Annotated in this window: 50 protein-coding genes (1 of these 50 running past the window's edge); 24 read left to right on the forward strand and 26 right to left on the reverse strand. The window is 59.1% G+C overall.

What is annotated here, in order from left to right; genetic code table 11:
• The first annotated feature begins 7 nt into the window (after positions 1-7).
• Positions 8-1,183 (forward strand): DUF4317 domain-containing protein, encoded by a 1,176-nt coding sequence (locus E0E41_RS05645; protein WP_130869107.1) that lies wholly within the window; start codon positions 8-10, stop codon positions 1,181-1,183.
• 114 nt (positions 1,184-1,297) lie between these two features.
• Here the strand turns inward: E0E41_RS05645 and E0E41_RS05650 are convergent, their stop codons facing one another.
• From E0E41_RS05650 to larE, 10 genes are all read right to left on the reverse strand, one after another.
• Positions 1,298-1,978, reverse strand: a complete 681-nt coding sequence (locus E0E41_RS05650) for a YczE/YyaS/YitT family protein (protein ID WP_207303197.1) — start codon at positions 1,976-1,978, stop codon at positions 1,298-1,300.
• Positions 1,975-2,409: a MarR family winged helix-turn-helix transcriptional regulator gene (locus E0E41_RS05655; RefSeq protein WP_130869108.1), complete on the reverse strand. Its 435-nt coding sequence runs from the start codon at positions 2,407-2,409 to the stop codon at positions 1,975-1,977. The genes E0E41_RS05650 and E0E41_RS05655 overlap by 4 nt, the downstream gene beginning before the upstream one ends.
• Before the next feature lie 84 nt (positions 2,410-2,493).
• A complete protein-coding gene (locus E0E41_RS05660; RefSeq protein ID WP_130869109.1) occupies positions 2,494-3,090 on the reverse strand; it encodes an ABC transporter ATP-binding protein in 597 nt (198 codons plus the stop codon).
• Positions 3,087-4,019, reverse strand: coding sequence for an ABC transporter ATP-binding protein (locus tag E0E41_RS05665; RefSeq protein ID WP_130869110.1), 933 nt, complete (start codon positions 4,017-4,019; stop codon positions 3,087-3,089). Before E0E41_RS05665 ends, E0E41_RS05660 begins: the two co-directional genes overlap by 4 nt.
• 11 nt (positions 4,020-4,030) lie before the next feature.
• The gene (locus tag E0E41_RS05670; protein WP_130869111.1) at positions 4,031-4,855 is read right to left on the reverse strand and encodes an ABC transporter permease; all 825 of its coding nucleotides are present in this window, start codon (positions 4,853-4,855) and stop codon (positions 4,031-4,033) included.
• Entirely contained in the window at positions 4,852-5,802 is a 951-nt protein-coding gene (locus E0E41_RS05675) for an ABC transporter permease (protein ID WP_130870779.1), read from the reverse strand. The genes E0E41_RS05670 and E0E41_RS05675 overlap by 4 nt, the downstream gene beginning before the upstream one ends.
• 66 nt (positions 5,803-5,868) lie before the next feature.
• A complete protein-coding gene (locus E0E41_RS05680) occupies positions 5,869-7,443 on the reverse strand; it encodes an ABC transporter substrate-binding protein (protein WP_130869112.1) in 1,575 nt (524 codons plus the stop codon).
• A gap of 16 nt (positions 7,444-7,459) precedes the next feature.
• Positions 7,460-8,818: a nickel pincer cofactor biosynthesis protein LarC gene (gene larC, locus E0E41_RS05685; protein WP_130869113.1), complete on the reverse strand. Its 1,359-nt coding sequence runs from the start codon at positions 8,816-8,818 to the stop codon at positions 7,460-7,462.
• On the reverse strand, positions 8,815-9,573 hold the full coding sequence (larB, locus tag E0E41_RS05690) for a nickel pincer cofactor biosynthesis protein LarB (protein WP_130869114.1): 759 nt from the start codon (positions 9,571-9,573) through the stop codon (positions 8,815-8,817). The genes larC and larB overlap by 4 nt, the downstream gene beginning before the upstream one ends.
• Positions 9,574-9,577: 4 nt before the next feature.
• Positions 9,578-10,321, reverse strand: a complete 744-nt coding sequence (gene larE / locus E0E41_RS05695) for an ATP-dependent sacrificial sulfur transferase LarE (RefSeq protein WP_130869115.1) — start codon at positions 10,319-10,321, stop codon at positions 9,578-9,580.
• Positions 10,322-10,611: 290 nt separating this feature from the next.
• Between larE and E0E41_RS05700 the strand changes: the two genes are divergently transcribed.
• The 3 genes from E0E41_RS05700 (at position 10,612) to E0E41_RS05710 (ending at position 14,348) form a co-directional block, all read left to right on the forward strand.
• Positions 10,612-11,256, forward strand: a complete 645-nt coding sequence (locus E0E41_RS05700; RefSeq protein WP_438819464.1) for an HD domain-containing protein — start codon at positions 10,612-10,614, stop codon at positions 11,254-11,256.
• 714 nt (positions 11,257-11,970) lie between these two features.
• On the forward strand, positions 11,971-12,309 hold the full coding sequence (locus E0E41_RS05705) for a histidine triad nucleotide-binding protein (protein ID WP_130869117.1): 339 nt from the start codon (positions 11,971-11,973) through the stop codon (positions 12,307-12,309).
• Complete coding sequence (locus tag E0E41_RS05710) at positions 12,309-14,348, forward strand: hypothetical protein (protein WP_130869118.1); 2,040 nt, start codon at positions 12,309-12,311, stop codon at positions 14,346-14,348. The genes E0E41_RS05705 and E0E41_RS05710 overlap by 1 nt, the downstream gene beginning before the upstream one ends.
• Before the next feature lie 41 nt (positions 14,349-14,389).
• Here the strand turns inward: E0E41_RS05710 and spoVAC are convergent, their stop codons facing one another.
• Positions 14,390-14,830 carry a stage V sporulation protein AC gene (gene spoVAC / locus E0E41_RS05715; RefSeq protein WP_130869119.1) on the reverse strand — a complete coding sequence of 147 codons (441 nt, stop codon included), beginning with the start codon at positions 14,828-14,830 and terminating at the stop codon, positions 14,390-14,392.
• A 204-nt stretch (positions 14,831-15,034) separates the two neighbouring features.
• On the opposite strand from spoVAC, the gene E0E41_RS18865 reads away from it, so the two are divergent.
• Positions 15,035-18,436, forward strand: a complete 3,402-nt coding sequence (locus E0E41_RS18865; RefSeq protein WP_242623706.1) for an S-layer homology domain-containing protein — start codon at positions 15,035-15,037, stop codon at positions 18,434-18,436.
• 152 nt (positions 18,437-18,588) lie between these two features.
• Here E0E41_RS18865 and tnpA read toward each other — a convergent pair whose 3' ends face one another.
• The 5 genes from tnpA to aspS form a co-directional block, all read right to left on the reverse strand.
• Complete coding sequence (gene tnpA, locus E0E41_RS05725) at positions 18,589-19,065, reverse strand: IS200/IS605 family transposase (RefSeq protein ID WP_130869097.1); 477 nt, start codon at positions 19,063-19,065, stop codon at positions 18,589-18,591.
• A gap of 191 nt (positions 19,066-19,256) precedes the next feature.
• A complete protein-coding gene (gene gatB / locus E0E41_RS05730) occupies positions 19,257-20,687 on the reverse strand; it encodes an Asp-tRNA(Asn)/Glu-tRNA(Gln) amidotransferase subunit GatB (protein WP_130869120.1) in 1,431 nt (476 codons plus the stop codon).
• Positions 20,684-22,126 carry an Asp-tRNA(Asn)/Glu-tRNA(Gln) amidotransferase subunit GatA gene (gene gatA / locus E0E41_RS05735; RefSeq protein WP_130869121.1) on the reverse strand — a complete coding sequence of 481 codons (1,443 nt, stop codon included), beginning with the start codon at positions 22,124-22,126 and terminating at the stop codon, positions 20,684-20,686. The genes gatB and gatA overlap by 4 nt, the downstream gene beginning before the upstream one ends.
• A gap of 10 nt (positions 22,127-22,136) precedes the next feature.
• The gene (gene gatC / locus E0E41_RS05740; protein ID WP_130869122.1) at positions 22,137-22,424 is read right to left on the reverse strand and encodes an Asp-tRNA(Asn)/Glu-tRNA(Gln) amidotransferase subunit GatC; all 288 of its coding nucleotides are present in this window, start codon (positions 22,422-22,424) and stop codon (positions 22,137-22,139) included.
• Positions 22,425-22,649: 225 nt separating this feature from the next.
• The gene (aspS, locus tag E0E41_RS05745) at positions 22,650-23,948 is read right to left on the reverse strand and encodes an aspartate--tRNA(Asn) ligase (protein WP_130869123.1); all 1,299 of its coding nucleotides are present in this window, start codon (positions 23,946-23,948) and stop codon (positions 22,650-22,652) included.
• A gap of 414 nt (positions 23,949-24,362) precedes the next feature.
• Between aspS and E0E41_RS05750 the strand changes: the two genes are divergently transcribed.
• Together E0E41_RS05750 and E0E41_RS05755 are read left to right on the forward strand one after the other, a co-directional pair.
• Positions 24,363-24,935 (forward strand): uracil-DNA glycosylase, encoded by a 573-nt coding sequence (locus E0E41_RS05750; protein ID WP_130869124.1) that lies wholly within the window; start codon positions 24,363-24,365, stop codon positions 24,933-24,935.
• Positions 24,936-25,219: 284 nt separating this feature from the next.
• Complete coding sequence (locus tag E0E41_RS05755; RefSeq protein ID WP_130869125.1) at positions 25,220-25,510, forward strand: DUF6809 family protein; 291 nt, start codon at positions 25,220-25,222, stop codon at positions 25,508-25,510.
• Between the two features lie 1,276 nt (positions 25,511-26,786).
• Here E0E41_RS05755 and E0E41_RS05760 read toward each other — a convergent pair.
• Positions 26,787-27,569 (reverse strand): NAD-dependent protein deacetylase, SIR2 family, encoded by a 783-nt coding sequence (locus tag E0E41_RS05760; protein ID WP_130869126.1) that lies wholly within the window; start codon positions 27,567-27,569, stop codon positions 26,787-26,789.
• Between the two features lie 41 nt (positions 27,570-27,610).
• The gene (locus tag E0E41_RS05765) at positions 27,611-28,531 is read right to left on the reverse strand and encodes an NAD-dependent protein deacetylase (RefSeq protein WP_242623707.1); all 921 of its coding nucleotides are present in this window, start codon (positions 28,529-28,531) and stop codon (positions 27,611-27,613) included.
• A gap of 100 nt (positions 28,532-28,631) precedes the next feature.
• Between E0E41_RS05765 and E0E41_RS05770 the strand changes: the two genes are divergently transcribed.
• The 3 genes from E0E41_RS05770 to E0E41_RS05780 are packed head-to-tail and all read left to right on the forward strand — an operon-like array spanning position 28,632 to position 30,607.
• Positions 28,632-29,090 carry an Rrf2 family transcriptional regulator gene (locus tag E0E41_RS05770; protein WP_130869127.1) on the forward strand — a complete coding sequence of 153 codons (459 nt, stop codon included), beginning with the start codon at positions 28,632-28,634 and terminating at the stop codon, positions 29,088-29,090.
• A gap of 4 nt (positions 29,091-29,094) precedes the next feature.
• Complete coding sequence (locus E0E41_RS05775; RefSeq protein ID WP_130869128.1) at positions 29,095-29,970, forward strand: patatin family protein; 876 nt, start codon at positions 29,095-29,097, stop codon at positions 29,968-29,970.
• A gap of 43 nt (positions 29,971-30,013) precedes the next feature.
• Positions 30,014-30,607, forward strand: a complete 594-nt coding sequence (locus tag E0E41_RS05780) for a sugar O-acetyltransferase (RefSeq protein ID WP_130870782.1) — start codon at positions 30,014-30,016, stop codon at positions 30,605-30,607.
• 82 nt (positions 30,608-30,689) lie between these two features.
• Here E0E41_RS05780 and E0E41_RS05785 read toward each other — a convergent pair whose 3' ends face one another.
• On the reverse strand, positions 30,690-31,055 hold the full coding sequence (locus E0E41_RS05785) for a winged helix-turn-helix transcriptional regulator (protein WP_087397611.1): 366 nt from the start codon (positions 31,053-31,055) through the stop codon (positions 30,690-30,692).
• A gap of 148 nt (positions 31,056-31,203) precedes the next feature.
• On the opposite strand from E0E41_RS05785, the gene E0E41_RS05790 reads away from it, so the two are divergent.
• Genes E0E41_RS05790 through E0E41_RS05800 form a run of 3 tightly spaced genes read left to right on the forward strand, consistent with a single transcriptional unit; the run spans position 31,204 to position 33,329 of the window.
• The gene (locus tag E0E41_RS05790; RefSeq protein WP_087397609.1) at positions 31,204-31,707 is read left to right on the forward strand and encodes a flavin reductase family protein; all 504 of its coding nucleotides are present in this window, start codon (positions 31,204-31,206) and stop codon (positions 31,705-31,707) included.
• Between the two features lie 27 nt (positions 31,708-31,734).
• Entirely contained in the window at positions 31,735-32,424 is a 690-nt protein-coding gene (locus E0E41_RS05795; protein ID WP_130869129.1) for a radical SAM mobile pair protein A, read from the forward strand.
• Entirely contained in the window at positions 32,412-33,329 is a 918-nt protein-coding gene (locus E0E41_RS05800) for a radical SAM mobile pair protein B (protein ID WP_087397605.1), read from the forward strand. The genes E0E41_RS05795 and E0E41_RS05800 overlap by 13 nt, the downstream gene beginning before the upstream one ends.
• Positions 33,330-33,463: 134 nt before the next feature.
• On the opposite strand, the gene E0E41_RS05805 is transcribed toward E0E41_RS05800, so the two are convergent.
• Positions 33,464-35,359, reverse strand: a complete 1,896-nt coding sequence (locus E0E41_RS05805; protein WP_130869130.1) for a heavy metal translocating P-type ATPase — start codon at positions 35,357-35,359, stop codon at positions 33,464-33,466.
• A gap of 199 nt (positions 35,360-35,558) precedes the next feature.
• Here E0E41_RS05805 and E0E41_RS05810 point away from each other — a divergent pair, with 199 nt between their 5' ends.
• Positions 35,559-36,122 (forward strand): TetR/AcrR family transcriptional regulator, encoded by a 564-nt coding sequence (locus tag E0E41_RS05810; RefSeq protein ID WP_130869131.1) that lies wholly within the window; start codon positions 35,559-35,561, stop codon positions 36,120-36,122.
• Positions 36,123-36,174: 52 nt separating this feature from the next.
• Here E0E41_RS05810 and E0E41_RS05815 read toward each other — a convergent pair whose 3' ends face one another.
• Complete coding sequence (locus E0E41_RS05815) at positions 36,175-38,175, reverse strand: heavy metal translocating P-type ATPase (RefSeq protein WP_368019878.1); 2,001 nt, start codon at positions 38,173-38,175, stop codon at positions 36,175-36,177.
• 94 nt (positions 38,176-38,269) lie between these two features.
• Entirely contained in the window at positions 38,270-38,488 is a 219-nt protein-coding gene (locus E0E41_RS05820) for a cation transporter (RefSeq protein WP_020989649.1), read from the reverse strand.
• A gap of 161 nt (positions 38,489-38,649) precedes the next feature.
• On the opposite strand from E0E41_RS05820, the gene E0E41_RS05825 reads away from it, so the two are divergent.
• From E0E41_RS05825 to E0E41_RS19235, 4 genes are all read left to right on the forward strand, one after another.
• On the forward strand, positions 38,650-39,015 hold the full coding sequence (locus E0E41_RS05825; RefSeq protein WP_130869132.1) for an ArsR/SmtB family transcription factor: 366 nt from the start codon (positions 38,650-38,652) through the stop codon (positions 39,013-39,015).
• Between the two features lie 13 nt (positions 39,016-39,028).
• Positions 39,029-39,952: an AraC family transcriptional regulator gene (locus E0E41_RS05830; protein WP_130869133.1), complete on the forward strand. Its 924-nt coding sequence runs from the start codon at positions 39,029-39,031 to the stop codon at positions 39,950-39,952.
• 20 nt (positions 39,953-39,972) lie between these two features.
• The gene (locus E0E41_RS05835; protein WP_087397518.1) at positions 39,973-40,587 is read left to right on the forward strand and encodes a DUF1349 domain-containing protein; all 615 of its coding nucleotides are present in this window, start codon (positions 39,973-39,975) and stop codon (positions 40,585-40,587) included.
• 513 nt (positions 40,588-41,100) lie between these two features.
• The gene (locus tag E0E41_RS19235) at positions 41,101-41,319 is read left to right on the forward strand and encodes a DUF6809 family protein (protein ID WP_368019937.1); all 219 of its coding nucleotides are present in this window, start codon (positions 41,101-41,103) and stop codon (positions 41,317-41,319) included.
• 6 nt (positions 41,320-41,325) lie between these two features.
• Here E0E41_RS19235 and E0E41_RS05845 read toward each other — a convergent pair whose 3' ends face one another.
• On the reverse strand, positions 41,326-42,198 hold the full coding sequence (locus E0E41_RS05845) for a hypothetical protein (RefSeq protein ID WP_130869134.1): 873 nt from the start codon (positions 42,196-42,198) through the stop codon (positions 41,326-41,328).
• The gene (locus tag E0E41_RS05850) at positions 42,188-45,217 is read right to left on the reverse strand and encodes an RNA dependent RNA polymerase (protein ID WP_242623708.1); all 3,030 of its coding nucleotides are present in this window, start codon (positions 45,215-45,217) and stop codon (positions 42,188-42,190) included. The genes E0E41_RS05845 and E0E41_RS05850 overlap by 11 nt, the downstream gene beginning before the upstream one ends.
• Before the next feature lie 122 nt (positions 45,218-45,339).
• Here E0E41_RS05850 and E0E41_RS05855 point away from each other — a divergent pair, with 122 nt between their 5' ends.
• From E0E41_RS05855 to E0E41_RS05875, 5 genes are all read left to right on the forward strand, one after another.
• On the forward strand, positions 45,340-46,416 hold the full coding sequence (locus E0E41_RS05855; protein WP_130869135.1) for an AAA family ATPase: 1,077 nt from the start codon (positions 45,340-45,342) through the stop codon (positions 46,414-46,416).
• Positions 46,417-46,618: 202 nt separating this feature from the next.
• The gene (locus tag E0E41_RS05860) at positions 46,619-46,930 is read left to right on the forward strand and encodes a plasmid mobilization protein (RefSeq protein ID WP_130869136.1); all 312 of its coding nucleotides are present in this window, start codon (positions 46,619-46,621) and stop codon (positions 46,928-46,930) included.
• 3 nt (positions 46,931-46,933) lie between these two features.
• On the forward strand, positions 46,934-48,301 hold the full coding sequence (locus E0E41_RS05865) for a relaxase/mobilization nuclease domain-containing protein (protein WP_130869137.1): 1,368 nt from the start codon (positions 46,934-46,936) through the stop codon (positions 48,299-48,301).
• A gap of 48 nt (positions 48,302-48,349) precedes the next feature.
• Complete coding sequence (locus tag E0E41_RS05870) at positions 48,350-48,634, forward strand: hypothetical protein (RefSeq protein ID WP_130869138.1); 285 nt, start codon at positions 48,350-48,352, stop codon at positions 48,632-48,634.
• 85 nt (positions 48,635-48,719) lie between these two features.
• Positions 48,720-50,423, forward strand: coding sequence for a recombinase family protein (locus E0E41_RS05875; RefSeq protein WP_130869139.1), 1,704 nt, complete (start codon positions 48,720-48,722; stop codon positions 50,421-50,423).
• A 113-nt stretch (positions 50,424-50,536) separates the two neighbouring features.
• Here the strand turns inward: E0E41_RS05875 and E0E41_RS05880 are convergent, their stop codons facing one another.
• Positions 50,537-54,865, reverse strand: coding sequence for a glycoside hydrolase family 3 N-terminal domain-containing protein (locus tag E0E41_RS05880; protein ID WP_130869140.1), 4,329 nt, complete (start codon positions 54,863-54,865; stop codon positions 50,537-50,539).
• 287 nt (positions 54,866-55,152) lie between these two features.
• Between E0E41_RS05880 and E0E41_RS05885 the strand changes: the two genes are divergently transcribed.
• Positions 55,153-56,223 (forward strand): LacI family DNA-binding transcriptional regulator, encoded by a 1,071-nt coding sequence (locus E0E41_RS05885; RefSeq protein ID WP_165450508.1) that lies wholly within the window; start codon positions 55,153-55,155, stop codon positions 56,221-56,223.
• Positions 56,224-56,282: 59 nt separating this feature from the next.
• Here E0E41_RS05885 and E0E41_RS05890 read toward each other — a convergent pair whose 3' ends face one another.
• On the reverse strand, positions 56,283-56,789 hold the 3' portion of the coding sequence (locus E0E41_RS05890; protein WP_130869142.1) for a V-type ATP synthase subunit D. It continues 111 nt past the right edge of the window; 507 of the gene's 618 nt are visible here — the last part of the coding sequence; its start codon lies off the right edge, out of view — the gene reads right to left on this strand; its stop codon occupies positions 56,283-56,285.

Genomic DNA, 56,789 nt, shown 5'->3' on the forward strand with positions numbered 1-56,789 from the left:
GAAACCCATGAACCAGCGAGAAATCGGCGAACTGCGCCGCCGGCTGAAGCCGGAAAAGAATGCCATCAGCAAGATCTACGGTTGTTATGTCAACTCCAATAAGCAGGTCATCTCCTACCTGGACACCTCCCTGGGGATCATGCCCCAGGACGAGGCGGAGAAGTACCTGACCCTCCTGCGGCGCACCCTCACCGGCCAGCTGCAGAAGAACCTCATCGACATCGTTTTTTCCACCCGCCAGGTGGCGGACAGCGAGGAGCACAAGCTGCTCTCCGCCCTGCGGCAGACCGGGCTGAAGGACGAAACCCTCCGGCAGCGCTTTTATGATACGGTGATCCAGGCCCTGGACATGGACGACCGGAACTACCTGATTTTGCTGGCCCACGACACCTACGACGTTCCCTACCGGGGAAAGGACGGCGAGGATCAGGCCGACGCCTCCGACCAGGTGTACTCCTACATTCTGTGCGCCGTCTGTCCGGTGAAGGACAGTAAGCCGGAGCTGGGCTATTTCCCGGGAGAGAACGAGTTCCACAGCCGCTCCGCCGGGCAGGTGGTGGCGCCGCCGGAGCTGGGCTTCCTCTTCCCCGCCTTTGACAACCGTGCCGCCAACATCTACAACGCCCTGTACTACACCAAGCAGACCGACCTGATCCACCAGGAGTTCATCGACGCCCTCTTCCGCACCGAGCCCCCCATGTCCGCCGATGAGCAGAAGGCCACCTTCCACACCGCCCTGGCGGAATCCCTGGAAGGGGAATGCTCCATGGACGTGGTGCGGACGGTCCACCAGCAGCTGCGGGACCGGCTGATCCTCCACAAGGAGAGCCGGGACCCGGAACCGCCGGAGATCGCCCCCAAAGAGGTGGACACCATCCTGCTGAGCTGCGGCGTGGAGGAGGAAAAGGTGAAGGCTTTCCACAAGAGCTGTGCCGCCCAGTTTGGCGAGGATACCCCCCTCAACCCCAACAACCTGATCAACAGCGGCCGTTTTGAGATCAAAACGGAGCACGCCTCCCTGGTCATCGACCCGGACTACAGCTACCTGGTGGAGACCCGGAAGATCAATGGCCGCACCTTCCTGCTCCTGCCGGTGGACGACGGCATGGAGGTCAACGGCCTGGCGGTGGATGTACGGACCGTCCAGAATGGCTCTGTCAGCCCGGCTTCCCCCGCACCCTGAAACCGCCCACTCAAGCCCGGCCCCTTGGCCGGGTTTTTCTTTCCCATCAGTTAGTTTATGCTAATCCACGGATACGAAAAGGCCCGTCCCCCACGGGGACGGGCTTACGTTCTGTCAGCGGCTCTCCTCCGGAAGCTGGGCAGCGGTCCGCTCCCCCAGCAGGGTCTGGATATGCCGCCCAACCTGCTTGTTGAAAGTGCGGGCGATGAACCCCACCAGCAGGGCGGAGACAAAGGTCCCCTCCCGCACGCCGGTCAGCGCATGGTAGAGGATCAGCCCCAGCACCGCCGCCGTGGCCGCCATGGTCACATCCACCGCCACCTTGGTCTTGCCGAAGTCGGTATTCCAGGTGGTGGAGATGGCCTTGACGGTGCATTCGCCGGGCAGCATGACCACATTGGCCGCCATCTCCATGAACACGCCGAAGCCCAGCACCAGGCAGCCCACCAGCAGGAACACCGCCTTGGTGGGATAGCTCTGGGGGTGGACAAAGCTCAGCAGCGACATGGACAGATCAATGAAGTAGGAAAAGCCCAGAGACACCGGGATCTGGAGCCAGAACTGCTTGGGAAACTTCTTCCGCAGGATGGCCAGCTGGAGCACGATGAGCAGCAGGCTGAAATACAGGGTGAACATGCCCAGCGAGGGGGTAAAGCCAATGCTCAGGGTGTAGGGGATGCTGGAAATGGGGGACGTGCCCAGGTCGCCCTTGGTGATGAGGGCGATGCCCAGGGAGTTGACGAACAGCCCCACGATGAAAAAGAGATACCGGCGAACCAATTCCGCTTTGCTCATTGCAGCGCCTCCTTGTCTTCCGTCAGAGAGAGGCAGACCTGCAGCAGGCCCGCCTTCAGGGCGTCCCGCTGGCTTTGATCCAGGCTGTCCAGTACCTGCTCCTCCATCCGCCCCATGGCGGCCCGGACCAGCTTCTGCTTCTCCCAGCCCTCCGCCGTCAGGTAGACATAGAGAGAGCGCCGGTCACCGTCCTGGCTGCGGCGCTCGATCAGTCCCTTTTCCTCCATCCGGCCCAGCAGGCCGGTGAGGGTGGCAGGGTCGATCTGGCACCCCGCCGCAATCTGCTTCTGGATGCTGCCGTCATGGAGCCCCAGATAGTCCAATACCTTGGGCTGACCCGTTGTCAGCCCCGCCTTGCTCAGTTCGCCCATAACCGCCCGCTGAAACAGGCCCTGGGCGGCCATGAGCAAATAGTGAAAGCTTTGATCCATGGTTTCCTCCCGCACATTATTGATATACAAATTATTTGTATCCAAATTATATTACAGGAAGATCCGCCCTTTGTCAAGGCTTTCTTACAGAGATTGGATGCGGGTACACAACCGCTCCAGCAGAGCGGAGTCGTGGCTGACGATGAGCAGTCCCAGATTGCGGCGCTCCGCCTCCGCCAGGATCAGCTTCCAGATCTGGGCCTGGGTGATGGGGTCCAGCATGGCGGTGATCTCATCGCACAGCAGGTATTTTACCCCGGGCGCCAGGGCCCGGGCGATGCAGAACCGCTGCAGCTCCCCGCCGGACAGCTCGGTGGGATACCGCTCCAGCCAGCCGGGCTGGATGTGGAGCGCTTCCAGCAGCTCCTCCGCCACCGGGCCGGCCTCGGACACCGAATCCCTCAGCTTCAGCAGCGGGTCCACCGCCGTCTCCGGATGCTGCCAGATCATCTGTACCGGGCACAGGCCCCGGTACGTGTCCAGCGGCCGGCCGTCCAGCAGGACCGCTCCCCCGTCCGGCTTCTCGTAGCCCGCCAGCAGTTTACATAAAGTTGTCTTGCCCCGGCCGCTGGGCCCTGCCAGACCCACCCGCTCGCCGGGTTCCACGGCGAGGTCGATTTCCTCCAGCACCCGCCCCTTCCGGCGGTAGCCGAAGGACAGCTTTTTCCCTTCCAGGCTCACGGGTTCTCCCCTCCTTCCGGATACAGGCAGCGGACCCGGCCGCCGTTCACGGTCCGCACCGGGATCTCCCCGGCGCAGGCCTCCGTCCGGCGGGGGCACCGGGGGGCAAAGGGACAGCCGCTCCCCTCTTCCCCCGGCCAGGGCTGGGTGCCCGGGATGGGGGTAAAGCCGTTGGAAGGCAGGGCGTTCCACAGGGCGTTGGTATAGGGGTGGCGCAGCCGCCCGGCGGAAAAGTCAGCGGCGGCTGCCTCCTCCACTGTCTCACCGGCGTAGAACACCGCTACCCGGTCGGCGATGGTGAGGGCCAGCTCCAGGTCGTGGGTAATGAGAAGCACCCCCGCCCCCTGATCGGCGATCTCCCGGAAGTGGGACAGGATGCGCTTGGCGGCCCGGGCATCCAGGCCGGGGGTGGGCTCGTCGGCAATGAGCAGTTTGGGAGACTGGACGGCGGCGGTGGCGATGAGCACCCGGCGGGCCATACCGCCGGACAGTTCGAAGGGATAGCGCTCCTCCGTGTCCGCCCCCAGGCCGTACCGCTCCAGCACCGCCCGGCTCCGAGCTCTGGCCTGGGCGTCCCGGCGGCCGCCCCGCAGCTGGGGTCCCACCTTCATCAGCGGGTCCAGATAGGTCACGCCCTGGGGCACCAGCACGATTTCCTTTCCCCGGAGCTGTTCCGCCCGGCGGGGGGTGAGGGGCTCTCCCCGGTAGGTGATCTCTCCCTCCATATGGCTGTTGTAGGGCAGGATGCCCAGGATGCCGTGGGCCAGCAGGCTCTTGCCCGAGCCGCTGGAGCCCACCACCGCCGCCACCTGGCCCGCTTCGATGGTGAGCGAGAGGTCCCGGATCACCGGCAGCACCCGCCGGTGGGTGCCGTTCTGATACTGGGTAAAGGAGATGGACAGGTCCTTCACCGCTAAGATAGGTTCCATTTCCATCCCTCCTATTCGTGGACGCTGGCCGGATCCAGCAGACGGCGCAGCTGGTCCCCCAGCAGGGCGAAGAGCAGCACCACAGCCACCAGGGCCAGGCCGGGAAATACCGCCAGCCACCACTTGCCGGTGGTCAGATAGCCCATGCTCTCCGACAGGATGACCCCGATGGCGGGCTGCTCCGGCGGCAGGCCGAAGCCCAGGAAGGTGACGCTGGCCTCGTGGAGGATGGCGTGGGGAAACAGCAGCACCAGTCCGGTGAGGAACTGGGGCAGCAGATGGGGGATCATATGGCGGCGGAGGATGGCAGCCCTGGACAGGCCCAGTTTGCCCGCCACCAGTACGTAAGGGGCTCCCTTGATCTGGAGCACCTCGCCCCGCACCACCCGGGCCAGGGAGGTCCAGTGGCTGAGGGCCACACCCGCCACCACGCCGGTAAAGCCCTTGCCGAAGGCCAGGGAGATGAGCATGACCAGCAGGATGTGGGGGATGCCCATGACCAGGTCGATGACCCAGGAGATGGCGCTGTCCACCCAGCCTCCCAGCAGAGCCGAGCCCGCCCCCAGCAGCAGGGCGATGACGGCGCTGACGGCGGCGGTGAGCAGGCCGATGCGGATGCTGAGGGACAGGCCCGTCAGGGTGCGGGCCAGCATGTCCCGGCCCATCCAGTCGGTGCCGAAGAGGAACTGGCCGCAGGGGGCCAGATTCTTGCGGGAAAAGTCGGTGACCATGGCCCGGTCGGACAGGGCCATCCCCGCCGCCGTCACGGCGCACAGCAGGGCCAGGGCAAAGAGCAGCAGAACCAGGGCGGTCTGCCTGCGGTTGAAGCGTTTCATGCCTTGGCCGCCCCCCTTCTGATCTTGGGGTCCACCACACCGTAGAGCAGGTCGGCGATGAGGTTGCCGCCGAAGACGATGGCGGCGCTCACCACCGTGATGCCCAGCAGCAGGGGCAGATCGGAGCCCAGCCCGGCGGTAACGGCGGCCTGACCCAAACCGGGGTAGGAGAACACCTGCTCCACCAGCACCGAGCCGCCGAAGATCTCGCTGATGGAGGCAAACTGCAGGGTGATGGCGGGGAGCGCCACGTTGCGCAGGCCGTGGCGGAGGACGATGGAGGCTTTGGATTCCCCCCTGGCCCGGGCGAAGAGCACGTAGTCGGACTCCAGGATGTCGATCATCTTCTCCCGGGTGTGGAGGGCGATGTTGGCCACCCCGGTGATGCTCAGGGTAAGGGCGGGGAGGATGGCGTGGTACAGCCGGTCGGTCAGGGTAACGCTGGCGGCGTCCACCCCGATGGGCACCGACAGACCGATGGGCAGCACCCCCAGCCAGACAGCAAAGATGATGAGCAGCACCAGGGCCAGCCAGAAGGTGGGGGTGCTGGAGATGAGCAGGCAGTAGCCCCGGATCACCTTATCCCCCAGGCTGCCCCGGTTGGCCCCGGCGATCACCCCCAGGATGAGGCCCAGCACGCCGGAGAGCACCCAGGCGAAGGCCATGAGCCACAGGGAGTTCTGCAGCCGCTGGCCGATCACCTGGCTCACCGGCTGGCGGTAGAGCAGGGAGGTGCCCATGTCCCCCCGGACAAAGTCCCCCAGCCAGCCCAGATACCGCTGGACCGGCGGGTCGTTCACCCCCCAGTATTCCTCCAGCTTGGCCACCTGCTCCTGACTCATGGTGCCCAGAGCCGCCTGGCCCACGTTGGTCTGGAGCGGGTCCAGGGGGGATGCGGACATGAGCAGGAAGGCCGCCAGGCTGACGCCCAGCAGCAGCAGGGCCATGCGGATCAGCTTTTTGCCTGTGAAAATCAGGCGGTGTTTCAAGAGGACTCCTTCTTTCCGGTTGGGTTATCCGTTCCAACTCCACTGGTCCACGTTATTGACGATGGACCAGCCGTGGCCGTGGGGGTGGATCTTCTGCTCCGCCACCTGGAGGCCGTCCCGCACCCAGTACAGGTGGTCCACATTCACCAGCCACACCCAGGGGATGTCCCCCTCCTGGGTGACGCCGGTGGTGCCGTCCCACTGGGCCTTCTGCCACAGCTCATAGGACTTCTCCAGGTCGGAGCAAGCCAGGGCCTGATCCATATAAGAATCCACCGTGGCGTTGGCATAGGGAGAGTACTGGGTGGAACCGGTGTCCCCGATGGTGTGGTAAATATTGTACAGCTCCATGGGGGTGTGAGCGCCCCAGCCCCAGATCAAAGGCTCGGTCTGGGCCCGGTCATAGGCGGTGTCCCAGCCCACCCCCTCGATGGTGCAGGAGATGCCCAGCTCCCCCAGCTGGTTGGCGAAGTCGGCACACAGGGCCTGACGCACGGAGTCGCTGGTGGGATAGAGCAGATTCAGCTGAGCCTTCACCCCGTCCTTCTCCCGGACGCCGCCGGTCCCCATGGTCCACCCGGCCTGATCCAGCAGAGCGGCGGCCCCTTCGGGGTCATAGGACACCTCCGAAGCGGGATTGTACCAGGGCAGCTGGTCGCACACGCTGTAGGCCGGAGTGCCGTAACCGTTGAGCACGTTGTCGATCATCTCCTGCCGGTCGATGCCGATATTGATGGCCCGGCGGACCAGCACGTCCCCGGTGAGGGTGCCCTCGATCACCGGCAGGTTGAAGCCCCGGTTGTCCACGCTCTGATAGGAGACCAGGGAGTAGCCCGACACGGTCTGGTCGGAGTAGGTGGCGGAGGTGTAGGCCACGTCGGCCTGGCCGGCCTGGACCGCCAGGAAGGCGGCGTCCTCCTCCATGAAGAGGATGGTCACCTGCTTCATCTTGGGGGCCTCACCGTAGTAGTCCGGGTTGGCCTCCAGGATCACCTGCTGGCCCCGGTCCCATTGTTTCAGGATGTAGCGGCCGGAGCCGATGGGATTGGAGCCGTAGGTAGCCGGGTCATAGGCATGCTCGGGCACGATGCCCACGATGGCCATAGTATAGGGCCAGATGGAGAAGGGGGTGGCCATGTGGAACACCACGGTGGTGTCGTCAGTGGCCTCGGCGTAGTCCAGCATGGTGAAGTCATTCACCGAGCTGGATGCCTTCACGGTGTTGTAGGTAAAGGCCACGTCGGAGGCGGTCAGGGGCTCGCCGTCGGTAAAGTTTACATCATCCCGGATGGTCACCGTCCAGGTCAGGCCGTCCTCGCTGGTCTGCACGTCGGTGGCCAGATCGTAGCCGATGGTCAGGTCGGTGTTGGTCACCGTCAGGGTGGACTGGATCAGGGGCTCATGGACGTGCTCCCCGGCGCCCCAGCCGTAGGCCGGGTCGAAGCCCGCCTCCGGCTCGGAGGTGGTGCCCATGGCAATGACCACGCTGTCCTTGTCGCCGGAGGCGGCCGTCTGGACAGGGGCGGGATCGCCGCCGCAGCCGGTGAGCAGCCCCAGGGCCAGCAGGGCGGAAAGAGACAGGGAAAGAATGCGCTTCATAGGTGCTCCTCTCTGGTTACAGCTGCTTATACACTTCTTCCAGCACGGTCTGGATGGGCAGGCCGTTGGCCCGGGCCAGAGCGGCCGCCGATTCATACTCCGGCGTCACGTGGCTGGTGCCAAAGCCCCGGGCGGTCTTGACAGCTACCGTTCCCCAGCGGGTCTCCACCGTTTGGGAGCCGGGGGTGAGAAAGTATTTTCCGCACCGGCGGACCCGCAGGCCGTTGGTGGTGGTCTGGGTCAGCACCGCCCGGGCCAGCTCCCCCTCCTTGTCCACATTGCACAGCACGGTGAGCACATGGCCGGGCCGGCCCTTCTTCATGGTGCCGGGGACGGTGTACACGTCCAGGGCACCCAGCTCCAGCAGGCGGGCAGCGGCAAAGGCAAGGGCCTCGGGGGTCATGTCGTCGATGTTGCACACCAGCTCGCAGATCTCCCCGTTGGCGCCGCTGCCGTCCTCTCCCAGAATAGCCCGGACGCAGTTGGCCCGGCCCTCAAAGACCTTGGTGCCCACACCGCACCCCACGGCGCCCACCGTCATGGGAGGCATGGGGCCGAAAGACTGGGCAAAGTGGGTGAGCAGGGCCGCCCCGGTGGGGGTGCACAGCTCCCCCATCACCTCCCCGCCGTACACCGGCACGCCGGTGAGCAGGTTGGCGGTAGCGGGGGCGGGCACCGGCATGATGCCGTGGGCGCAGCGCACCGTACCGCTTCCCACGTGGACGGGAGACACCACCACCCGGTCCGGGTGGAGCAGGTAGAGGGCGTAGCACACGCCGGTGACGTCGGCCACCGCGTCCAGGGCCCCCACCTCGTGGTAGTGGACGTCCCCCACCGGGCAGCCGTGGGCCTTGGCCTCCGCCCGGGCGATGGCGTCGTACACCCCACGGGCGTTGGCCTTCACCTCCTCCGGCAGGTCCAGGGAATCAATGATCTCCGCGATGTGGCCGGGGGTGGCGTGGTGGTGATGGTGGTGCTCATGGTCGTGGTCGTGAGGATGGTCGTGGTGATGGTCATGGTCATGGTCATGGTCATGGTCATGGTCATGCTCATGGTCATGCTCATGGTCATGCTCATGGTCATGCTCATGGTCATGCTCATGGTCATGGTCATGGTCATGGTCATGATCGTGGTCATGGTCATGGCCGTGATCATGGTCGTGCTCCAGCTCCTCCTGACCGTGGACGGTGACCTTCATGTGGGTGCCGGAAATGCCGCCGGAGGTCCCCTTCACCGCCTCCAGCCGGACACCGGGCAGGCCCAGGCCGTTCATGGTGTTGAGGAAACCCTCCTTGTCCTCCAGCAGCTCGTACAGGGCGGACATGAGCATATCCCCTGCCGCCCCCATGTGACATTCGATATAAAGCGTTTTCACTGCAATCCCTCCATCTGATTGATCATGCTGGCCAGATAGCCGGCGCCGAAGCCGTTGTCGATATTCACCACGCTGCACCCGGAGGCGCAGGAGTTGAGCATGGCCAGCAGGGCGGACAGGCCGCCGAAGCTGGCGCCGTAGCCCACGCTGGTGGGCACCGCCACCACCGGGCAGTCCACCAGGCCGCCGATGACCGAGGCCAGGGCACCCTCCATACCCGCCACCGCCACCACGCACCGGGCGCTCATCAGGGGTCCCAGGTTGCTCAGCAGCCGGTGGAGGCCCGCCACTCCCACGTCGTACAGCCGAGTGACCTTATTGCCCATGATCTCGGCAGTGAGGGCGGCCTCCTCCGCCACCGGCATATCGCTGGTGCCGCCGGTGGCCACCACGATGTGGCCCAGCTCCGTCCGCTCCCCGGGGAAGGCGATCCCCAGCTTGGGAATGGGCCGGTAGTCCAGGGGCACCGACTGCTCCACCACCTTGGCGGCCTCCTCTCCCATGCGGGTAATGAGGATATTTTTACAGCCCCGCTCCCCCATGACGGCGGCGATGCCGGCGATCTGCTCCGGGGTCTTGCCCGCCCCGTAGATCACCTCCGCCGCTCCCTGGCGCACTGAGCGGTGGAAATCCACCTTGGCGTAGCCCAGGTCCTCAAAGGGCTTCTGCTTCAGCTCCAGCAGGGCGTCCTCCGGGGAGGTCTCCCCCGACTTGACCGCCCGCAGCAGCTGCAGAATGTCGTGCTTGTTGTCCATCCTTTTACCTCCCCGCCAGGTCCAGCAGAACGGCGGAGAAGTCCGCCTTCAGGGCCCGGTTGATCTCATCATGCAGTTCGGCGGCCCGCTCCATCTGGTCCGCCGGCACCTGGATGCGGGCGGCGTCTCCCAGCAGCCGCACCCGGAAGTCGGTAAAGCCCAGCTTGAACAGGGCGGCCTCGCTCCGCTCCACCTTGGCCAGGGCCTCCGCCGTGATGGCGGTGCCGGTGGGTACCCGGGTGGCCAGGCAGGCGTAGGCCGGCTTGTCCCAGGTGAACAGCCCCGCCTCTTTGGACAGCTGCCGCACCTGGTCCTTGGTCAGGCCGCACTCCCGCAGGGGGGAGCGGACCTCCAGCTCCTTCAGCGCCTGCATGCCCGGCCGGTCCCCCGCGTCGTCCGAAGCGTTGGTGCCGTCCAGCAGCACCGAATAGCCGTCGGCCGCCGCCCGCTTCCACAGGTTGGTGAACAGTGCCTTTTTGCAGTAATAGCACCGCCGGGGACCGTTGGCCGCCGCCTCCGGTACCGCCAGCACGTCCGCCTCCACCACCGTCAGGGGGACGTTCAGTTCGGCGGCCAGCTTCTGGGCGTCGGCCAGCTCGAAGGCGGGCTGGAACACCGTGTGCACATAATAGGCCCGCACCTCCCGGCCGTACTGTCTGGCCGCCCACAGCACCAGGGCGGAATCCGTCCCGCCGGAGAAGGCCACCGCCGCCCGGGGATTCTGGTCAAAAAACTCCTTCAGCGTCATCCTATCGCTCCTTCGCAAAAAAAGAAGGCATACCGATCTGGTATGCCTTCTGGCATCATTCCCGTCGTTCCTCGCGGGATCGTACACATATCATAAAAAATTTGCACATGGGGATCTTCGGATCCCCTCCCCAGCTTCCAGCTGGGAATTTTATTATACCAGCTTGTCCGACCCCTGACAAGTCCTGTTTTTCTTCCAAAAGCGGTTGCAAAAAGCGGATGCCTTGGATATGATAAGAACTGTATATCGCCTGCGAAGGAGGGGAATTTCCCTTGTATATCACCTACGACATGGTACGTCAGTCGGAAGAGATCCGCACTTATATCACCCAGGCAGACCAGTCCCTGTCCGCCCTGGGCTTCACCGAGCACAGCTTCGCCCACGTGACCCGCTGCGCCCAGCTGGCCGCTCAGATCCTGGAAAAGCTGGGATACAGCAAAGACGAGCAGGAGCTGGCCCGCATCGCCGGGTTCATGCACGACATCGGCAACGTGGTCAACCGCCACGACCACGCCGAAACCGGCGCGGTGATGGCCTTCCGCATCCTGGACAAGATGGGCATGTCCCCCGCCGGGGTGGCTGCCGTCATTACCGCCATCGGTCACCACGACGACCCCACCGCCTTCCCCGTCAATCCGGTGGCCGCCGCCCTGATCCTGGCCGACAAGACCGATGTGCGCCGCAGCCGGGTGCGCAACAAGGACCACAAGAGTTTCGACATCCATGACCGGGTGAATTACGCCGCCGAGCGCTCCGAACTGAACCTGGACCCGGACCAGCACACCATCACCCTCTCCCTGTCCATCAACACCGAGTTCTGCGCCGTGATGGACTATTTTGAGATCTTCCTGGAGCGGATGCTGCTGTGCCGCCGGGCGGCCGATCACCTGAAGCTCACTTTCAAGCTGGACATCAACGGTCTGACCCTCTTATAATGAATACAACTCCCCTCCCCGCCGGGAGTTCTTACCGTAAAACCCCATATATAGCACAACCCCCCGGCCATCCAACGTGACCGGGGGGCTACTTTTCGACCTGGGGTTCAATCACTTTTGCTACCTCATACTTTCTGCAGATTTACCGTTCCCTGGATTCGGATCACTTGAAACTGCCATGGATCTCTTGTTTCTCACAACGCATTGGCACTGGGTTCCGTCTTCAGCAAACTTCGCGTCAGAGGTTTCCTTGTTGTGCACTTCACTTCATTGAACTGGTTGGGAATACGTGGGAAACTGGAGTTTCAGGTTTACCGACCGCCATGGTTCGGTATGGAAAGATTCGAGATGGGATTCCTCTTCACCCTTTTGAGTATCCAGATCTGGCGTTCCTCTAGCAAGCTACCCTCAGGCTTCACCTCCTGAGCTTGGGAATTTGCCGCTCAGTAAGGTCGGCTCATCGGCTTCCTTGTCTGAGTCTGGAGATCCTTTTCCTCGATCGGGTTCCGAGACTTCCTAGTACATCGGGAACACCTCTTTCTCTTTCTTTCTGGCTATATTGTACTACTGGTTCTGGCATTTGTCAATATGCTTTTGTGCGAATTTACTTATTTTTTCTTTTGACAGGAAGTCTTGCCCTTCGCCCCGCTTTGGTATAAAATAAAAAAAGCGGGGCTTTTTCGGGCCCTATATTCCGTTGAAAGGAGGCAGCTTATGAGCGACTGTCTGTTCTGTAAGATCGCGGCGGGTGAGATCCCGTCCAATAAGGTCTATGAGGATGATCTGGTCTATGCCTTTTACGACATCGACCCCCAGGCGCCCACCCACTTCCTGGTGATTCCCAAGGCCCATATCGGCTCCTGCGGGGAGATCACGGCGGAGAACTCCGCCGTGATGGCCCATGCCTTTGAGGTCATCTCCCAGGTGACCCGTGAGATGGGCATTACCGACTTCCGGGTGGTGTCCAACTGCGGGCCCCAGGCGGGGCAGAGCGTGCCCCACCTCCATTTCCATGTCCTGGCCGGCCGGGACATGACCTGGCCTCCCGGCTGATGAAGCGGCATACGGTTTCGTTCAGGCCCCTCCCATGCCTGGCGTGGGGAGGGGCCTGGGTCTGTCTGTCGGGGCTGGCCCTGGTGCGGCTGTGGGCCCTGCTGTACGGACGGCTGCCCAGCCTGGCTATCCCCGCCCTGGCAGTTATCCTGACCGGGGCGGTACTGCTGGCAGGGTGGCGGCTGGATGTGCCCAGGCGCTTTCTTCTCCCCTTCGGCCCCACCTGGAAGACCGCCCTGCTGGCCGTCGTCGCCTTTGTGCCCGGCATGGCCCTGGACACCAGCTACGAGCTGTTCAATGTGGGGAGCATGGCCATCGGCACTCTCCCCTTCCGGCTGCTGTGCGGTATCGGCAGCGGGCTGTTCTTCTCCTGCGTGGTGCTGGCCCTGGTGTGGGCGGGGAAAACCTTCGGCAGGATTTCCATGCCCCGGGGGAGCACCTTCCTGGCCATCGTGCTGGTGGTCAACGTCATCACCGCCCTCTACTGTACCGGCACCGCCACGGTGTACTACTGGGACACCAACATCTACTGGAGCTCCAGCACCATGCTGGCGGAGCAAAGCCTGGGTCTGGCCCAGCTGCGGCTGGTGGCGGAGAGCGTCATCACCCAGGAGTACAACTACCTGCTCTCCTTCCCTCTGTCCCTGGTGATGCGGGTGCTGGGCACCAACCGGTACGTGTTCCTGTTCGCCGCGGTGAATCTGTACGTGCTGCCCGCCCTGCTGGGGATGCTGGTGCTGGGCCGCCGGAGCCGCCACGGCGGCATCCTGCTGTGCTGCGCCACTCCCATGCTGCTGTACACCGCCCTCACCGGCTTTGTGGATGTGGCCGCCGCCGGTGCGGGGATCTGGGCCTTCCTCATCTATACGGATGAATCCCGGCCCCAGGCCGCCCGGGGCATTCTCACCGGCGGGCTGCTCACCCTGGTGTTCCTGCTGCGGCGGTACTTCTTCTTCTTCACCGTGTCCTTCGGCGTGGCCGCCTTCCTGGCCCTGCTGGTACGGCGGACCCAGTGGAGATCCTTCCTCACCATGGCGGTGACCGGCGTGGGCTTCAGCCTGTTCTTCGGCCAGAGCTTTGTGGTGAGCCAGGTGCTGTCGGCCAACTACTCCGACACCTACTCCGCCTACGACCAGGGCCGGTGGATCGACCTGGTGATGCTGTGCCGCTATTACGGCTACCTCATGATGGCGGTGGCCCTGGTGTGCGTGATCTTCCTGCTGATCCGGTCCAAAAGCCGGTACGGCGCCCTGCTGTGCCTGTGCCAGCCGGTGCTCTGCCTCTGGCTCTTCACCCGGATCCAGTCCCACGGGCAGCAGCACCTGCTGCTCTACCTGCCCGCCTTCTGCTTCGCCCTGGCGGGAGGCATGGAGCTTCTGCCGGAACGCCGGAGAGTCCGGTGGGTGCCCTGGGTATTGGCCCTGTGCACGTTGGGCAGTTCCTTCCTGCCCCGGCCTCAGCCCTCCCACCCCTCGGAGATCGCGGTGCCGGATCCCCTGCCCGCCTTCACCTATGTGCCCGGACAGCGCACCGATCTGGCCCAGCTGGTGGCTCTGCGGGTGTACGTGGACAGCCTGTCGGCGGAGGAGCCCAAGACCGCCGCGGTGATCGCCTCCTCCTTTACCTTTAATTCCAGCATCTACGACAACACTTTGCGGTCCCTGAACATTCCCGCCTCCGGCGGGCCCGCCACCTCTGTCATCTATTTCGCCACGGTGGACAAGCGGGACGGCTTCTCCTGGAACGCCCTCACCGCCGACTACCTCATCGTGGCCGATCCGGTACAGACCCACCTGGGGGCGGACAACCAGCACATCCTCACCGTGCTGGCCCAGCCGGTGCTGGACGGCACGGGGATCGGCACCGCCTACCGGCGGCTGGATCAGTCCTTCCCTCTGGAGGACGGGGTGACGGTCTACGTCTATGAGCGGACCCGGGACATCACTCAGGCGGAGTATCAGAGCATTTCCGACACACTGACAGCCCTCTATCCCGACTACGCCGGCCTGTACCAAGTGCCCGCCGGCCTTTTCTCCTGACAAGCAGACAGCGCCTGCCCCCAAGGGGGCAGGCGCTGTCTTTATGCTCCGAACAAAACCAGCAGCAGGCCATAGATCACGCTGGCCGAGATGCCGTATACCAGTACCGGCCCGGCGATGACGAACAGCTTGGCCCCCACGCCCATCACCAGACCCTCACTGCGGAACTCCAGGGCGGGGGACACCACCGCGTTGGCAAAGCCGGTGATGGGCACCAGGGTGCCCGCCCCGGCATGCTTGGCCAGCTTGTCGAACCAGCCCAGGCCGGTGAACAGGGCGGACAGAAAGATCAGGGTCACCGACACCGCCGTCCCGGCCTGGTCCTGATCCAGCCCCCATCCGGCGTACAGATTCAGCAGGCCCTGCCCCAGCACGGAGATGGCCCCGCCCACCAGAAAAGCCCACAGCAGATTCTTGCCCATGGGGGATGGTTTAGCCTTGGCGTTCACAAGGCGCTCATATTCCTGATTGGTCATGTGCACATCTCTCCTTTTCCTTCATCTTTTCCCCACCGGAAGTATTTATACACGCCAATTTTCCGGGTCCGGTAAAGCGGACCGATCAAGCTGTAAAAATGCTTCTGAAGTGTTGCCAAAGCTTTTAGTTGGGAGTACAATGTGAACCGCGTCTCTCGACCGCCCGGACAGGCGGTCAGCAGATTCTATGTACAAGGAGGAATATGTAACATGAAGAAGCGGATTGCAGGGGCATTCCTCGCCCTTGTAATGATTTTGTCACTTCTGCCCGTCAGCGCGCTTGCTGTGGATGGGGAACGGACTGCCATTCCCACAGAACGCATGAGCACGCAGACCGTGAACGGTGTGACCGCTCAGGTCAAGGACGGAGCGGTAGACTACACGGTAAGCAGGAGCGACACCAGTGACTGGGCCCAGGATTCCGGCGTGGGCAGCGTACAGACGTACACCTACGTGGGGCTGTACATCACTGCCCCGAAAGGTGCCGTCTCCCTCAAGTTCAACGACGAGGGCAACCCGGACGCCATGAAGGTCCCCGATGAAGGCTCCTTTACCGGCGGCAAGTTCCAGCAGTGGTTCCCCATCGCCTACGAAAAGGGCGGCGACTACGGTCTGTTTTACGGCGGCCGTGCGTATGAGATGCTTCTTGACTGGTACGACGGGGATAACCAGCTGATCTCCAGCGAATACGTAAACGTCACCCGCAGCCTGGCCGACGGTCTGGCCGTGGCTCAGGTGGGAGATTACACCTACGAGACCCTGGCCGACGCAGTGGACGCGGCTCAGGACAATGATACCGTGGAGCTTCTGAAAACAACGGAAGGTTCCGGCGTAAAGGTCCTGGGCAACGGCAGACACATTACCATTGATCTGAACGGGTTTACGTATACCGTCAAGGATCCCACCGTGGGCTCCTCCGGAACCGAGACCAACGCCTTCCAGCTGCTGAAAGGCACGGACGTGACCTTTAAGAACGGCACCATCAAGCCGGGCACCGCGTCCGCCAAAATCCTGTTCCAGAACTACTGCAATCTGACCCTGGACAATGTGACCGTGGACTGCAGCGGTATGCCCACCTGCCAGTACGCCTGCAGCAACAACTGCGGCGACGTCCTGATCAAGGACAGCACCATCCTCGCAGCGCCCGGACAGAATGCCTTTGACCTCTACTACTGGCCTAACGGTGGCTATGGTGAGGGTGTATCTGTCACCGTGGAGGGGGACAGCCAGATCTCCGGCAACATCGAATACGGCAGCGACGGCTCGGCCACCGGAAAGGCGGAGATCGCGGACAAGGCTGTCCTCACCATTAAGGGCGGCACCTTTACCGGCGCGATTTCTACTTATAACCTGGGGACATCCGTTGAACCGAACATCACCGTCACCGGCGGCAGCTTCAGCACCGACATCAGCGCCTATGTGCCCGCTGGCATGGAGATGGTGGCAAACGGCGACGGCTCCTTCGGCGTGCAGATCGACACTGATATGGCGGCGGCCTCCGTTGGCGGCGTGGGCTACACCACCCTGAGCGACGCCATAGACGCCGCCGGTACCGGCGACACCGTTACCCTTCTGAAGGATCTGTCTCTGGATAGCACTCTTACCCTGAACAAAGCCATCACCCTCACCGCCGCTGACGGTGTTACCGTCACCGCCTATGACGGGGGTGAGTCTTTCGTCCTCTCCAACGGCGCCGCCCTGGACGGCCTGACCCTCAATCTGGGCGTCAAGGCCATGAACCAGATGATCCTGATGCAGAGCAACAGCACTGTGCGCAACTGTACCATTACCGGTCAGTATCAGCTGGGTGACGGCGAGACCAGCCGCGCCATCGTGGGACAGGCTGGCGCTACCGGCCTGACCATCACCGGCAACACCTTCCGGAATCTGCGCCAGCCCGCCTACATCAATGACTGCACCGGCACAATTTCTGGCAACTATGTGAATGTCACCCGTGGCTGGGTCATCTGCGGCAATTCCGATATGACCATCACCGGCAACACCTTTGGGGAGAACGCGGTGGATATCGCCATCATCCCCAACGGCGGTACCAACAACTACACCGGTAAGACCATCTCTCTCAGCACCGCCAACAGCGGCGCCAACGTACAGAACCAGCCCGCCCTGGCTGAGGCTGAGGGCGGCGTTCTGGTGGTGGGCCGCTCCGAGGGCTACACGCTGGACAAGGCCTTTGCCGAGGCCAAGAGCGGCGATACCGTAAAGCTGGAGGCCCCTGTGACCTCCGCCACGGCCATCACCGTACCCGCCGGGGTCACTCTGGACGGCAACGGCAAGACCATTACCTGCACCGCTGCCATCGCCAACGGCGCCTTCCTGAACGCCGGCGGCAGCAATGTCACCATCCGGAACGTAACCGTCAACACCGACGGCAATGTGAAGCACGGCGTGCAGTTCTACTGCGTAGAGGGCGGCAAGCTCAGCGGTGTCACCGTCAACGGCGGCAGCTATGCCTCCGTTATCATCAACGGTTCCACCAACATCACGCTGGAAAACTGCACCCTGAACCCCGATGACGGCTCCTACGCCAATGTGGAGTACGGCATGGGCAGCGGCGTGACCACCATTCCCTCCGTGACGGTGAGCAACGTCACCGGTGACAGCGGCAAGGCCCTCCTCTATACGGACCAGGACACGCTGGACCGCATCAAGGATGTTCTGGGCGGCGGCTCCGACAATCAGGACGCCATTGACAAGGTAAAGGACAGCGTCACCAACACCGGAAGCAGCAGTGTGACCATCGACCTGCCCGGCAGCGGCGATATTACTGTGGATCCCCCCTACCAGGGCGGCGGCGGCAGTGTCACCACCTACTCCGTCACCGTGGAGAGCGTCTCCAACGGCACCGTGGCCGTCTCCTCCAAGAGCGCCTCCAAAAACAGCACCGTCACCATCACTGTTACTCCCGCCAGCGGCTATGCGCTGAGCACCCTAACCGTCACTGACAAGGACGGCAAGGCTGTGGAGCTGACCAAGGTGAACGATACCAAGTACACCTTCAAGATGCCTGCCTCCAAGGTCACTGTGAAGGCCGTCTTTGCCAAGACCAGCACCCTGCCCTTCACCGACGTGGCCGCCGATGCCTGGTACTATGACGCCGTGACCTACGTGTATGAGCAGGGCATGATGACCGGCACCAACGACGGCACCACCTTCAGCCCCGCCATGAACCTGACCCGGGGCATGATGGCCCAGGTGCTGTACAACCTGGAGAAGGGCACCGCCGGTACCGCCGGCACCTTCACTGACGTGGCCGCCGATGCCTGGTACGCCGACGCGGTGAACTGGGCCGCCGCCAACGGCATCGTGGGCGGCTACGGCAACGGTACCTTCGGCCCCGAGGATTCCATCACCCGGGAGCAGATGGCCGTCCTGCTGTACAACTACGCCAAGTTCAAGGGCAGCGACATGACTGCCTCCGCCGACCTGTCCGCCTTCTCCGACGGCAGCCAGGTGTCCGGCTGGGCGGAGTACGCCATGAGGTGGGCTGTGGCCAAGGGCCTGATCCAGGGCTCCAACAACAGCCTGAATCCTCTGGGCACCGCCAGCCGCGCTGAGGTGGCCCAGGTCCTGATGAACTGCTTCAAAAAATAAGTAAGTCCCTCTCCGCAGTCAGGACCCCCGGCTAAGCCGGGGGCTTGAGTAAGCCCTAGAAGGGCACAATACGGACAACGCCCCTAAAGGGGCCGCGAATGGGTCGGCCAACTGCATTGCTGACTCATGGCCGGCCCCTGAAGGGGCTATTTTTATGCCTTGGGATTCTTGCTACCCGTAAACGGGTCGATAAATTCCTTGATGCTGATCTGGTCTGCAATCCGGTCCTCCTCTAATTGATGCCGGATGTACTCCTGTATCTGCTTCTTATTGCGCCCCACTGTATCCACATAATACCCTCTTGCCCAGAAATGCCGGTCTCCGTACTTGTATTTTAAATTCGCATGCCGGTCGAATATCATGAGACTGCTTTTCCCTTTGAGATACCCCATGATTTGTGATACACTGTACCTGGGCGGTATGCTGATTAGCATGTGAATATGATCCGGACACGCTTCTGCTTCTATAATTTCCACACCTTTTTGCTCACACAATTTCCGCAGAATTTGTCCGATATCCTTCTTGATTTGTCCATATATCGCTAGCCGTCTATATTTGGGCGCGAATACGATATGGTATTGACATCTCCATGTCGTATGTTGCAAACTCCCTATATCTTTTTCTTTCATCGAAAAAACCTCCTGGTTCTTTGGTGTTGCAGTTGGCCGACCGCAACTTCCATTCTACCAGAAGGTTTTTTCACTATATAATTCTTTTTACTCTCCCCAGCATAGCTGGGGGTTGTCGTTGCGCTGAAGCGGTAACAAAGCAAAAGCGGCGTCCCGCACTCAGGTGCGGGACGCCGCTTCTTTTTATGTCTTTATTCTGCGGTCTGCTCCAGCCGCTCCCGGAGCACCTGGTTCACCACCGCCGGGGCCGCCTGGCCCTTCAGCTGGCGCATGACCTGTCCCACCAGGAAGCCGAAGGCCTTCTCCTTGCCGGACTTGAAGTCGGCCACGGATTTTTCGTTGGCGGCCAGCACCTGGTCCACCACCGATTGCACCAGTCCGGCGTCGGACACCTGCTCCAGGCCGTGCTCCTTCACATAGGCGTCCACGTCGCCGTCGGTCTCAAAGACAGCCTCAAAGACTTTGACGGCGGTGTTCCGGTTGACCTTGCCCTCCTTCACCAGGGCGATGAGCCTGGCCAGAGTGGGGGGCGTCAGGGCCATGTCCTTGGCCTCCATGCCGTGGGCGGACAGCTGGCCCAGCACCTCGCCCATGATCCAGTTGGCCCCCTGCTTGGGGTCGGCTCCCAGGTCCACCAGTGCCTCAAAGAAGTCGGCCAGCGCCTTCTGGGAGGTGATCATCTGGGCGTCGTAGGTGGGCAGGCCCCAGTCCGTCTGATAGCGGGCCCGCTTGGATTCGGCCAGCTCGGGCAGGGAATCTTTCAGGTGATCCAGGTATTCCTGGCTCAGCTCCACCGGGGGCAGGTCCGGGTCGGGAAAATAGCGGTAGTCCTGGGCGTTCTCCTTGGAACGCATGGCGTAGGTGGCGTCCTTGTTCTCGTCCCACCGGCGGGTCTCCTGCACCACCCGCTTGCCCTCCTCCAGCAGCTCGATCTGCCGCCTGGCCTCATAGACGATGGCCCGGGAGATGGCCTTGAAGGAGTTCAGGTTCTTCATCTCGGTTCGGGTTCCGAATTCGGCGGAGCCCGCCGGACGCACCGACAGGTTCACGTCGCACCGGAGGGAGCCCTCCTGCATCTTGCAGTCGGACACGCCCAGGTACTGCAGGGTCTCCTTCAGCTTCTCCAGGTAGGCGATGACCTCCTCGGCGGAGCGGAAGTCGGGCTCGGTGACGATCTCGATGAGGGGCACGCCGCAGCGGTTGTAGTCCGCCATGGTTTGGTCCAGCCAGGGGTCGTGGACCAGCTTGCCCGCGTCCTCCTCCATGTGCAGCTCGTGGATGCGGATGGTCTTGCCGTTCCCGATGTCCACCGCCCCGTCCCGGGCGATGGGCAGGTAGAGCTGGGAGATCTGGTAAGCCTTGGGCAGGTCGGGATAGAAGTAGTTCTTCCGGTCGAACCGGCTGACCGGAGTGATGGCGCAGTTGAGGGCCAGGCCCGCCGTGGCCGCCAGCTCCACCACCTTCTCATTGAGCACCGGCAGGGTGCCGGGCATGCCCATGCACACCGGGCAGCAGTGGGTGTTGGGGGCGCCGCCGAATTCGGTGGTGCAGGAGCAGAAGATCTTGGTCTTGGTGGCCAGCTCCACATGGGTCTCCAGGCCGATGACAGTTTCCCAGGTCATTGCTCATCCCCTCCTTTCGGGCTCTGGCGGTGATAGTCGGTATCCAGCTGGAAACCGTAGGCGGCGTCCAGCACGGCGGCGTCCCCCAGGGCGGGGCCGATGAGCTGGGCCCCGATGGGCATGCCCTTGGCGTCAAAGCCGCAGGGCATGGACAGGCCGGGCAGCCCCGCCAGGTTCACCGACACGGTGTAGATGTCGCTGAGGTACATCTTCAGCGGATCACTGAGGCTCTCCCCCAGCCTGGGGGCGGTGGTGGGAGCCACCGGGGTGAGCAGCAGGTCGTATTTGGTAAAGGCCTGGTCAAAGGCGGCCTTGATCACCGCCTTGGTCTGGAGGGCCTTTTTATAGTAGGCGTCGTAATAGCCGGAGGACAGCACAAAGGTGCCCAGCAGGATGCGCCGCTTCACCTCAGTGCCGAAGCCCTGGGTGCGGGTTTTGGTGTACAGCTCCCCCAGGTCCTCGTAGTCCTGGGCCCGCCAGCCGTACTTCACACCGTCGAACCGGGACAGGTTGGAGGAGGCCTCGGCGCAGGCGATGATATAGTAGGCGGGCACCACGTACTCCATGACCGGGAGGGAGAACTCCTCCACCGTGGCTCCCCGGGCCTTCAGCACCTGGGCGGCGGCCAGCACGGCGGAGCGCACCTCGCTGTCCAGGCCCTCGCCGAAGCAGTCGGCGGGCAGACCGATCTTCTTGCCCCGCAGGTCGCCGGTGAGGGAGGCCAGCAGGCCTCCGGCGGGGGCGTCCAGGCTGGTGGAGTCCCGGAAGTCCTTCCCCATCATCACGTCCAGCACCGCCGCGCAGTCGGCGGCGGACCGGGCGATGGGACCCATCTGGTCCAGGGAGGAGGCGTAGGCGATAAGGCCGTACCGGGACACGGTGCCGTAGGTGGGCTTCATGCCGGTGACCCCGCAGTAGGCGGCGGGCTGGCGGATGGAGCCGCCGGTGTCCGAGCCGATGGCGTACCACACCTCACCGGCAGCCACCGCCGCCGCGGCGCCGCCGGAGGAGCCGCCGGGGGCACGGGTCAGGTCCCAGGGGTTTTTCACCGCGCCGAAGCAGGAGGTCTCGGAGGTGGAGCCCATGGCGAACTCGTCCATGTTCAGCTTGCCCAGGCTCACCGCCCCGGCGGCGCTCAGCCGCTCCACCACCGTGGCGTCGTAGCAGGGGGTAAAATCCCCCAGAATCCTGGAGGCGCAGGTGGTGCGCACCCCCTTGGTGCAGATGTTGTCCTTGTAGGCCATGGGCACTCCCGCCAGCGGGGAGGCAGACAGCTCCGCCGCCGGGAAAGCGGGTCCGTCCACGGTGACAAAGGCGTTGTTGCCCGGCTGGGCAACGTGGATGCGGGCGAGGGCAGCTTCCACGGCTTCCTGCCGGGTCACCTCGCCGGAGCGGAGTTTTTCCCCCAGCTCCAGGGCGGTCAGTTCATACAGTTCCATTTCCCTCACCTCACTCCACCGTCTTGGGCACCAGGAAGGCCCCGTCCTTCACCGCCGGGCCGTTGGCCAGCAGTTCCTCCCGGTCCCCGGAGGGCACCACTTCATCAGGCCGGGTCACATTTTTCAGGGGGAAGATGTGGCTCATGGGCTCTACGGCGGAGGTGTCCAGGCCGTTGAGTACGTCCATATAGGCCACGATGCCCTCCAACTGGGCGGTCATAGCTGTCTTTTCCTCCTGGGGCAGCTGGAGGCGGGAGAGCTGGGAGATATAGTCCACCATTTCTTCAGTGATCTTCATCGGTTTTCCTCCTTACGGTTCCAGACGGGTGCGGTCTCTGGGGAACAGGCAGGCCCGGCGGATGTTGTCCAGCCCGCTTTCCCCACCGGCCATGCCGGCCGGCAGGGGACCCCAAAGCGATTTCATATGCTCGGGGCAAATGAATTGCCCCTGCGCCAAGATTTTGCCTCCGGCAAAATGCTTGGACGGCGCTTACGCGCCGGGAGCTGTGCGGTCAAACCGTTTTTACGGCTCAAGGCGGGTGCGGTCTCTGGGGAACAGGCAGGCCCGGCGGATGTTGTCCAGCCCGCACAGCTGCATGGTCAGCCGCTCCAGGCCGATACCCAGCCCGCCGTGGGGGGGCATGCCGTACTTGTGGATCATGAGATAGCTCTCAAATTCCGCCGGGTCCATACCCCGGGCCTCCATCTTGGCCACCTGAGCGGCGTAATCGTGGATGCGCTGGCCGCCGGTGGTCACCTCCAGCCCCCGGAAGAGCAGGTCGAAGGACAGGGTGAATTTGGGGTCGGCGGGGTCGTCCATGGCGTAGAAGGGCCGCTTCTTGCTGGGGTAGTGGGTGACGAACACGAAGTCGCTCCCCCACTCCTCCCTGGCGTACCGGCCGATGGCGTGCTCCTCCTCCGGCTCCAGGTCGTAGGGGTCCCGGATCTGGTAGCCGTACTTCTCCGCCGCCAGCCGCTTGACCTCGTCAAACCGGACGGCGGGGATCTTTTCCACATCGGGCAGCTCCACGCCCAGCAGAGCCAGGTCGGCGGCGTACTCCCGCCTGAGCAATTCCATCAGGTACCGCAGGAAGCCCTGCTCCATCTCCATCACGTCGGTGAAGGAGTCGATATAGCCCATCTCAAAGTCCAGGGAGGTGTACTCGTTCAGGTGGCGCTGGGTGGCGTGCTTCTCCGCCCGGAACACCGGGGCAACCTCGTATACCCGCTCGAACACCCCCACCATGGTCTGCTTGTAGAACTGGGGGGATTGGGCCAGGAAGGCCTTCTTGCCAAAATAGTCCAGGCGGAAGATGTTGGCGCCCCCCTCCGCACCGGCGTGGACGATCTTGGGGGTGTGGATCTCGGTGAACTCCTGGCTCTGGAGGTAGTCCCGGAAGGCCCGGCAGATGCCCGCCTGGATGCGGAACACCGCCTGCTGGCGGGGCATGCGGAGCACCACCGGCCGCAGGCCCAGCTCGGTGTCCAGGTGCAGGTCCAGCTTCCGCTTGGCCAGGGGCACCGGCATGGGGGCCGCCGGACGGGAGAGAACGGTGATCTGCGCGTCGGCCAGCTCTTTGCCCCCGGGCGCCCGGGGTTCGATGCGCCACATGCCGGAGGCGGTGACAGCGCAGCCCTCCACGGCGCCGTCCAGGTCCGCCTTGTCGGTACATACGCACTGAACCAGCCCTTTCCGGGTGCGCAGGGTGAGGAAGGTGATGCCGCCCATGTCCCGCAGGGCATGGACCGCGCCGTGCAGTGTGACGGCCTGGTTATTCCGGCCCCCCACCGCTGTTTGGATTTGTTTTGTCAGGAATACCATACCGTTCACAACCTTTCTTGGATAAAAAGAATAAAAAAAGTCCCGAAGCTGCCTTTGTACAGCTTCGGGACGGAAAAACTCCGCGGTACCACCCGTAGGTTGCCCCATCGTCCTTGATGGAGCCGCTTGGCGCCCTTAACGCGGGTCACTCGTGCGTCTCTACCCCCTTGCGGGCTCAAGGCGCCGGCTCAAACGTGTTGCGCCATCCCATCCTGCCGGACCGGGCTCTCAGTCGGTGACCCGGATTCTCTGGCGGCCCTCACGGGCGGCGATCGTCTTCATTGCCTTTGTTGTGGGTAGTATATGCGTTTTTTTCAAAAATTGCAACTGTTATTTTTGACAGAATCCATCCGTTGTATCCCGGGCCCGCTTATGGTACAATGTCAAAAAAGTCCAAAACGGAGGTGAGAGATCGTGAAGGATTGGGACGCGCTGTACCAGGCGTGCATGAACTGCCGGAACTGCGACCTGGCCGACACCCGGCACAATGTGGTCTTCGGCGAGGGGGCCCGGGACGCGGAGGTCATGTTCGTCGGCGAAGGCCCCGGTGAGCAGGAGGACCTGACCGGCCGGCCCTTCGTGGGCCGGGCGGGGCAGCTGCTGGACGATATGCTGACTATGATCGACCTGAAACGGGAAAACGTATTTATCGGCAATATGGTCAAGTGCCGGCCCCCGGGAAACCGGGACCCGCTGAACATCGAGCAGGAGGCCTGCATCGGCTATCTGCGCAACCAGGTGGCTTTGATCCGCCCCAAGATCATCATCTGCCTGGGCCGGATCGCCGCCATGAAGCTGATGCGGGAGGACTTCAAGATCACCCGGGAGCACGGCCAGTGGATGGAGAAGGCCGGGGTGTGGATGATGGCCATGTACCACCCCTCCGCCCTGCTGCGGGACCCCCACAAGCGGCCGGAGGCTTTTGTGGATCTGAAGGCCCTTCAGCACAAGATCCGGGAGATCTGCGTGCGCACTTATTCGGACTGAACAAAAACGGACCGCCCCAAGGGTTAAGCCCCATAGGTACACAATGTGAACCTATGGGGCTTAACGCCGTGTATGGGAGAAATTAGGGCTTGTGGAGCACCACAGGCCCTAATTCTATTGGGCAGGGAAACCATCAGCTTTCGCAAAGCGGTAAGTTTTCTGCCCGCGGACTGCGGTGTATGGTCTGCAAAAATTGATTATAACGCATTTGCTGGAGAAAAATATTTCGGTGGCTTTTCAAACTGACCTGTGGTATGTTGTCTTGCTGCAAGGAGGTAGGACACATGAACGACACTCTGAATCAACTCTACAACAGATTTTACACGCCTCTGCCCATGGCCGAGTGTGAGCAGGAAATTGAAGATTGCCATCGGCAACTCATTGAGCGATTGGAAAAGGCGGAGAGAAAATTGGTGCTACAGATCATAGATGCCCAGAATCTCATCACTGAGGAACGCTCCCTGGACAGTTTTCTCTGTGGGTTTAAACTGGCGTGGGAACTGGCATACGAACTGAATCACTTTGAAATGGACAGGCATCGCTTTCCGTCGGAAGGAACGGAAAAGGATGCCTGATTTTTATGAAAATTGGAGTTTGCTGCTGTTGAAAGTGTTGCAACTCTCTTGCCTCTGGTGACTGGTTTGTTTTTCCTGTTGCATCAACCGAGGTGCCTGCCCAATTGGTAAGCCTTCTGTGGGTAAGATGAGTGATTCGTCGTGGAAGTGGTTTCGCAGCCATATGCGGCTGCTGCTGGAGCAGCCGCACACGGAGAGGTATCGACTGAGAATGCTGGAGGGTAAACTATTCAGCATCGTTTTGAAGTCAACGGTATTGAATACAATTTTGACAATCTCGGTGGTATTAACCTGTTGGTTAACACTAAACAACTAATCAGGACTTCCGCTGATGGCGTGCCGTGACTACAATAGTTCCGAAAGAAGGTGCCGCCATGTTTTCCAATCAACAGCTTCTCACATTTTTCCTGATTCTTACTATGGAACTGAGCCTTGCTTCCTGCGGAGCGGAGGGTACAACACAGCCCACCCCGGAAATGCCCGAACTCCGGCACAGGTGCAGGAAACACCGGAGCCTGCACCTGTGCCATCCTCGGAACCAGAGCTGGAGGTCACGGAGGGAACAGAGACCTATCGAGGCATCCAAATGGGTAATGTACTCCATGCCCGGAGGAGGACATTCATTATCACATCTATGTCCCGGACGGCTATAACGGCAGCAAAGCGTATGCTCTGTTCCTCACACTTCCCGGTTATGAGGGCCTGTACTTCCAGGGCATGGGGCGAAGCCTATATAGCGAGAACTTTGCTTTTGAGGCACTGAATTATAACGACCACATGATTGTAGCTGTTCCACAGCTCAGCGGACTGGGGGGAGACTTCAACTGAGCAGACGATCGCCCTGACGGAGTATCTACTGGGTCATTACAACATCGACCAGGAGCGGGTGTAGGGTCATCTGAAAACTCCCGCTGCAAAGCGGCCTTGCCAAGTTTGTCGTTTTGTTCATGGTATGCCATGATAAAAACAACGCGGGCATCCAATACATATTCATGCTCAGCGCACCAGGTGCAATAATATTTGGCAGCCCGGTGACCGTGACCTATATCCAATCCGTCGTTTATACGGCGAGAGTCTTGAAAGCAGGCAGCCATAGCAAGGGCATCTGCGTCTTGTCCTGACAGATTTTCCCGTTGTGCGAAAAGCAGGCAGAAGAGCAGTACCCGGGCACAGTGTTCTTTTGTGTGCTGCTGACTATGTTGGAGGGAAAACCCCACCTGCTCTGTCAAAAAACGGGACCATATTTTGTAACGCTCTCGAACCAACGCCGGTATGTTCATCTTTCACACACCTCCCGGAGGGAGGAGAGAATGTCGCTCAGTGCTCCGTCCAGACCAAAGGCCTTGTGTTTGATGTTGTCTGCAATGTAGATCTCGCCCATATTGATGGTAACATAGGTGGCGTTGGGCTCCTGATCCACCAAACGCATCAGCGGAGCTTTGATGAGCTGATTGCGCCATCCGATTCCCAACTCCAACACGACCAGCTTTTTTTCGTGATATTGGTTCAGAAAACTCTGGAATCTCTGCGTGGCGCCGTGGTCCGGAACCATATTTGGCCCTGCTGCCATATGAACCTCCATGGGGCCGTTGCAGCGGGGACAACGGGGCACCAAATCAGAGGGGATTCTGCCGTCCTGTTCCGCAGACACCATCCGCTCTGTCAACTCCAAAGTTGGATATAGGGTATCATGGCAGGGACGGGCGCACTGCATAGTCAGCCAGGTTCCCTCGATTTCATAAATCTTCTCCGACTCAAATCCGCTGCGTTCAAAGTGACATTCTCCGTTGGAGGTAAGGACAAAATAGTCCCTGCTGCCCACAATGGCTTTCAGGTCCTGCATGACCTGTGTGGGCTGATACTGTCCGCAGTAGTGGTGGATGAGCCTGCTCCAGAAGGCCCACTTTACTTCTTCTGAGGGCCAGCGGGCTCCCATCCCATGCAGCAGGCACCGAAGGCCGTACTTGTCCTTAAAGTCGCCGAACAAATCCTCAAATGCCTGGTTATCTGCAAAGAGGTGCAGTCCCTCGGTGATGGACAGGCCATTGCTGGCTCCCATCAAGATGGCATCCGCTTTTTGGATTTTCTCTGCGACTGGTCTTAGATCATACATACCGAATCTCCCTTTCCGGACATGTGTGCTGCCGCATCCTGTAAGACTGCGGCAATATCCTCTTTGATGGCCCAACCCTTTTGCGATAATTCTTGGGGCAGAAGCGCGTCTTTTGGGTTGACCGTGATGTAATACGCCTGGGGGAGAGAATAAGTCAGGCTCCAAAAGGGTTCCTGGATGAACATGGGGGTCATGCGCCCCACCCCCAATTCCAGGAAGAGAATTTTTTTGTCCTGATTGGCGATCAGGAACTCATTGATCTTTCTGTATTCTTCCTTGTACTTCTTACCCTCCAAAAAGGTATAACCCCGCACCCAAGGCTCCATTTCCGCACCGCATTTGGGACACCGGGGGATCAATTCTGTTGGGATACAGAGATTTTCGTCAATTGCGTCGTTCATTTCATAAACCATCTCTTTGTTCCAGTAGATCTCGTCGTGGCAGCGGCGGCTGCACTGGTAATAGCGGGAGTCCCCTTGGATGGCGCTCAGCTTGTCTTCCGGTACCACGCGGGTAAACTGAAAGTCCTGGTTGGTGGTCATAATGTGGTAATTCCTGCCCTGGAGCAGCGTCATCAGGTCATAGTAGGGCTGGCCTGTAGGACATTCATACTCCATGTAACCCATTCGGGCCAGGAACGCCCAGTGTGCCTCCGGGGACGGATAACGGTAGTAAAAGCCATTGAATGCGCCAATAAATCCATATTTTCGGTGAAAATCTCCCAAGTATTGCTCAAATATCGCATCGTTTTGATAAAAGAAGTTGAAGCCGCAGGAAGCGGACATACCCGCCGCAGCGCCCACCAAAATTGCGTCGGCCTCAGCAATTTTTTCCAGCAAGACCTGAACATTTTGGCGGTGGACGGCGGAATCTATGGATGTGTTACGGTTCAGCAGCATAGTTGACATGGTACCTCCGACCTGTTATTATAATAATTACATGTCGCAAGCATATCATGTTATTTTATAAATTACAAGTAGGCAACGAAAAATTTTTTGAGGTGAGAGCATGAAATACTCTACCAAGTTGAGCGACGCACTTCATATATTAGCCTTTCTCAATATGGGAGCCGGACAGCGGATCACAAGTGCCAGAATCGCAGAAAGTGTAAAAACGAACCCGGCCTATATCCGGCAGCTGATGGTTGCATTGAAGAGTGCCGGTATTATCACCAGCTCACAAGGACAGGCCAAGGCGGAGTTGACCAGGCAACCGGGCGAGATCACCGTGTTGGATGTCTACCGGGCGATTGAGGGGAATAAGCCCCTGCTCCACTGGGATATTGATACCAATCCGGAATGTGGTGTGGGGATCTATGTGCAGCTGAGCATTGCGGACTTTTACCAGGAGATCCAGAGGGCTGCCGAACAAAAAATGCAGGCCATTAGCCTGCAGGACATCATAGACCGGTACGATAAGAAACTGAATGAACTGGAACAAAAGTCGGAGCGAGAACTTACCCCATGAGGAGATGTTGACAACGAACACGCAGAAAAAGATCGGATTGGTGGTGGAAGGCGGCGGGATGAAGTGTGCCTATAATGCCGGAATTCTGGATGCCTTTCTGGACGAAGGGATTACATTTGATTATTGCATCGGCGTATCCGGTGGATCAGGCAATCTGGCTTCCTATCTGGCGGGGCAAAGAGGCCGGAATCTTCGCTTTTTTACGGAGCACATTCATTCACCCAAATACTTCGGGCTGAGAAGTCTGCTGAAAACCGGAGATCTGTTTGGATTGAAGTACATCTATGGTGAATTGACCCGCAGAGAAGGGGAAGATCCTCTGGATTTTCCCGCTCTGATGAAAAATCCGGCGGAGTACGAGATTGTGGTCACAAACGCGTTGACAGGATTGCCGGAGTACTATGGGCGGGAAATGATGGCGCAGGACGATTACCGCCTGATCATGGCCTCCAGTGCCATCCCGGTTGCTTGTCATCCGGTGAAACTCAACGGGGTGCCCTACTTTGACGGAGGCCTTACCGATGCCATCCCGGTTCGCCGCGCCCTGGAGCAGGGTTGTGATAAGCTGGTGGTCATTCTCTCCAAGAACCGGGACTATGTACGAAAGCCTCAGGGTATGCGCACGCTGTATCGGCGGGCCTGCCGCAGTTATCCCAACATTGTGGATGCCATTGATCGCCGTCATGTGGTGTACAACGACAACCTGAAAGATGTGTTTTATCTGGAGAGGGAGGGGACTGCCTTTGTCTTTGCTGCCAGTGAGCCCATCCATGTGGGGACTTACTCCATGAAAGAGGATGCGGAACGAAACCTGTATGATTTGGGGCTGCGAGATTTTGCCGCATGGAAAAACGATTTATTGGAATTTCTGAGTATTTGACCATAAATGAGCATTAGCAGAAGAAAGGTATGTGAAACAAACGATGGAACCAATGGAACTTTTGACAAGCAGTACGCCGTACAGCGTCTATAACTTTCATCTTCCTCAGAGTCTGAAGAAAAATGCCGAGCAGCTGTGCTGGGAGTATAACCAGCTGCCGCCCGGGCAGGAGGAGCGGCGCAGAGAGATTTTGGAAAAGCTGTTTGGTACATGTAATCCGAAAACCTTTGTGATGCCTGGCTTTCGCTGCGATTATGGATTCAATATCCATACGCACGGACTGGCGTTTATCAATTATAACTGTGTGATTCTGGATACTTCCCCGGTGCATATCGGTGCTAACGCCTTTATTGCCCCCGGCGTATGTATCAGTTGTGTGGGCCACGCCATGTATGCCCAACAACGGGCAGAGGCGATTACCACGTCAGCTCCCATTACCCTGGAGGACGACGTGTGGATCGGTGCCAATGCTGTGATATGCGGAGGGGTCATCATCGGGAAGGGCTCTATTATTGGCGCTGGGAGTGTGGTGACCCGGGACATTCCTGCGGGCGTTGTTGCTGCGGGAACACCCTGCCGGCCCTTAAGACCTGTTACGGAGGCAGACAAGATCGACTTGCATACCGTTTCCTTTTAAAAAACGCCGGAATGATTTGAACGATTGTCAAACCATTCCGGCGTCTCTTGTTGTTTTGGAGAACTCTTGGAAAGCCTCTTGCTCAAGGGATATATTTCATGCCCCACTGGGAGATGGCGTAGAAGATGGGCAGCAGATCCGTGCCCTTTTCCGTCAGGGAATACTCCACTCGGGGCGGGATCTCATTATATTGCTCCCGGTGTACCAGACCATCCCCCTCCAGCTCCTTCAATGCGTTGGTGAGCATGGTGTTGGTGATCGGTTTGAGCATCTTCTTCAGTTCGCCAAACCGCATGGGAGACTGGATGCACAGCTCATAGATGATCTGGAGTTTCCATTTTCCCTGGAGCATCTGGACCACTGGTGTGACCGGGCAGTTTCCGTTTTCAGTCAGGATAACGCTGCCCACTCGTTTTTGAAATTCCTCATAGGTCATGGATTGATTCATAACGCAGCCCTCTCCGTCGGTATGGTTTTTCGTACCAAGTACAAATAATCTGCGTACTTGCACCGTTATTTCTTCTAAGTATAATAATTATATCGGCATCAAAATGGGATGTCAATGATAGAACTAATTGAAAGTGAGGCGCTGATTTATGAAAGAACTGAACATTATGGAGGCCACTGTCTATACCTCCCCCAATCCCCTGACCCTGATCTGTTCCCAGAATGAGGACGGCACCACGAACCTGGCCCCCATCTGCTTCGTGTCCTACCTGTCCTTCAACCCGCCCATGGTCGGCTTTGCCGCCGGCAAGCAGTCCCATACCGGCAAGCGGGTGCGGGAAACCGGCAAGGTGATCGTGACCGTTCCGGGGGAGAGCCTGGCCAAGGCCGTGGTGGCCTGCGGCAGTTCCACCGGTGCCACCTGCCATAAGGTAGAGGAAAACCACATTGAGATGACCTCGGTAGAGGGCAGCGACATTCAGATTCCCGCGGATACCCGCCTTGCTATGGTAGCTACTTTGCAGCAGGCTGTAGAGGTGGGCGACCATATCCTGCATATCTGCCAGGTGGATAAGTTCCTGGGTGATGAGAGCAAACAGGGCCTCTATGCCTGGAATGGCTTTGGAAAAGTAGCCCCTGCGGTAGAAGGCTAAGAAAGAAAAGAACTGGGGGAGATTCCAATGGCGGTGTGCATCAAATCCCAGATTCAAAACATGAATCTGGTCATTGGCTGTACCATCGGCTGCAGCTACTGTTATGCCAGAAATAATGTACGACGGTTCCATATGATTGATGACTTTGAGAAGCCGGAGTACTTCCCCGGAAAATTGCGGCTTATGGAGAAAGCTCGACCCCAGATTTTTCTACTCACTGGAATGAGTGACTTTTCCGGCTGGAGAGCAGAGTGGCGGGATGAGGTATTTGCCAAAATGGAGCGCAATCCCCAACACCAGTATCTGTTCCTGACCAAGCGGCCGGAGGAGATCGATTTCTCTACCCATCTGGATAACGCCTGGTTCGGCGTGACCGTTACCTCTTGCAGGGAAAAGAACCGGATTCCGGCACTGCGGGAGCATATCCGCGGCGGACATTATCACGCCACCTTTGAGCCCATGTTTGACGACATCGGGCCAGTGGATCTCACAGGGATCGAGTGGGTGGTCATCGGAACCGAGACTGGACGCCGAAAAGGAAAATCCATATCTAAGCCGGAGTGGGTGTGGAACCTGACAGACCAAGCCCATGCTCTGGGCATCCCGGTCTTTATGAAGGAAGACCTGCTTCCCATTATGGGAGAGGAGCAGATGATACAGGAATTACCCACCGCATTTCATAAGGTACTGGAGGAACAAGCCAAATGGCAGAAATGATGGAAAACGGTATCCTGATTCGGAATGTAGAGACAAAAAACATCATGACCAAATCCAATCTGCCCGTGGGAGGCTACTCTGTAAACCCCTATGTGGGCTGTACCCATGGCTGTAAGTACTGCTACGCCTCCTTTATGAAGCGCTTTACCGGACACACCGAGCCCTGGGGTACCTTTCTGGATGTCAAACACTGGCTGGAGATCAAAAATCCCCAAAAATACCGGGGACAGCGGATAGTCATTGGCTCGGTGACCGACGGCTATCTCCCCCAGGAGGAGCAGTTTCAAAACACCCGCAAGCTGTTGGAGCAGCTGAAGGACAGCGGGGCGGAGATCCTCATCTGCACCAAGTCCGACCTGGTGGTGCGGGATATTGACTTGCTCCGGGAGATGGGAAAGGTAACCGTTTCCTGGTCCATCAACACGCTGGATGAGGATTTTCGCAGGGATATGGACAAGGCGGTGAGCATTGAGCGGCGGCTCCATGCCATGAAGCAGATCTACGACGCAGGCATCCGCACCGTCTGCTTTATCGCGCCGGTATTTCCCGGGATTACGGATTTCGAGGCCATTTTCCATCGGGTGAAGAATCAGTGCGACCTGGTCTGGCTGGAGAATCTGAATCTGCGGGGCGGATTCAAGCAGGAGATTTTAGACTACATCCAGGAAAAGCATCCGCATTTAACAACCCTGTACCAGGCTATCTACCAAAAGGGTGACCGGAGCTATTTCCGGGGCCTTGAGCAGCAGGCAGAACAGCTGGCGATGGAAAACGGCTGTCCTTTTGTGGACAACGAACTGCCCTATGGCCGGGCGGAGCCGGGCCATCCGGTAATCGTGGACTACTTCTACCACGAGGAAGTCCGCGGCTCGGAAAATACCGGGAGAAGAAGCCGAAACAAATAGAACTGCCGAAGAAGAGCACCTATGTGGTTTTCGATGACAAGAACATCCCGGCCTGTGTTTGATACAGGCCGGGATGTTCCATTTTCCCATATTACGGAATGCCGGGTAATGCACGATTCTCTTCTTGTAAAAGCCTATTCAAACTTTCTGTCATAGAGCAGCGCGGCGATCAGGACCACAAAGCAGGAGCCGGCGTTATGGACCAGCGCTCCTGTGGTGGGCGTCAGCACTTCCATCAGGGATAAGATGATAGCCACGAAATTGATGCACATGGACAGGCTGATGCTGAATTGGATGGTTTTGACCGTTGCATTGGATAGGCGCTTCAGATATGGAATCTTGGAGATATCATCGCTCATCAAAGCTACATCGGCAGCGTCCACGGCGATGTCGCTGCCCATACCTCCCATGGCAACGCTGACATCCGCGGTTTTCAGCGCGGGCGCATCGTTTACGCCGTCGCCGATCATGCATACATTACGATGTTCTCTCTGCAAGGCTTCAATCGCCTGCACCTTTTCCTCGGGCAGCAACTCCGCCCGCACTTCCGAAATACCTACCTGCCGGGCAAAATAATCCGCCGTTCTTTGATGGTCGCCGGTCAGCAGAACCGTACGGGTGTGCATATCTGCCAAGCGGGCGACCATATCCTTGCCTTCCGGGCGCAGCACGTCGGAAAGGGCGATCACACCGATGCAATTCTGCCCATCCGCCACAAGAACGGAGGCCTTTCCCTGGGCGCGCAGCTGCTCCAATACGGATCTTACGGCAGCGCCCGTGGACACCCCGTTTTCCCGCAAAAATGCCTCGCTGCCGCAGAGCAGCTTGCGCCCCTGGATCTCCGCGAAAATGCCCCTGCCCGCAGTCATTTTGAACGAGGCGGACTCCATAACGGGCACTTCTTTTGCCCTGGCACAGGCTACAATGGCCTTTCCCAGCGGATGTTCGCTTTTCGCTTCGGCGGAGGCGGTTAGAGAGAGCAGCGCGATCTCGCTCATGGCTTTATCGAACACAACAATGTCGCTGACGTCCAACCGGCCATAGGTCAGGGTCCCGGTCTTATCAAACGCGATGGTATCCACTTTGCCCATCTTTTCCAGGGCCTCGCCGGACTTAATGATGACGCCGTGCTTGGTCGCCTGGCCAATGGCCGCCATAATGGCGGTGGGCGTTGCCAGCACGAGGGCGCAGGGACAGAACACCACCAGCACCGTGACGGCGGTAATGATATTTTTGGTAAATAGGTATGCCAAAATGGCAATGAGCAGTGCCACCGGCACCAGCCAGCTTGCCACCTTGTCCGCAATGCGCTGCATGGGGGCTTGCTTGTTTTCCGCCTCCTGGACCATACGGATCAGTTTTTGCAGAGAACTGTTTTCACCCACCTTGGTTGCGGTCATGTCAATGGAGCCAAAACGATTGATGGTACCGCAAAAGACCTCGTCTCCCACACTTTTATCCACCGGCAGGGATTCCCCGGTCATGATGGACTGGTCCACGGAGGTCTCGCCATGGATAATGGTTCCGTCCACAGGAATGGTTTCTCCGGGGAGAATCCGTAGGGTGTCGCCTTGCCGGATCTCCTCGGCGGGGATCATTTCTTCTGTCCCATTGTTGATCCGGCGGCCCTTTGTGGGTGCCAGGCGGATCAGCTGATTCAATCCCTTTTTTGCCCGGTTTGTGGTAGCTTCCTCCAAAAGGGCGCCGATGGCCATAATGAAGGCCACCTCACCGGCAGCAAATAGATCTCCGATGGCAATGGCGGCAAACATAGCGATGGAGATCAGGAGTGCGGAAGAGATTTTGCTGATGCCGGGATTATAGATGATCCTCCAGATCGCCAGATACAAAAGGGGGATGCCGCTGATGAGGACTGTGACCCATGCGGGATCAAAGGGCAAGACGCTCAGCTGCATCGGCGTGCCGCCAAATTCCTCTGCCAGATGGGGCACAAGATCAATCAACAAAAAAACGCCTGCCACAATGGTCATAGGCAGCCCGGCAAGCAGGTCATTTATCTTCTTTAACATCGTTTTTCCTCCCATCTGTACGGCATTCCGACTGGCATGTAGTCTCTTGACGGATGCCGGATATTTCCGTACAATAAATGCAATAGCGAACACTTTGTTCTCTTTGATTGTATGAAAGCATGTTAAAAAAAACAATAGACCATTCCTTTCAGGTGTTTGCTACGGAACATTTTGCGGGATTTGTACGGAGGAGGATCAGATGGACCGGCGTCAGCAGAAAACCAGGACGGCTATTTTTTCGGCGTTTACGTCCCTCCTGGCGGAAAAATCATACAGCAAGATTACGGTGCAGGAAATCATCGACGCTGCCAATGTGGGGCGCACCACTTTTTACGCCCACTTTGAAACCAAAGATGATCTGCTGAAAGAGTTATGCGAAGAGCTGTTTGGGCATATCATCGGCAGCGCCATGGACTGTACCCATACCCACGGGCTGTACTCAGACGGGAGCGCCCCGGAATCGGTATTTTGTCACTTGTTGCAGCACTTACAGGAAAATGACAAGAATATCATTGCGTTGCTTTCCTGTGAGAGCAGCGAAATGTTCCTGCGCTTTTTCAAGGACAGCTTGAATGAGCTGGTACGATCCCAATTCATCAATCAGAACCGAAAAGCGAATACCGACATTCCGGAGGACTTTTTGATCAACCATATCTCCGGCAGCTTTGTGGAAATGGTACTGTGGTGGATCAAAGGACACAGGAAACAGACACCAGAGGATCTGGACCGCTATTTTCGTGCTGTCATTGAACCGATCATATGAAAAGACCGCGGCCTGATTTCGAAATGGAATCAGGCCGTGGCTGCTTTTTCTCTTATAAATTCTGCACCCGCAGAGCACGGATGGCGTTCAGGATCGCCAGAATCATGACGCCTACATCGGCGAAAACGGCAAGCCACATATTGGCTACGCCGAAGGCCACCAGGATCAGGCAGGCCAGTTTCACTGCGATGGAGAACACAATGTTCTGGTAGACGATGCCCAGACACTTGCGGGAGATTTTAATTGCTTTGGAAATCTGCAGTGGGTCATCATCCATCAGAACCACATCGGCGGCTTCGATGGCGGCATCGGAGCCCATGGCTCCCATGGCGATGCCGATATCCGCCCGGCGCAGCACCGGGGCGTCGTTGATGCCGTCGCCCACAAAGGCCAGCTTTTCCCGCTCCGGCTTCGCCTGCAAAAGCGCCTCCACCTTTTCCACCTTGTCCGCCGGAAGCAGTTCGCTGTAAACCTCGTCCAGTCCCAGGGAGGCGGCCACCTGATCGGCCACCTTTTTGGCGTCGCCAGTGAGCATCACCGTCTTGCGGACACCGGCGGCCTTGAGCTGCCGGATGGCCTCCTTGCTGTGGGGTTTAACAATGTCTGCGATGACGATATGTCCGGCGTATTTGCCGTTGATGGCCATGTGGATGATGGTACCCACGCTGTGGCAGGAGATGTAGGCAATGCCCAGGCGATCCATCAGCTTGTCGTTGCCGGCCGCGACCTCCACGCCGTCCACCTTTGCGATGACGCCGTTGCCGCTGATCTCCTGAATCTCGGTGACCCGGGAACGGTCGATTTCCTTGCCGTAGGCCCGCTGGAGGCTCTTGCTGATGGGATGGGAGGAGGCGCTTTCAGCCAGCGCCGCGTATTCCACCAGCTTTTCGTCGCTGAGGTCACTGTGGTGGATGCCGTTGACCTCGAAAACGCCCTGGGTCAGTGTGCCGGTCTTATCAAAGACCAGGGTTTTGACTTGAGACAGCGTTTCCAGATAGTTGGAGCCTTTGACCAGTACACCGGCCCGGCTGGCTCCGCCGATGCCCGCGAAGAAACTGAGGGGGATGCTGATGACCAGGGCACAGGGACAGCTGGCCACCAGGAAGGTCAGGGCACGGTAGATCCAGATCTCCCAGGCAGGAGCCAGCCCCATTCCTACCATCTGAACCAGCGGGGGCAGAATAGCCAGAGCCAGCGCCGCATAGCACACCGCCGGGGTATAAATGCGGGCAAACCGGGAGATGAAATCCTCCGACTTGGATTTGCGGGAGGAGGCGTTCTCCACCAGATCGAGGATCTTGGAGACGGTGGATTCCCCAAACTCCTTGCTGGTTTGAATCTTGAGAACGCCGGTCATGTTGATGCAGCCGCTGATGACCTCGTCGCCGGTTTTGGCATCTCGGGGCAGAGATTCCCCGGTCAGAGCCGCCGTGTTCAGGGTGGAAGTACCTTCTACGATCACACCGTCAATGGGCACCTTCTCACCGGGCTGGACAATGATGATGCTCCCCACATCCACTTCATCGGGATCCACCTTTTCCAGCTTGCCGTCCCGTTCCACATTGGCGTAATCGGGACGGATGTCCATCAGATCGCTGATATTGCGGCGGCTTCTGCCCACGGCATAGCTCTGGAACCACTCGCCCACCTGATAGAACAGCATGACGGCGATAACCTCCAGGTACTCGCCGTTTTCATAGACGGCCAAGGCCAGCGCGCCCAAAGTGGCCACAGCCATCAGAAAGTTTTCGTCAAATATCTGCCGGTTGCAGATCCCCTTGGACGCCTTTTTCAGAATGTCGTATCCGATAATCAGATAGTCTATCAGATGGACGGCCAGGCGGATCCACCGGCCAGCTGCTCCCAGCTGGTCGAATGCTTCGGCTCCCAGCGTCTGCAGTCCCAGCAGCAATACGGTGGCGATCAGAATACGCCACAGCATAACCTTCTGCTTTCTGGTCATACCGCTGCTTTTCTTCTGCCCCATGAGCAGCAGAACCACGGATAAAATTGTGACAACGACCAAGAGGCCGCTTTCCAGCAGTTCCTGCATGGTAATACTCCTTTCTGCGATTGCTTCCTCGTGTTCTTGTTCGGGATGAAAAAGCGCCCGAAAGCCTGCGCTGTTCGGGCGCTTTTATGAGCGATTACAGGAAAATCTCGCAGTCAGGCTCCACCTTTTTGCAGGCCTTCCGCACACCGTCCATGACCTGAGCAGCGTCCTGGCCCTCGGCAAACTCCACGATCATCTTCTGGGTCATAAAGTTCACGGTAGCAGCGGCGACACCGGCAGTCTTGCGGGCGGCCTCTTCCATCAGGTTGGCGCAGTTGGCGCAGTCCACTTCGATCTTGTAAGTCTTTTTCATCACAAAAAACTCCTCTCAAAATTTCATTTTTAAGATTAATCACTTGTTTAATCGTTATGGGTGCAGTATAATTTCTGCCAAGAGAGAAGTCAACACCACTGAGAGACTCCCTGCCAAACAGGCGAAAAGTATTTCCAAACGAGCGAAAAAGGAGAGCGTCTATGAAATATCCCTCGCTGCCCCATGCCCATGATGTGCAAGCCGATCTGGAACCGATCGAATCCGGGCTGCGCCAGGCAGAGCGATTTGAAACGGTTGCGGAGCTGTTCAAGCAGCTCAGCGATACCACAAGACTGCGCATCTTTTGGCTTTTGTGCCATACAGAGCAATGTGTCATCAATATCTCCGCACTGATGGAGATGTCCAGCCCAGCCGTTTCCCATCATCTGCGCGTACTCCGCAGTTGCGGTCTGATTGTGAACCGCAGGGAAGGCAAAGAAGTCTATTACCGGGCGGCAGACAACCCGCAGGTGCAGCTGTTGCACAAAACTATAGAACAGGTGATGGCAATCGCCTGTCCGGAGTGAAAGGGGCCCCGCCATGAAACAGAAATACCACGGGATTCTATCATCCATTCACCGTGACACCGGGGAAAACCCTCCTGAGATCCTGGAGCTTTACCCCGGCATCGAGCTGTCGTTCCTCTCTGCGTCCGGAAAAGACGCTTTCCACGTCTGCCACGTACCGTTGCCGCAGATGCTGGAGATCAACTACTGTATCTCCGGCAGAATGGGATGGGACATGGGCAACGGCAACCGGATTTATCTGGGACCAGGCGATTTTTCCTTGAATACGATGGATGTCTGTGGGGATTCCGCCATTACCCTTCCGAATGGTTCTTACGAAGGGATTGTTGTTTATATCAACCTGGAGCGGCTATCGACACAGCCGCCCGCACCCTTGGCTGGTTCAACTGTTACCGGGGAGGCTCTACGGGAGAAATATTGTAAGGACGGTACCTGCACAGCTCTGGCGGGGAATGAGACCATACAGCAAATCTTTTCGGGGTTGTATGTGCCTCCCAAAGAAATGCGGCTGACTTGGCAGAAAATCAAGGTGCTGGAGCTTCTTCTTGTTCTGAGGCAGATGGAAGCCAGAAAGGAAAAGCATCTTACGGAATACCGGGCAGAGCAGGTGGAGATCATCCGTCAGATCCATGACCAGCTGACGGACCATCTGGAACAGCGGTTTTCCATTGAATCCCTATCCAAGCAATATCTGATGAACCCCACGACCCTGAAGCAGCTCTTCAAGGCCGTCTATGGGACATCCATCGCCGCCCATATCCGGGAGCATCGGATGGCATACGCCGCCCGGCTGCTTCGAACGTCTGAACAGAGCATTGCGGAGATTGCCCAAAAAGTCGGGTACGACAGCCAAAGCCGCTTTTCTTCTGTATTCAAGGAGCAATATCATATGCGGCCTAAGGAATACCGACGAAATCGCAGCTCAGAATCAATCTGAAACATTAGGAGGGTACCAACATGAAATTTGATGTCAGTAGCTTGCGGTGGACCAGGGAGCCGCGAAGCAGCGCCATTACCCGGGACCGAATCGAAATTGTCACCCAGCCCCACACGGATTTGTGGCAAAGAACCTATTATCATTTCCGAAATGACAATGCCCCGGTCCTGCAAATGACCACCGATGAGAAGTTCTTCTCCTTTGTGGTAAAAACCGAATTTGCCGAAAGCCACCATCGTTTTGACCAGTGCGGTGTGGTCGTGTATCTGGACAGTGAAAACTGGCTGAAAGGCTCCGTTGAGTATGAGAACGAGAAGTTCCAGCACCTGGGCAGTGTGGTGACCAATCACGGGTACTCAGACTGGGCAACCACAGAGATCCCGGCCAGCGTCAAATCCATGTGGTATCGTCTAAGCCGGAGAGAGGACGATTTTTGTATCGAATGTTCCGAGGATGGGAGCGTGTTCCGGCAGATGCGCATCTGCCACCTGCATGAAGCAAAGGGGAAAATCCACTTCGGCATCTACGCCTGCAGCCCGGAGGATTCTTTCTTCCGTGCGGTATTCACCAACATGGAATGGACGGAGTGCAAGTGGCTGGCCCATGATGGTCAGGCACCGGACGAGGTACTTTGACAAAAATACGGCCAGCTTGCAAAATAACGAAAAAGATAAGGACCCGGCGGCGTTTCCCTTACATTGAGGAAACGCCGCCGGGGTTCTGTATAGGGGAGATGCTGGCCTCGTCCCGATAAAATGATAAGAAACACTGATCCATTCAGGCGTCACTCCGCAGATGAGGCGAAAAATGCCTCTCGGCCCTGAAACTCGCTTTTTATGATCTCAAACATTTCCTCCGGCATTTCCGGCAGCCATTTTAAAGCCAGAGTTTGATGATCCGTGTCAGCCTGCTTTTGAAAAATTCCATGTGAAACTGGATAAAGCGGCCTTAAAAGTACTTTTGAGCAAGCTCTGTGTCATAAGAAATGATTTTATAATTGTCATCATACCCCAGCTTAAAATAGGTCTGATAGAAAATCTGGTTTTGCTCAGTGTGGCGGAACAGTTTCAAATGGTCGTTGTTGTTGATGCCGGTCGTATGTTCCTTCTGATATAATTCCGCTGTCTATGGAGGCGGCCGAGTAGGAAATCGAAACTTGCCACCAACAGCTCATTGAGCGGTTGGACAAGCCGGAGCGTAAACTGGCGCTTCGTATCATGGATGCACAGGGCCTGATTGCGGAGGAACGCTCCGTGGACAGTTTCCTTTGCGGGTTTAAATTGGCGTGGGAACTGACATACGAACTGAATCACTTTGAAATGGACAGGCACCCATCTCCGGAAGAAGAAGCGGAGATGGATGCCTGATTCTATCTACTCAATCACAATAGCTTCCCCCAACCGATACCGGCACAATCCAAAGCCTGTTTCAGATCGCTCCAGGATGGTCTCCGGAATCTGCTTGAGATACTTCCTCCCAAAGCTGGTAGTGCCGAAGTACGCATCAAAGTTAGCCACCGGAAGCACTACCCAGTCGGAGTCCTCCGGCTTGTTGGCAAAGTAGTAGGCTGCCAGCGTCTCCACCATCTCCACGGGAACGCCCTTAGGCGTGAGGCTGTGGAGCTGTTCGACCAGCGCAGGTGGCAGTTCCGGCTTCTCGCTGCGGAGCGGCCCCAGTTCCAAGGCCTGGGCCAGAAAACTGTCAAACCGCAGGCCCCACTGTCCCTTGGTGGTGGGAGCAAACAGGGGGATCTGCATCTGGACCACCTTGTCCCGCCAGGCATGGTCAAAGCCTTTCTCAATGGCGGCGCACTTCTTTTGGGCGCTGCTGGATGCCTGCTCAGGATTTTTCCGCACGAAATCCACCACTTGATGCACATGCCTGTGAAACCATCCGCTGCCGTTTTCGTCCACAAGGCCGGGAAACTCTGAATGAAGTTCCCCAAAATCACTGCCAAACTGCCACGCCTCCCGGGGCGTGGCTTTTTTGCTGTCCGGCACACTGCACCAGGCGCATAAGCCCCGCTTGGCATAGTTGATGCGTTCCCGGGGCGCTTCGGCTGGGCTGCCATTCTCGTTATGAAACAGAAACCCTCTTGCCAGGATGGTCAACACCCGGTTGAGCCCCTCGAAATCCAGAATGGTGTCGAAGGTGAAGCGGCCCAGATAGGTGGTGTCCTGCTTGTTCCGGGCGGTGTAGTTTACCACACCGGTATAGTCCTGCAATTCCTTCCACTCATTCAGCATGGTTCACCTCCAGAACATGTTCCTCAATGTGATCCAGCAGCAGATCCCACAGCAGGTTTCGCTTACCCAGGGCCACCACATAGGGCACCGCCAGGCTGGGCCGGACGATCTTATTCAACAGCTTGCGGCAGGCCCTGGACACCACGGCCCGCTCGTTGCCGCTGAAGGGGGCGGACAGATAGGCCTCCATCATCTTCTGGAAGGCCGGGGAGTCCACCGAGCGGCGGAGCTGCTTCCGTTCCCGGGCTGTCTCCAGATCGTCGATATCACAGACCAGATCTCCCAGCATACGGAACCCGCCGTGGCGGAAGTCGGTCAGCAAATCGTAGTAGTCCGCACCCTCCGGCAACCACTCCCGCAGGAATGCTTCTCTCTGTTCTTCTGTCATCAGGTGCCACTGCTGATCCACAATCGCCTTTCTCAAAGTAGAAATACGCTCCGATGAAAGCTGCTGGAAGAAGGCATACAGTTCGTCGCTGTCGTAGACTTCTTCCTGTCCCCTGGCGTAGAGAATGCGGTCAATGTCCGTTTTCCGCTGTTGTCCCTTGGCGGGGGCGCGGCAGGCCCGGATGCGGGAGAGGCAGTGCTCGTAGTCCCACAGCAAGGCAGAAACAGAAGAAAGAATGTTCTCATCCAGCCGCTTCTTCCAACTTCGTTCCTGGGCAAAGACAAACAACTCACTGTCCTTCGCCGGTTTCTCCTGGACCTTCGGCGTGTTGCGCTCCAACTGGCGGGCCAGCCAGGGCAAACGCTCCACTGGGGAGTCCACCGTGTCCCAGTCGATTCCGGAAAAGAAGGAATCCAGACGCTCCCGGTGGGTGGGCTCGTACCAGGCGCGGCGGCGCTCCTCCGCACGCTCCAACAGATATTTGTACTGCAGGAAGGGAGTGCGTTTCACCTTTCGTCCGCCCAGAAATTCATCCAGGTTGGGCCGCACACCGGTCTTGGCCGCGTCGATCTCCAGTCCGCTGTAAATGGCCAGAGACTCCAAGTCCCGGCGGCACCGCTTGCGCTCCTCCGGGTCAGCGTGGTCGTTGTAGGCGATGACGCTGCGATCCAGGGCAGCGTTGCAGATCTGTCCAATGCGGGCGGCAAAGGTGTTCTCTACCGTCTGAAAACGAGCCTGCCATTCTTTGGTGTCGGACTTGGGTGCGGATAAGGATGGAATTTTCAGCAGGGGCAGGTTGGCGTTGTTGGAGAGCTGCTGATGGACATCGTAGTCATAGTTCCGCTTGACGCAGCGGTTCAGGATAGGATCGGCAATGGTCTTGATGAGGTCGCCGTCGTAGTCCGCGCCTCCCAGCCGCTCCGCTGCCAAACTGTCAGCGGACACCATGACCACATCGGTGAGGTGGTCCAGGTAATGCTGGCGCAGTGCGTCTCCCCCTGGATACACGGACAGCTGCAATTCCTCGTTCCAGGCGATATGGGGATTGCGGAGCAGAGTGCAGCTGTCCTCATGGTCATAGGCCGCGCCGGGCGCAAAGAAGCTGTCCTCCGCAAAGAAATCTCCCATCACCTGATTGCAGAAGTCCCGCTCACCGGGCAACTGGAACACACGGGGCGTGATCAGCTGCCGTAGCAGCTCCAGCAGGTCACCCGACAGAAAGCGGTTGTCCCCCGGCACCAGCAGTCGCCCAACGGCGTAGCCTCGGAGGATCTTTCGGGCCTGGCCATCCAGCTGTTCCGCGTAGATAGGCTCGCGGATGAACTTCGGGTTCTTCTCCAGCACCCGGGCCATGATATGCGCCCGGCTTCCCCTGGGCTGACTCAGGCCCCGGCGAAAGTATTCCTGCTGATATGCCTCATTGGCACGAAAGTTATAGTAGGCCGTCTCGGTGGCCTTGGTCAGCCACTGCCGTGGATCATCCTCCGGACTGTGCTCCCAGCCCTCCGGCAGGTCGGCAGGACGGAACTCCTCCGGCTGAATGGAGAGGGTGGAAAGAAACTGGTAGTTGAGTTCTACAAACTTCTCCGGCTCCGTCTTATTAAGGTTAGTGATGTACAGGGCGTGGTTGTACTCCCGGAAGGCGTCCCAGTAGTCCTCCCAGGTCATGCCGTTCTCCTGCAGCCAGCCGTAGGCCTTGAACTGACTGCGGGTGAGGATGATGTCCACACTGCGGACGGGGTGAGCCTTGCCCCAGATGTCCACGATGGTCTGGGTGCCGCTGCGCTTCAAAAAGTCCTTGAAATCCACCTGATGGAGCATCCCTTTGATGTAGGGCATACGAATCTGGAAGGAGGTGTGAGTGTGGCTGCCGCAGCAAGCCTTGTCCACTACCTCCGCATACTCTTTGGAGATGAGGCCCACGCCGTCAAAGCAGGTGATGTCCAAATCCTGATAATCTTCAGACAGGCGAAACTTTCCTGGCTGGTCGAGCTCCCGCAGAGTGAGGATAGGAACATGCCCTACCCTCGTGGTTGGATTGTCTACGACGATGACCCTGTGATTTTTGTCAATGCGGATGTCGTCCACCCGGGTTCCGCTGGAGAACATGAGACCGTTGTAGGCGTAGAGTTTACTGAGCTGGTAGCGGCCCAGTTCCATGTTCAGCATGATCCGCTGGCGCATGGGCTCGTACAGTTCCGCCCGGATGAAGGAGAGGCGGGACTGGCGGCTCATGCTGGCGGAGCGCTCAAAAGCCACATAGCGGCAGGGACCGCCGCCGAAGTCCAGGGTGATCCCCTCGGGACGGAACATATCTCTGGCCTTCTCCCGGCGGGCCCGCTGCATCCTTCCGGTTCCGCTCCGGTCAAAGATCCCGGCGAAGTCCATATAGAACAGCACATCGGAGAGAGCCGTGACTTTCTCCTCGCCACGCTCCCGCCAGCTGTTTCCGTGGAGCTGGTACATCAGCTGGTGGAACATGGCGCAGCTGTCCTGCTCGTGCTTGGCGCCCGGCACCTTGCAGTGCTCGGTGGCGCTGCGGCTCAGAGCAAAGGTGTAAACGCCGTCTTGCTCCGCGGCATAACTCATTACCGCCCGGGCAGAGAGCTCGTAGATCTGATAGGTCGCCATTGGCTCACCTCCGTTTGCTCTATTCTACCACAAACCATTTCAAAATCAAAATGAATACTACTCCCACTTCTTTTGAGGTGGGAGCTTTTTGTATTCAAATTCTTGAAATGGAGGTACTAAACATGAACAACAAAATGAACCATCCCCTGATCACAGTTGACGGCAGAACCCTGATGGATCGTCCGCTGGAACCGCCCAATTTTGTGGTGGATACCCTGATCTCTCAGGGTCTGCACATCCTGGCTGGTTCCCCGAAGGTGGGCAAGTCCTGGCTTGCTCTGTGGCTGGCGGTGACAGTTGCCAAGGGAGAACCGGTCTGGAACATGAGCACCAAGCAGGGCACCACACTCTATCTCTGTCTGGAGGATTCCGTCCTCCGCATCCAGAATCGACTCTTTGAAATCACTGAGGATGCACCAGACAGCGTCCACTTCTGTACCGAGTGCGCCCACATCGGCCAAGGGTTGGAGGAACAGGTGGACGCATTTATCGCCGCACACCCCGACACAGTGCTGGTCATCATTGACACCCTGCAGATGGTCCGTCCGGTCCACGACGCCACCTATGCCAACGACTACCGGGATCTGTCCGTGCTCAAGCGGCTGGCGGACAAGCACGGCATTGCCATCCTGCTCATCCACCATCTGCGGAAAGAAAAGGCGGAGGATGTGTTCCACCGGATCTCCGGGACCACTGCTATCAGTGGTGCGGTGGATTCCAGCTTCACACTGGTGGAAGAAAAGCGGGGCAGCGACAGGGCCAGACTGACCTGCGTGGGCCGGGACATCGAATACCGGGAGTTGGAGCTTCGACGCAGCGAGGAAAATGTGTGGGAGTTGGTTTCGGACAGCAGAGAAGAACCCGTGCTGCGTGAGGATCGGATCGTCGTTCTCCTCTATGCGTTCATGAGCAGCAGAACAATATTTATCGGCACTCCCACGGAACTCTCCGAAAAGATCGACCCTGATAAGTCCGAAGGGATAACGCCCAAAAAGATTTCAAGGATGATCCTGCAAAGCGTTGAGGCCCTAAGAAAAAACGGCATTAAGGCAACGGTGCGCCGCAGCAACGGGAAACGAGTGATTGAGCTGCGTCGTGCCGATAGTGTCGATTTGGAGGGTGCCGGAGAAATCGTCCCTATCGACCCTGTCGGGGCGCTGTGCGGCGATTTGCGGGCGATTTCCGGGTGCGGCGAGTAAACTCCCGCAAGGCAAAAGAAACGCCGTGTTGGGCCGCTTGTGGCCGAAGGTGGAGCGCGGGTGTTCGGCGCGGGAGAATCACCTCCTTGGAGGTGGCCAGCATCGCGTTTGTCTGGTCAACGGCACAGCCGCCGCCCGCCTTCCGCTTGTTTGCGGGGCGCTGCCCCACACCCCATTTTTACGAAAGACTGGAGGAAACGACATGAAAAAAGATATCAAGTTCAGTACCCGGATGGCATCTGCAGACCGGGAGGCCATCAAGGAATTGGCGAAACGCTCCGGAATGTCCATGAGCGACTATGTGACAGCCTGCTGTCTGGGAAAGCAGGTTGTGGTCATCGATGGACTGAAAGAAGTGCTCAAGGAGCTGAAGTCAATCGGCAGAAATCTGAATCAACTCGTCACCCTGGCACATATGGGACGCATCACGGTAGTCAATCTGGACAGCGTACGCCAGGCATTCTCTGAACTCTGCGCCGCTGTCCGGTTGATTCTGGAACGAAAGCGGTGGTAAAAAATGGCAATCATCAGCTTCACTAACTACAAGCGAGGACAGACCACCGGATGCATGGGAGCCGTGATGCGGTACACCATGCAGAACAAAAAAACTGAGTTTGAGGGGCAGCAGTTGGTCACAGGCATCAACTGCCAGCCGGAATCTGTCTATGCGGACTTCATGACCACCAAGCGGCTGCATCACAAAACCGACGGCGTGCTGTTCTACCACATGGTGCAGAGCTTCCCGAAAGGCGAAGCAGTCGATCCGCTCACCGCTCATGCAGCGGCATTGAAGCTGGCTGAGTACTATGAGGGATATGAAGTCCTGGTCTGCACCCATACAGACCGGGAACACATTCATTCCCACTTTCTCATCAACTCCGTCAACTTCGATACTGGGAAGAAACTGCACATCGCAAAGGAGCAGCTCCAGGAACTGCGGCAGCGCAACGATCAAGTCTGCATGGAGTTTTCGCTCCCTGTGTTCAAGCCCACGAACAGGAAAGAGAAGACCAAGACCATGTCCATCGGCGAGTATCACACGGCCGCCCGTGGTCAGAGTAAGAAGCTGCAACTCATGAATATCATCAACGACTGTATGCGCCACGCCTCCAGCCGTGAGGAGTTTATTGCGCTGATGGAGAGCGAGGGCTGCAAGGTGCGCTGGGAAACCTCCCGGCGGAACATCACCTACACCACACCCAGCGGCTGGCAGTGCCGTGACCGCCTGCTGTTCGGGGAGAAATATCTGAAGGAGAATATGGAATATGAATTCAGGATCAGAGAAGAAATTATCTATGGACGAGCTGTTGGAAAAGAACCGTCCCGCGCAGATGGTACAGACCACGCCGCAGCCTCCGGCGCAGGAGCTGACACTGCCTCCCGAAGTGCATCCTACGAAAGCAGAATGGGAGGATCTGCAGAGCGACCTCTACACACTGGGGTACCACACCGAGAGACAGACTGGCTATCTGAAGAAGATCAGCGAATTGCTGGTGCAGCTCCCGACCCAGACGCAGATGGACGAGCTGCTGAAAGCGGTGAAGCATCTGGAGCAGATGAGCGAACAGGCTGGGAAGCGGAACGAGAAGCGTTTTTCTCTGCCCGGCATCAGACTGCCCAGACTGAGTCTGCCGGACATTCCATGGACCAGTCTGCTGTTGGGACTGGCGGCCCTGGCGCTGACTGGGCTGGTGCTGTGGGTGGTGTGGTCCAGCTTGGACACGCTCTGGAGCGCGGCCAGGGGCCTGCTCCCGTGAGGGACGCCACCGCCATGCACCACCACGCAGACAGCAAAGCCCTTCGAAAGGAGCGGCAAAAGAAAATTGTCCTCGGTCACAAGGAGGACGATCACGAAGAAGAACCAACTTGGCAGCAGACCATGTGACGGTCTGCTTTTTTGTTGCCCGAATTGGTTTCGGGAGAAAGGAGCGCCATGAAAAAGGCATATGAGGAATACCGTGACACCGGCATGCTGGGCGGATACGATCCCCACGGAGCACTGCTGCGGGAAACGGAAAGCGGAGAGGTGCTGACCAGCTTTCGTGACACCTGCTACCAGCACCAGGACGATCACAACATCAATCAAAGGGAGATGCTCATTGGAGGGAAGGTATTTCATGTGACCTCCGTGTTCCCGATGGAGGCCACAGCGACCCCCACAGACAAGCTGCTCTCGCTCATTGACACAGACCTAAAGAAGGAAGCCCACGGCGCGTAAGGTTTCCGTGGACTTGTGCAGGCCGGTGGGGTATACTGTCCGTACCCCATACCGGCTTGCCCCAGTAAAAGGAGGTTACAGAGATATGGCAAGCCAAAAATATAATATCTTATACGGAAGACTCAGTCAGGAGGATGAGCGGCAGAGGGATGACCGGCAGAAAGAGTCCAATTCCATCCACAATCAGAAACTCTTCCTGGAGCAGTACGCAGCGGATCATGGGTTTGAAAACACGCTGTTCCTGGCGGACGATGGCTACTCCGGTACAAACTTTGACCGTCCAGCCTGGAAGAAGATCATAGAAATGGTGGAACGGGACGAGGTGGAGACCATCATCGTCAAGGATCTCAGCCGCCTGGGACGAGAATACCTTCAGGTGGGACAGTACACGGAGATCTACTTTCCGGAAAAGGGTGTCCGCTTTATCGCGGTCAATGATGGCGTGGATTCCCTGGTGGAGAGCAGCAACGACTTTAATCCTATCCGTAACTGGGCCAACGAACTCCACGCCAAGGACACCAGTAAGAAAGTACGCGCCATCAAGAAGATGCAGGCGGAGCGCGGAGAGCGGCTGGGCGGCAAACCGCCCTACGGCTACAAGAAAAAGGACAAGGACTCCAAGGAGATCATCCCCGATGAGGAAACCGCTCCCATCGTGCGTCGTATCTTTGACCTGTGCGCCGCAGGGAAGGGACCGAACCAGATCGCCAGAATCCTGACCCAAGAGCAGGTGCTGAATCCGACCAACCAGTACTACCAGGCTACCGGAGCTGCCTGTACCAATCTGGATACCACCCGTCCCTACACCTGGTCCGGCAGAACCGTGGCTAAGATCCTGGAAAACAAGGTCTACATCGGGCACACGCTCAACATGAAGAAAACAACGCTCTCCTATAAAAACAAAAAGCAAATCCAGAAACCAGAGAGCGAGCAGATCCTTGTGGAGAACACCCATGAGCCACTCATCTCCATGGAGGTCTGGGAGATCGTGCAGGATGTGCGGGAGCACAAACGGCGGCCGCCCAAGCACATGGAGGAACCCAATCTGTTCTCTGGACTGGTCTACTGTGCCGACTGCGGAAAATACATGGTGCTCTGCCGGACCGAGAAAATGCGGGAGGATCAGTATTATTTCCGGTGCTCAACCTACAGTAAGCGCGGGAAAACCGCCTGCTCACCCCACCAGATCCGGGAGGCGGACCTGAAAGCCATCGTGCTGGACGACCTGCGCAGGGTCACGCACTTCGCACGGATGAAGGAGCGGCAATTCGCCCAGTACATCAACCAGAGGAACACCGCAGAACTGCGCCGAGAAATCAACCGTCTGCAGAAGGAACTGGATTCTATGCGGCGGAGATACGATGAGTTGTCCGCGCTGTTCAAGCGTCTCTACGAGGACAATGTTCTGGGGCGGGTGACCAATGAACAATTCCGCATGCTCTCCGCAGACTACAACGCTGAGCAAAAAAATCTGTCTGTCGCCATTCCGGCCAAGGAGGAACAGTTGGAGAAACTGAAAGCCTCAGCCGCCAATGTGGACGCCTTCATTGAGAAGGCCAAACGGTACACTACCATCGACGAACTGACGCCGGAACTGCTGCGGCTCTTCATCCAGCGGATTGAGGTGGGAGAACGGAGCCAAAAGTATTCCCGCTCTGCAGGACAAAGTATCAGGATCGTGTACAGGGACATCGGCAGAGTGGACAGCCCTATGCAGGAAGGTGAGCACATACCGCATATCACAAAGCAGATTACAGATATTGAAGAAATCAAGCGATTGCTGGCATAAAACACAACAGGCGGACAGCTTCCGCTGTCCGCCTGTGTGCCTGACAATTCACAAGGTTCAGAAAATGTACCTATGGGAACTATCAGAACGGGCGGTCCGTTTTTGTATGTTCCTTACTTCCCGGTTACCTCCAGGAAGGTCATCAGCACCTTGCAGGCCTGCTCACGGGTGGCATTGTCGGCGGGGGCAAACAGGTTGCCGCCAATGCCGTTGATGATGCCGGCCTTCTGCATGGCGGCCACTCCGTCGGCGGCCCAGTCGGAAACGCTGTCGGCGTCCGCGAAGGCGGAGCCGGCGCCCGTCTCGGGCAGCTTCACGCCGGTGCTCTCCGCATAGCGGTACAGCATGGTGGCCATCTGCTCACGGGTAATGAGGGCGGTGGGGGCAAAGGTGTCGGCGGAGGTGCCGTTGACCACGCCGTTCTCCACGGCCCACACCACATAGGGCTCGTACCAGCTGCCGTGCTCCACGTCGGTGAAGGAGCTGGCGTCCTTGCTCAGGTCCTCGGCCTTCACACCGGCGGCGCCAGCCAGGAGCTTGACGAACTCGGCCCGGGTAATGCTGCGGGTGGGGGCAAACAGGTTGCCGCCTACGCCGTCCACAATGCCCTGCTCATACAGCCCGTAGATGTAGGGGGCGGACCAGCTGCCGGCGTCCACGTCGGAGAACTGGAAGGCCTGCTCCGCGAACACGGCCTGGATGGTGTGGCCGGAGGTCACGTTCTCAAAGGTGTAGCTGCTCACAGCACCCACGCTCTTGCCGTCCACCAGCACGTCCTTGACGGCGTAGCCCGCGTCGGCGGTGATGGTGAAGGTCTGGTTCTTGCCCTTCTCCACCGTCACGGTCTGGGGGGCGATCTTACCGCCCTCACTCTGCTTGACGGTGATGGTGTACCGGCTGGCGGAGGTGCTGCCGCCGCCGCTGGTGCTGCCGCCGCCGGAGGCGGTCACAGTGATCTGGCAGGAGGCCTGGAGCACACCGCTCACATCAGCGGCCTTGATGGTCACAGTGCCGGCGGAGACAGCGGTCACCTTGCCCTCGCTGACGGTAGCCACGGAGGTGTTGGTGCTGTCCCACTTCAGGTTGTCGTTCTTGGTGCCGTCAGCGTCCAGACGGGCCACCAGATCCAGGGTCTCGCCAGCCTTCATCTCGGCGGATACCTGAGGTACGATGTACGCATCCGCAGTCACGCCGCTGGTGCCGCCTGCGGTGGCAGTGACCTTGACCGCAGAGGTGGCCGTGGCCCCGTCCTTGACCGTGACAACACAGGTGTTGCCGTCAGGCACGATGCTCAGGTTCTGATCGTCGGTACTCCAGATAACCGTGGGATAGGTGGCGGATTCCGGCTCCACGGTAGCCTCCAGGGTGACCTCGCCGCCCGCCATAATGGCAACGCCGTCCTTACTCGTCACACCGGCAGGAACCAGGGTGATGCCGGTCACTTCCACATCGTCATTTTTCTCCACCGTGATCTCACAGGTGGCTTCCTTGCCGCCCTCGAAGGTCTTGGCGGTGATGGTGGCGGTACCAACGGACACGCCCTTGACCACACCGTCCTCCACGGTGGCTACGGCGGGATTGCTGGAGGTCCAGATGACCTGCTGATAATCCGCGTCGGCAGGGGTGATGGTGGCGTTCAGGGTGACGGTCTCCCGCTCCCGGATGGTGGCCTCGGTCTGATCCAGCTCAATACCCGTGACGCCCTTGATGGACTTGACCACAATGGCGTGGGAGTCGGTGATGGATTCGCCGCCTTTGCTGGCGGTGACCGTGATGGTGCAGACGCCGTCGCCCACGGCGGTGATCTTGCCGTTCTGGTCCACGGTGGCCACGTCCTCGTTATCGGAGGCATAGCTCAGGGTGATGCCGGCGGCCTCAGCCGCAGACTGATCCTTGTAGAGGGTGTCGTTCTCCAGAGAGACACTGGCGGTCACTTCGGTGGCCGGCATCTCGCTCTCCTGGTCGCTGTCTTCCAGGATGTAGTTGTCCACGGTCAGGGTGACAGCCTGGAGCCCGGCGGGCAGGTCGTCGGCGGTGAGGGCCACAGCCTGCTCGCAGCCGGCGATCTTGGTGTCGCAGTCGGAGCCCAGGTAGAAGGTCCAGCTGCCGTCGTCCAGGACAAAGCAGCCCTTGCTCTCGTCCCAGGAGGCCAGGTCCTTCAGCTTGACGGTGATGGTGACCTGTTGGCTCTCGCCGGCCTTCAAGAACACCTTGTCAAAGCCGGCCAGCTGCTTGTCGGCGCGGTTCAGCTCAGCGGCGTTGGGGCCTACGGCGTAGAGCTGGACCACTTCGCTGGCGTCCACATCGCTGGTGTTCTTCACCGTTACGGTGGCGGTAAGGGTACCGTCGTTATTGTCGGCGATGCTGTAGTCGGAGTAGGCAAACGTACCATAGCTCAGGCCGTAGCCGAAGGGGTAGTCCACGTCGCCCACAAAGTACATATAGGTGCGGCCGTAGCTGCCGCCGTTGTCCAGGTCGATATCCTGAGGATCGCTGGCGGTGGGATAGATGCTGTAGTCGTGCTGCAGCTCGCCCAGCTGGCTCTCATCGGCATACCAGGTGGTATTCAGGCGGCCGGAGGGGCTCACCTTGCCGAACAGCACATTGGCCAGGGCAGCGCCCTGCTTCTCGCCCAGGTAGGAGGCCCACAGTACGGCGTCCGCCTTCTTCTCGCCCTGAGTGGCCCAATCCACGTTCACGATGGACTGGGTGTGCATGGCCACCACCAGGTTGGAGCAGTTATTGACCAGCTGCTCGCCCACTTCGGCCTGGCCACGGGGCAGATCCAGGGATTCACGGTCATTGCCCTCGCCGGCGTCGGCGCCGCCGGTCAGCATGGTGATCCGGGTAGCGGGGATGTAGACGGTCAGGACCTTGTCCTGGGACATCATTTCCATCTGCTCGGCGGTAGGCGCCCCCACCTGACCGTCGGTCTCGCTCAGCACGATGCTCTCCACCTGGATGGAAGTGCCGTTGGCCTCATTGTACTCCGCCACGGCGTCCTGGATTCCCTTCACGAAGGAGACGCTGATGCCGTTCTCGTCCCGCCACACGTTGTCGGACTTGTAGTCGGAGTACAGCAGCTCCTCGATGTACTGGCCCACCACCACGATCTTGTCATAGTCGCCGATGTTGGCGGGCAGGAAGTCGTCGTTGTTCTCCAGCAGCACGATGGCCTCGTCAGCCACATCCTCCGCCAGATCCTGGTTCTGCTCGATAAAAGCGGACACGGAGTCATAGCCGTCGGTATAGGCGTCGGAGTTATCGAACTCGCCGGTGGCAAAACGGCTGGTGAAGATGTCCAGCAGGGCCTGGTCGATGGTGTCCATGGTGAGGACGCCCTCGTTCAGCGCCGCCTCCAGGTTGGCCGCCGTCATGGTCCGGCCGCCCAGGTCCAGGTTCACGCCGGCGTTCAGGGCCGCGGCCGCGGCCTCGGCGGCGTTGGTGACGTTCAGGTTCTCCTCGCCGTTGAAGTCCTCATCGCCGCCGTCCAGAACGGGGAAGGCTTCACTGTCGCCCTTCTGGCTGTTGCCGCCATTGGCGCCGTACTGGCTGTTGAGGTTCCCCACGCCGCCGTTGTCGGAGACCACCCAGCCGTCAAAGCCCCAGGTCAGCCGCAGGGTGTTGGTCAGCAGGTCATAGCTGCCATGGCAGGGGATGCCGTTGATGGCGTTGTAGGCGGGCATGATGGCCTGCACGCCGCTGTCCATGACCATGGAGCTGAAGTGGCGCAGGTAGTACTCCCGCAGCTCGGATTCGCTCATGTTGGAGGAACCGCCGCTGCGGGTCTCTTCCGCGTTGTTGGCGGCGAAGTGCTTGGCCGTGGCAACGGCCTTCAGCCCGTCCTCGTCGTCATACTCACCCTGGAAGCCCTGGATGAACGACCCGGCCAGCTGGGCGGAGATCACGCCGTCCTCACCGAAGCTGTCGCCTGTCCGGCCCCAGCGGGGATCCCGGGCCAGGTTCACGCTGGGTCCCCAGTAGGTCAGGCCCTTCCTGGAGGTGTTGTAGAAGGCTCTGGCCTCGTCGCCGATGGCGTCGGCCATCTCACCGATCAGGTCGCTGTTCCAGGTGGCGCCCTGAGCCAGGGTGGAGGGGAAGGAGGAGGCGCCGCCCTTGGCGTCTCCCGCGGCCCCGTACCACAGGGTGATGTTGGCGATGCCGTTCAGGTTCTCGCCGGGGTACCAGTACTCCGCCACACCCAGCCGGGGAATGGCCGGAGAGCCGTGGCTGACCAGCTGGCCCAGCTTTTCCTCCACCGTCATGTGGGAGATCAGGTCCGCCGCCCGGGCCTCATCGCTCAGGCTGGTATCCCAATAGGCGTATCCCTTTACCTCGTCGGAAATCTGGCTCTCGTCCACGTCCACCTTGGCAAATGCCGTCGGTGCCAGAAGTGCGGCTGTCAGCAAAAAGCAGGCAGCCCGTTTCCATGTTTTTGACATTTTCCAACCCTCTTTCCGTTTTTTGTTCCAGAGCAACAAATTTCGATACCGCGCGCTGGAATCTCTGGTGTAGTTTTACTATACTCGCCATTCTGAAATGAATAAAAGTATGATTTTTTATCATACTTTTTTCCCGCCCGCTTTCCCTGTTTTCCCAGTCCTTCCTTTACTTAACGCACTTATAATCTGGACCGGTTTCAACTCGCCCTTGCACCCCTCCGCTCCGAGCATATATAATCAACAAGTAGTACAAACCAGCGGACAAAATGCAGAGGAGGAGCATCGGCATGGAAAAGCGCGCGACAAGCAAAGATGTGGCCCGTCTGGCCGGCGTCTCCCAGGCCACGGTGTCCTACGTGCTGAACAACAAGAAGGGACAGACCATCTCTCAGGAGACCAGGGAGCGGGTGCTGCGGGCGGCCCGCCTGCTGGACTACATGCCCACCCACGTGGCGCGGGCCCTGCAGGCCTCCCGCACCAACTGCATCGCCGTCTCAGTCAACAAGAACGTGATGCTCCCCCGCTACGGGCAGGTGCTGGAGGGGGCCCGCAGCGTGCTGGACCGGGAGGGCTACCGGCTGCTGCTGTGTACCGACGCTCTCTCCCCCAGCGGCTACCCGGACTACCTCAACCGCTGCATCCTCCACCGGGCGGACGGGATCCTGTACGTGGGTGCAGACGGGCAGGAGCCCCTGCCCTCGGCACTGGAGTACATTCTGGAGCATGACATCCCCTTTGTGGCCTACGACAGCTGCCAGTCCGATCCCCGCCTGTCCAGCGTGAATCTGGACTACTACTCCGGCACCAAAAACGCGGTAAGCTGCTTTCTCTCCCTGGGAGGCAAACACCTGGCCTACCTCCGGCCCTGCGGGGAGATCGACACCCCCCAGGAGCTCCAGCGGGAGGCAGGCGTGCGGGACGCGGTGGCCGACTGCCCCGGCGCTACGCTGGAGATTTTTGACGACTTTTTCCCCGGTGACGCCCGGCTGGATGAAAACTTCTCCTTCAACTTTCTCCAGGAGCTGGGCTCCTCCGCCCGGAATTTCTTCTCCTCGGTGGTCTCCCGCACAGCGGCGGGGACCCGGTTTGTGTGCAGCTGGGGGGCCTGGGCCCAGCCTCTGTGCAGTTTTCTTCCCCCCTATGACGGCTTCGCCCCTTCGGTGCTCTCCCTGGCCCAGTCCGGCTCCTTTCCCTATGGGAACCAGGACCCCAGGATCCTATCCTGCGACCTGCTCAACTACACCGCCGGAGAGTCCTGCGCCAAACTGCTGATCCGGCAGCTGTACACCAACGGCGGCGCGGAAAAGCAGCTGCTGTGCCCCAGGGTGTTCCGTCCCGGCGTTTCCTCCCCCTTCTGAGGACCGGACGTCCATTTGCATAACAAAACAGCGGGCCGCCTTGTCAGGCGGCCCGCTGTTTATGCTCTTTTCCCATTGCTCTGCCGTTTGATGACCTTCATGCGGACGAACTCCTCCCGCTCCTTCTCCTCCAGGGCGTCGGTGATGGAGCGGATGGTGCTGTCCAGATCGGGCAGCACGATGTTCTGCAGGGCGTTGGCCCGCTTCTGGGCCTTCTTGATGGCCTGGGCCAGGCGGTAGATGGAAGTCTCCACCTCCGCCAGAGAGCGGGTCAGCTCCTTTACCTTGTGGAACTTCAGGTAGCAGTCATCCAGCAGGGAGGAGGTACCGGCGAAGCCATATTCCGGCCGTGGAGCGGGTGATTCTCCCGGAATATGGGGCAGCTCCACCCCCATCACTGAGCGGTAGCGGATCTCCAGGGAGTTGTCCACATCCACCGCCTCGGCGATGCGGTCACAGATGCCCAGGCGGATGTTGGCCGCCTGGAGGGAGGCGTAGGCCTGGGTGAACACGGTATCGATCTGCCCCTGCAGGTCCTTGGCAGTGTCCATCAGGGCCATCAGCTC

Source organism: Intestinimonas massiliensis (ex Afouda et al. 2020), from assembly GCF_900626285.1.
In the GTDB taxonomy this organism is placed as follows: Bacteria; Bacillota; Clostridia; order Oscillospirales; family Oscillospiraceae; genus Flavonifractor; species Flavonifractor massiliensis_A.

What these genes read in the sequence shown, in the direction of transcription:
- larE (WP_130869115.1), bottom strand. Translation starts at nt 10,321, where the DNA reads ATGACGCTGAAGGAGTTTTTTGACCAGAATCCCCGGGCGGCGGTGGCC.
- E0E41_RS05755 (WP_130869125.1), top strand. Translation starts at nt 25,220, where the DNA reads ATGAACGACACTCTGAATCAACTCTACAACAGATTTTACACGCCTCTG.
- E0E41_RS05785 (WP_087397611.1), bottom strand. Translation starts at nt 31,055, where the DNA reads ATGAATCAATCCATGACCTATGAGGAATTTCAAAAACGAGTGGGCAGC.
- E0E41_RS05655 (WP_130869108.1), bottom strand. Translation starts at nt 2,409, where the DNA reads ATGGATCAAAGCTTTCACTATTTGCTCATGGCCGCCCAGGGCCTGTTT.
- E0E41_RS05845 (WP_130869134.1), bottom strand. Translation starts at nt 42,198, where the DNA reads ATGCTGAATGAGTGGAAGGAATTGCAGGACTATACCGGTGTGGTAAAC.
- E0E41_RS05650 (WP_207303197.1), bottom strand. Translation starts at nt 1,978, where the DNA reads ATGAGCAAAGCGGAATTGGTTCGCCGGTATCTCTTTTTCATCGTGGGG.
- E0E41_RS05810 (WP_130869131.1), top strand. Translation starts at nt 35,559, where the DNA reads ATGGACCGGCGTCAGCAGAAAACCAGGACGGCTATTTTTTCGGCGTTT.
- E0E41_RS05870 (WP_130869138.1), top strand. Translation starts at nt 48,350, where the DNA reads ATGAAAAAGGCATATGAGGAATACCGTGACACCGGCATGCTGGGCGGA.
- larB (WP_130869114.1), bottom strand. Translation starts at nt 9,573, where the DNA reads ATGGACAACAAGCACGACATTCTGCAGCTGCTGCGGGCGGTCAAGTCG.
- E0E41_RS05675 (WP_130870779.1), bottom strand. Translation starts at nt 5,802, where the DNA reads ATGGCCCTGCTGCTGCTGGGCGTCAGCCTGGCGGCCTTCCTGCTCATG.
- E0E41_RS05680 (WP_130869112.1), bottom strand. Translation starts at nt 7,443, where the DNA reads ATGAAGCGCATTCTTTCCCTGTCTCTTTCCGCCCTGCTGGCCCTGGGG.
- gatA (WP_130869121.1), bottom strand. Translation starts at nt 22,126, where the DNA reads ATGGAACTGTATGAACTGACCGCCCTGGAGCTGGGGGAAAAACTCCGC.
- tnpA (WP_130869097.1), bottom strand. Translation starts at nt 19,065, where the DNA reads ATGAAAGAAAAAGATATAGGGAGTTTGCAACATACGACATGGAGATGT.
- E0E41_RS05780 (WP_130870782.1), top strand. Translation starts at nt 30,014, where the DNA reads ATGGAACCAATGGAACTTTTGACAAGCAGTACGCCGTACAGCGTCTAT.
- E0E41_RS05805 (WP_130869130.1), bottom strand. Translation starts at nt 35,359, where the DNA reads ATGTTAAAGAAGATAAATGACCTGCTTGCCGGGCTGCCTATGACCATT.
- E0E41_RS05670 (WP_130869111.1), bottom strand. Translation starts at nt 4,855, where the DNA reads ATGAAACGCTTCAACCGCAGGCAGACCGCCCTGGTTCTGCTGCTCTTT.
- E0E41_RS05850 (WP_242623708.1), bottom strand. Translation starts at nt 45,217, where the DNA reads ATGGCGACCTATCAGATCTACGAGCTCTCTGCCCGGGCGGTAATGAGT.
- E0E41_RS05865 (WP_130869137.1), top strand. Translation starts at nt 46,934, where the DNA reads ATGGCAATCATCAGCTTCACTAACTACAAGCGAGGACAGACCACCGGA.
- gatC (WP_130869122.1), bottom strand. Translation starts at nt 22,424, where the DNA reads ATGAAGATCACTGAAGAAATGGTGGACTATATCTCCCAGCTCTCCCGC.
- E0E41_RS05800 (WP_087397605.1), top strand. Translation starts at nt 32,412, where the DNA reads ATGGCAGAAATGATGGAAAACGGTATCCTGATTCGGAATGTAGAGACA.
- E0E41_RS05815 (WP_368019878.1), bottom strand. Translation starts at nt 38,175, where the DNA reads ATGCAGGAACTGCTGGAAAGCGGCCTCTTGGTCGTTGTCACAATTTTA.
- E0E41_RS05770 (WP_130869127.1), top strand. Translation starts at nt 28,632, where the DNA reads ATGAAATACTCTACCAAGTTGAGCGACGCACTTCATATATTAGCCTTT.
- E0E41_RS05830 (WP_130869133.1), top strand. Translation starts at nt 39,029, where the DNA reads ATGAAACAGAAATACCACGGGATTCTATCATCCATTCACCGTGACACC.
- E0E41_RS05790 (WP_087397609.1), top strand. Translation starts at nt 31,204, where the DNA reads ATGAAAGAACTGAACATTATGGAGGCCACTGTCTATACCTCCCCCAAT.
- E0E41_RS18865 (WP_242623706.1), top strand. Translation starts at nt 15,035, where the DNA reads ATGAAGAAGCGGATTGCAGGGGCATTCCTCGCCCTTGTAATGATTTTG.
- E0E41_RS05645 (WP_130869107.1), top strand. Translation starts at nt 8, where the DNA reads ATGAACCAGCGAGAAATCGGCGAACTGCGCCGCCGGCTGAAGCCGGAA.
- E0E41_RS05705 (WP_130869117.1), top strand. Translation starts at nt 11,971, where the DNA reads ATGAGCGACTGTCTGTTCTGTAAGATCGCGGCGGGTGAGATCCCGTCC.
- aspS (WP_130869123.1), bottom strand. Translation starts at nt 23,948, where the DNA reads ATGGTATTCCTGACAAAACAAATCCAAACAGCGGTGGGGGGCCGGAAT.
- E0E41_RS05860 (WP_130869136.1), top strand. Translation starts at nt 46,619, where the DNA reads ATGAAAAAAGATATCAAGTTCAGTACCCGGATGGCATCTGCAGACCGG.
- E0E41_RS05795 (WP_130869129.1), top strand. Translation starts at nt 31,735, where the DNA reads ATGGCGGTGTGCATCAAATCCCAGATTCAAAACATGAATCTGGTCATT.
- gatB (WP_130869120.1), bottom strand. Translation starts at nt 20,687, where the DNA reads ATGACCTGGGAAACTGTCATCGGCCTGGAGACCCATGTGGAGCTGGCC.
- E0E41_RS05855 (WP_130869135.1), top strand. Translation starts at nt 45,340, where the DNA reads ATGAACAACAAAATGAACCATCCCCTGATCACAGTTGACGGCAGAACC.
- E0E41_RS05885 (WP_165450508.1), top strand. Translation starts at nt 55,153, where the DNA reads ATGGAAAAGCGCGCGACAAGCAAAGATGTGGCCCGTCTGGCCGGCGTC.
- E0E41_RS05665 (WP_130869110.1), bottom strand. Translation starts at nt 4,019, where the DNA reads ATGGAACCTATCTTAGCGGTGAAGGACCTGTCCATCTCCTTTACCCAG.
- E0E41_RS05835 (WP_087397518.1), top strand. Translation starts at nt 39,973, where the DNA reads ATGAAATTTGATGTCAGTAGCTTGCGGTGGACCAGGGAGCCGCGAAGC.
- E0E41_RS05825 (WP_130869132.1), top strand. Translation starts at nt 38,650, where the DNA reads ATGAAATATCCCTCGCTGCCCCATGCCCATGATGTGCAAGCCGATCTG.
- E0E41_RS05775 (WP_130869128.1), top strand. Translation starts at nt 29,095, where the DNA reads ATGTTGACAACGAACACGCAGAAAAAGATCGGATTGGTGGTGGAAGGC.
- E0E41_RS05760 (WP_130869126.1), bottom strand. Translation starts at nt 27,569, where the DNA reads ATGGGAGCCAGCAATGGCCTGTCCATCACCGAGGGACTGCACCTCTTT.
- E0E41_RS05880 (WP_130869140.1), bottom strand. Translation starts at nt 54,865, where the DNA reads ATGTCAAAAACATGGAAACGGGCTGCCTGCTTTTTGCTGACAGCCGCA.
- E0E41_RS05710 (WP_130869118.1), top strand. Translation starts at nt 12,309, where the DNA reads ATGAAGCGGCATACGGTTTCGTTCAGGCCCCTCCCATGCCTGGCGTGG.
- E0E41_RS05820 (WP_020989649.1), bottom strand. Translation starts at nt 38,488, where the DNA reads ATGAAAAAGACTTACAAGATCGAAGTGGACTGCGCCAACTGCGCCAAC.
- E0E41_RS05765 (WP_242623707.1), bottom strand. Translation starts at nt 28,531, where the DNA reads ATGTCAACTATGCTGCTGAACCGTAACACATCCATAGATTCCGCCGTC.
- E0E41_RS05875 (WP_130869139.1), top strand. Translation starts at nt 48,720, where the DNA reads ATGGCAAGCCAAAAATATAATATCTTATACGGAAGACTCAGTCAGGAG.
- E0E41_RS05700 (WP_438819464.1), top strand. Translation starts at nt 10,612, where the DNA reads ATGGTACGTCAGTCGGAAGAGATCCGCACTTATATCACCCAGGCAGAC.